Genomic DNA, 55,536 nt, shown 5'->3' on the forward strand with positions numbered 1-55,536 from the left:
GCAGGACACTAAGCTTTCCGAAGCGATGGCCGTTCATACGCCCATGGGGATCGGCAAGGCGATGACCGAATTCCTCGCCCGCAACCAGCCGGTACTGGCCGATCCCGGCCAGCCGCCGCCACAGGGGAGTAAGGAATGAGCGATCTACTCTCCATCGGCGCCAGCGGTGTCCGCGCTTATCAGAGCGCGCTGAACGTCATCGGCGAAAACATCTCGAACGCCAGCACGACGGGCTATGTCCGGCGCGACGCCACCCTGCGCGAAGTCGCGGGGACCAGCGGCGGCGTGCTGCAGATCAACGCGCCGATCGGCCACGGCGTGATCGCCACCGGCGTCACCCGCAGCTGGGATCAGTTCCGCGCCGCCGAAGTCCGCACCGCCACCGCCGAATCGCAGCGCAGCCAGGCCGGCATCGTCTGGCTCCAGCAGATCGAGAGCAGCCTGACCAACGGCGGCCTCGCCGGGGCGATGACCGCCTATTTCAACGCCGCGCAGGGCATCGCCGCCGATCCGACCGGCATCGCCCCGCGCCAGACGATGATCGACGCCGGCAGCGCGCTGGTCGGCGCGTTCAACCGCACCGCGAGCAGCCTCGCCGCCACCGCCGACGATCTCGAAGCGACGGCGCGCAACAGCGTCGATCAGCTGAACGGCCTGCTCGGCAGCCTCGCCACCGCCAATGCCGGTATCGGCCGCGCCGCGCCGGGCAGCAACGCCCAGGCGCAGCTGTTCGACCAGCGCGACCGCCTGCTCGACCAGATCAGCGCGCTGGTGTCGATCAACGTCACAACCGACGCGCGCGGTGCCGCCACTGTCAGTCTCAACCAGCCCGGCGGCCCGGTGCTGGTCGACAATGTCCAGGCGCGAACGGTGTCGATGGCGTCGAACAGCGACGGCACCATTGCCTACACCCTGAACCAGAGCGGCGGGCCGCAGGCGATCGCGCCAAAGGGCGGCACCCTCGCCGGCCTGGCCGACGCGGCACTGCGCGTCGCCGACGCCCGCCAGACGATCGACGCGATCGCCACCGATTTCGCCGACCGGACCGGCCAGGTCCAGCTTGGCGGCGTCGACCTCGACGGCAATGATGGCACCGCGCTGTTCGTCACAACCGGCGGCGCCGCCGGGCTGGCGATGACCACCGACAATCCGCGCGCGATCGCCGCCGCCGCCCGCTGGGCGACCAGCGGCGCGGCGGGCAATGGCGGCAACGCGGCGATCAGCATCACCGGCGGCCCGGCCAGCGGCGCCTATACCGTCACCGTCGCCGGCGGCACGCTGACTCTGACCGATCCGGTCACCGGCACCGCCATCGCCTCCGCCGCCTACACCCCCGGCACCGCCGTCGCTCTGGGCGGGATGAGCGTCACCGTCACCGGCACGCCGGCGGATGGCGACAGCTTCGCCGTTGCGCGCAACCCGGCCAACAGCCGCGACAACGCCAACCTCGCCAACCTCGCCGCGCTGCGCGCCAGCGCCGGCTTCGAAACCGCGATCGCCGGTTTGACCTCGGCCAACGCCTCCGCCCTCGCCTCGCGCAAGGCGGTTGCGGCGGCACAGGGCGCGATCCTCGACGGCGCGGTCGCCGCGCGCGATTCCGTCTCCGGCGTCAACCTCGACAACGAAGCGGTCGAACTGATGCGCTTCCAGCAAGCCTATGCCGCGTCGAGCCGGATCATCCAGGTCGCGCGCGACACCTTCCAGACCATTCTCGATATCCGCTGAGGAACCGGACGATGCAGATCGGCACCAGCTATTCCTATGATCGCGGCGGCGCGCTGCTGCGCAGCCTGTCCGACCGCGCCGCCAACCTGCAGACGACGATCAGCCTCAACCAGCGCATCCAGACGCCGTCGGACGATCCGGTGGCGGCGGCGCGCATCGCCGTCATCGACCGCAAGCTCGGCGACATGCAGCAATACAGCACCAATATCACGCTGGCCTCGGCGCTGATCGCCCAGTCGGACAGCGCGCTCGATTCGGTGCAGACCCAGCTCCAGCGCGCCCGCGAACTGGCGATGCGCGCGGCGAACGACACGATGAACGACGGCGATCGCGCCGCGATCTCGGCTGAACTGAGCGGCATCGTCGACGACCTGTTCGCCATCGTCAACCAGCGCGACGCCCGCGACACGCCCCTGTTCGGCGGCGCCGGCACCGGCGACGCGTTCGTGCGCGGCGCCGGCGGCATCGTCAGCTATGCCGGCAACGGCACCCCCCCGGCGGTGCCGATCAGCGCCACCGGCAGCATCGCCGCCACCGATGCGGGCGACAAGCTGTTCGGCGGAATCAGCGTCAACGGCACCACCACCGACATGTTCGCCATTCTGACCGATCTCGCCGCGGCCCTCGCGCCGGGTGGCACGCCGGACGCGGCAACGCTCCGCGCGCGGATCGAGGACGGGCTGGCCGGCATCGGCGCCGCCGACACCCGCGTCGCCACCGCGCGCGCTTCGTTCGGCGCGCGCGGCGCCCGGCTCGATCTGGAAAGCGAAAGGCTGGCCACCGCCACCGCCGATGCCAGGGTCGACCGGACGACGATCGACGGCTTCGACCTGCAGGACAGTGTCGTCCAGCTCCAGCAGATGATGCTGACCCTCCAGGCCAGCCAGGCCAGCTTCTCGCGCCTGACCCAGCTCTCGCTGTTCGATTACCTGCGCTAATTTGCCGGGGGCGGCACCCAAACAAAAAAACCATTCAAGAACGGCCGCCGATAGCCGTTTGTAAAGAGGGGGGACGGCATGGTCCCCCCGCACGCTTACCAACGGGGGGTTATACAGACCGATGTTTCCGGCGATCGGCCTTGTTGTTCTCCTGTTGATGGTTTTCGGCGGATTCGCGGTCACCGGCGGCGCGCTCGGTCCGGTCATGCACGCGATTCCGCACGAAATGCTGATCATCGGCGGCGCCGCCGCCGGCGCGCTGATCATCGGCAACTCGATGAAGGAGCTGAAGGCCCTGGGCGCCGGCGTTGCCAAGGTGTTCAAAGGCCCGACCTACAAGAAGCAGGATTTCCTCGACGTCATCTTCCTCGTCTCGCGGCTGATGAAAGTGCTGCGCAACGACGGGCCGGTCGCGCTCGAACCGCATGTGGAGGACCCGGCGAACAGTCCGATCTTCCAGGAATTTCCCCGGTTGCTGAAGGACAAGGCGCTGGTCGACCTGATCTGCGACACGCTGCGGCTGGTTGTCGTCTCGTCCGGCACGCTCGACGTCCACGCGGTCGAGGAAGTCGTCGACAATTCGATCAAGACCCACCACCACGCGGTGATGGCGCCGGTGACGACGCTGTCGACGCTGTCGGACGGGCTGCCCGCGCTCGGCATCGTCGCCGCCGTGCTCGGCGTGGTCAAGACGATGGGGTCGATCGACAAGCCGCCCGCCATTCTCGGCGCGATGATCGGCTCGGCGCTGGTCGGCACCTTCCTCGGCGTGCTGCTCGCCTATGGCGTCGTCGGCCCGCTCGCCACCCGGCTGAAACAGGTGCTGGATGCCGACACGGCGATCTACCACACGGTCAAGCAGATCATCATCGCCTCGCTCCACGGCCACCCGCAGCCGCTGGTCATCGAAGCGGCACGCTCGGGCATCGCCCATGTCAACCAGCCCAGCTTCGCCGAGGTGTTCGACGGGCTGAGGGGGCGCTGAGCCGTGGCGTCACGGGCAAAGGCCGGCTCGAACGAGCCGCCGAAGATCATCATCGTCAAGAAGATCGTCAGCGACGAACATGGCGGCCATCACGGCGGCGCGTGGAAGGTCGCCTATGCCGATTTCGTGACGGCGATGATGGCGTTCTTCCTGTTGCTATGGATTCTCGGCGCGACGACGGAGAAGCAGCGCAAGGCGCTCGCCGACTATTTCAGCCCGACGCTGGTCGAGTTCAAGCAGAACAGCGCCGGCTCCAACGGCCTGCTCAACGGCTCGTCGCTGGTCGATGCAGACAATTATCCGCACAAGGCGGCACAGACCGGCTCGCGCCAGTTGACCGTGCCGATCGGCGCGCGCGGCGGCGTCGACGCGGGCAGCGGCCCGCAAGGCTCGCTGAAGCGGATCGAGGAAGATCGCGCCGCGTTCAACCGCCTGCGCCAGACGCTGACCGCGCGCATGGCCGGCCGCGCCGAGCTGCGCCAGATCGCCAAGAATGTCAGCTTCACCCAGACCCGCGAAGGGCTGCGCATCGATCTGATCGACGATGCCGATTTCTCGATGTTCGCGCTCGGCACCACCGCGCTCGCCCCGCGCGCCGCGACGCTGATCGACCAGATCACCGATCTCGTCCAGCCGATGGCCAACCAGCTGGCGATCCGCGGCCACACCGACAGCGTGCCCTACGGCAACCCCAACGCGATGAACAACTGGATGCTGTCGAGCGGCCGGGCGGAGGCGACGCGCCGCCGCCTGCACGCCGGCGGCCTCGGCGACGGCCGCTTCGAACGGATCGAGGGCGTCGCCGACCGCGAACCCTATGTGCCGCAGGACAGCGCCGACCCGCGCAACCGCCGCGTGTCGATCACCCTACTCTACCGGCGCGGCTGACGGCACCAGGCCGAACGCGGCGGCCGCCAGTTCGTAGCTGCGCCGCCGCGCCGCATGGTCGGGCATGATGTTGACCAGCATCATCTCGTCCGCGCCGTACAGCGCCGCCACCGCCGCGATGCCGTCGCGCACCGCCTCCGGCGTGCCCAGCACCGTCCGCCGCCGCTTACCCGGCCCGTCCGGGTTCGCCGCCAGCCAGACGCGCGCCTCGTCGACCGTCGGCACCGCGATCAGCCGGCCGCGGATCAGATGGGCGAACATCATCCGCGCCGGCAGCGCCAACGCTTCCGCCTCCTCGCCGCTGTCGGCGGCGATCGTCCAGGTCGCGACCATCAGTTCCGGCTGCGCCAACCGGGCGGAGGGGCGGAAGCTGCGCCGATAGAGGTCGGCCAGCGGCACACCGTCGGAATTGATGAAATCGGCGATGCAATAGGGCAGCCCCATCTCGCCGGCCCAGCGCGCGCTGTCGGGCGAGCTGCCGAGCATCCACACCACCGGCCGTCCGCCGACCGGCATCGTCTCCTGCAGCGCGCGGAACACATGGTCGTCGGGCATCGTCCCTTCCAGATAGGCGAGCAGCTCGGCGACGGAATCGGGGAAGTCGCTCGGCGGGATCTGCCGGCTGCGGTCGCGCTGCAGGGCATAGGCGGTGCGCTGGTCGCTGCCCGGCGCCCGACCCAGCCCCAGGTCGATCCGCCCCGGCGCCAGCGCGGCAAGCATCGCAAAGGTCTCGGCGATCTTGAACGGCGAATAATGCGGCAGCATGATCCCGCCCGATCCGACCCTGATCCGCTGCGTCGCCAGCGCGATCGGCCCGATCAGCGCCTCCGGCGCCACCCCGGCCAGCGCCGGCGAGGCGTGGTGTTCGGCCAGCCAGTAGCGGTGATAGCCCAGCCGGTCGGCGGTCTGCGCAAGGTCGATGCTGTTGGCGAGCGCGGTGGTGGCGGTCGACCCGGCGGCGATCGGCGACTGGTCGAGGACGGAAAGACGGAACGGCGTGGTCATGCCCGGCAAGATAGGGCGCTGCCGCCACAGTTTAAGGGGGCTTGCCGTCGATTTCGTTTCGGCCGTTTACCATTTCGTCAGCACCGCGCTGCCAATAAGGCGGCATGGACCTGTCCTTTCATCTCGGCAAGGCGCTGGCCGACGGTCGCGCCGGTGGCTGGAAGCCGGAATCGCGCGAAGAGGTGCTGCTGCGCCTGCTACGCAAGCGCGCCGCCGCCCACCGCGCCGGCCTGTCGGATCAGGAAGCGGCGCTGCGCGACCAGATCGCCTGGGCGCTGCCGATCCAGACCCCCGGCGAGGACGCCTAGGGGCCGACACTCGTGCCCCGGCACGGCTGTCGTTCGTCGATCCACCATGTCGTTCGTCGAATAGCCGCCGGTTCGCGCGACTCGGCTGCGCACAGGGCCCGGGGCGGAGGAGTATGTATGCGCACAGGCGGAGACTACCGGATCATCGGGGCATTGCTGGCCTGCGCGGCGACGCCGGCGCTCGCCCAGACGCATTCGGGCGTGCCGCCGCCCGCCGCCGCGACCAGCTACCTGCCGGACGATTTCGCCCGCTTCGCGCCGCGCACCGCGCTCGACATGGTGCGCCAGCTGCCCGGCTTCACGATCCGCACCGGCGACAGCGAACGGCGCGGTCTCGGCCAGGCGACCGAAAACGTCGTCGTCGACGGCCGCCGCATCGCCAGCAAGTCGGACGATCCCGAAACCGTCCTTGCCCGCATCGCCGCGGCCAGCGTTACCCGGATCGACATCGTCGACGGCGCGACGCTGGACATTCCCGGCCTTGCCGGCCCGGTCGCCAACATCATCACCAGCGCTGGCGCGGTCACCGGAAGCTTCGCGTGGAACCCGCAATTCCGCGCCCGGCGGACCAAGCCGCGCCTGCTCGACGGAGAGGTGTCGATCGGCGGCGCCAGCGGCCCGCTCGCCTATTCGCTCAGCTTCCGCAACGAATCCAACCGCAAGGGCAATGCCGGCATCGAAACCGTAACCGACGCGCTCGGCGTGGTCACCGACCGGCGGCCGGAGGTGCTGTTCGTCTACGAAGAAGTACCGAAACTGGCCGGCGCGCTGCGCTACGATCTGCCCGATGGCGCCGTCGCCAATCTCAGCGCCAGCTACGAACGCGGCTGGAAGAAGCTGACGGAGGATTCGACGCGCGTCGACCTCGTCCGCCATTTCCTCGAACGCGAACGCAACATCGTGTGGGAAGTCGGCGGCGACTATGATTTCGCGCTCGCCGGCGGGCGGCTGAAACTGATCGGCCTGCACCGGTCGCACGCCAACCCGCTGCGCAGCCCGGTGGTGCTCAGCTATCATGACGGCCGCCCGGACAGCGGCGAACGCTATGTCCGCGATACCGATCGGAAAGAATCGATCCTGCGCGGCGAATATGGCTGGGCGGCGCTCGGCGGCGACTGGCAGGTGGCGGCGGAAGGCGCGCTCAACACCCTGGACAACACGTCGGAACTGGCAAACCTGGCCCCATCCGGCGAATTCGTCCCCGCGCTGCTCCACGGCGCAGACGCCCGGGTCGAGGAAAAACGTGGGGAGGTCATGCTCAGCCACGGCCGCCCGCTCGCCGCCAATCTGCGGCTTCAGGCGTCGCTCGGCGGCGAATATTCGCGGATTCATCAGCAGGGCGCCGGCGGCCTGACCCGCAGCTTCTACCGGCCGAAAGGCTCGCTGTCGCTGGCGTGGAAGCCGGGCACGCGCACCGACGTCAGCCTGAAGGTCTCGCGAGAGGTCGGCCAGCTCGACTTCTTCTCCTTCCTCGCCTCGGTCGATCTGTCCGGCGGCAGCGTCAACGCCGCCAACCCGGATCTGCGCCCGCCGCAAAGCTGGAAGGGGGAGGTCCAGCTCGGCCACCATCTCGGCCCGTGGGGATCGGTCACCGCCCGGCTGTTCGGCGCCTTGATCTCCGACATCGTCGATCAGGTGCCGATCGGCGCGACCGGCGAAGCCCCCGGCAATCTCGACAGCGCCAGCGAATACGGCATCAAGGTCGACGCCACCCTCGCCTTCGATCCCCTCGGCTGGAACGGGGCGAAACTGACGGTGAACGCGCTGTTCCAGACCAATTCGGTCGACGACCCGCTGACCGGCCTACCCCGCCGGATCAGCGACACCGATTCGCGGGAAGTCACCGCCGAATTGCGCTGGGACATCCCCGGCAGCCGCTGGGCGGCGGGGGCCAGCTACGAAAGTTGGGTCGATGCCCCGACCTTCCGCCTCGACCAGTATTCGCGCTCGCTCGATCAGCCCGGCATCTTCGGCCTGTTCGTCGAGAACAAGAATGTGATGGGCCTGACGATGCGCGCCTCGGTCGCCAATGTCGGCGACGTGCGCGAACGCTTCTACCGCACCGTCTGGGCGGCGCGGCGCGGCGGCCCGGTCGCGTTCCACGAAGACCGCAACCGTTACTACGGCCCGGTCTTCACCCTCGGCATCAGCGGCCGCATCTAACCCCGCATTTTCCCTTAGAATATATACCCGGTCGGGCGGCGCCGGCCATGCACCGCGCACCGCCCGCCTTTCACCCACGCCCCGCAATCCCTAGATAGGCGGCTCATGCCGCCGCTTCCCCCCACCGACAGCGCCGAACGCCCCGGCTGGGTGCCGTTCCGCCGCTTCCTGCCCTATCTGTGGCCGGCCGACGACACCGGCCTGCGCGTCCGCGTCGTCGCCGCGCTGCTGCTGGTGCTGGTCGCCAAGGCGGTGACGCTGTCGATGCCCTTCGCCTACAAGGCGGCGATCGACCGGATGGCGCCGGGGCTGGAACCGGGGGTGGCGATCGCCGTCGCGCTGGTCGTCGCCTATGCCGGCGCCCGCTTCGCCGGGGTGCTGTTCGACAATCTGCGCAACGCGATTTTCGAGCGCGTCGGCCAGCAGGCGACGGCGCGGCTCGCCGCCCATGTCTTCCGCCACCTGCACGGCCTGTCTCTGCGCTTCCATCTGGAACGCCGCACCGGCGCGATCACCAAGGTCATCGAACGCGGCACCAAGAGCATCGACACCATGCTCTACTTCCTGCTGTTCAACATCGCGCCGACGCTGATCGAATTGGTCGCGGTCTCGGCGATCTTCTGGGTGAAGTTCGGCCCCGGCATGGTCGCGGCGACGCTGGTGATGGTCGTCGCCTACATCGCCTTCACCCGCTTCGTCACCGACTGGCGGACCCGGCTGCGCGCCGAGATGAACGATCTCGACACCGGCGCCGTCGCCCGCGCCGTCGACTCCCTGCTGAATTACGAAACGGTCAAATATTTCAATGCGGAGGAACGGGAAGCCGCCCGCTATTCCCGCGCCGTCCAACGCTATGCCGACGCCGCGGTGAAGAACGAGACATCGCTCGCCTGGCTGAACGTCGGCCAGTCGGCGATCACCAACCTGATGATGGCCGGCGCCATGGGCTATACCGTCTGGGGTTGGTCCACCGGCCGCTTCACCGTCGGCGACGTCGTGCTGGTCAACACCCTGCTCGCCCAGCTTTTCCGCCCGCTCGACCTGCTCGGCATGGTCTATCGCACCATCCGCCAGGGCCTGATCGACATGACCGCGATGTTCGACCTGATCGACACGGCGGCGGAGGTGGTCGACGCCCCCGGCGCCCTGCCGCTCGCTGTCACCGCCGGCGCCGTCCGCTTCGACGATGTGCATTTCGGCTACGATGCCGATCGCGAAATCCTGAAGGGGATCAGCTTCGCCATCCCGCCCGGCGGCACGCTGGCGGTCGTCGGCCCGTCCGGCGCCGGCAAGTCCACCCTCGCCCGCCTGCTCTACCGTTTCTACGATCCGACCGCCGGCCGCATCCTGATCGACGGGCAGGACATCAGCGCCGTCACCCAGGCGTCCTTGCGCGCGGCGATCGGCATCGTCCCGCAGGATACGGTGCTGTTCAACGATACGATCGGCTACAACATCGCCTATGGCCGTGCGGGTGCCGATCAGGCGGCGGTGGAACAGGCCGCCGCCGGCGCCGCGATCGCCGATTTCATCACCAGCCTGCCCGACGGCTACGCCGCCCGCGTCGGCGAACGCGGGCTGAAGCTGTCCGGCGGCGAAAAGCAGCGCGTCGCCATCGCCCGCACCTTGCTCAAGAACCCGCCGCTGCTGATCCTCGACGAAGCGACCAGCGCGCTCGACAGCCGGACAGAGGCGGAGATTCAGGCGACGCTCAAGACGGTCGAACGCGGCCGCACCACCGTCGTCATCGCCCACCGTTTGTCGACCATCGCCGACGCGGACGAAATCATCGTCCTCGACACCGGGCGTATCGTGGAACGCGGCACCCACGCCTCCCTGCTCCGTCAGGCCGGCCTCTACGCCGAAATGTGGCAGCGCCAGCAAGCCGAAGCCGAAACCGTCCCGGCCTAAGCCCCGCACCGCCCGCCCGGCACCGGCCTCAGGCCAGCATCACCGGGTCCTCCAGCGCCGCCAGCATCGCCGCCACCGGCCGCTCCGGTGCCGGCTGGGCGTAGACGTCGGCGAAGATGGCGGTCAGCCACCCGGCCAGTTCGGCGCGGCCGATCGGCCGGTCGCGGCCGTTCATGTGGATCAGCAGCTCCATCGCCGGCGGCCGCGCCGCGTTCAGCGCTGGCATGCGATACGCCAGTCCGGCAATCTCGACGCAGCCCAGACGGCGGTAAAACCGCTTGCGCCGGCGCGCCGGGTCACCCTCCGCCGCCGCCCGGTCCGAATCGACCTCGATCAGCATCGGCCGCCCGTCCGCCGCCGCCAGCGCCGCCGCGAACAGCCGCCCACCCAGCCCACCGCCCCGCGCGTCGGGGTGTGTCGCCATATATTCGAGCAGCGCGACGCGCGGCGTAACGTACAGGATGGCAAAGCCGATCAGCCGCCCGTCCGCCGCGCTGGCGCCGATCACCCGCCGGTCGTTACGACCCGGATAGGCAAGGATCGCCGCCGCCGGCTTGCGCTCGGCAACCGGCAGCGCCGCTTCGTACAGCGCGATCAGCGCCGCGCCATCCTCGCGCCGCAGCGGGCCGATCGTCGCCGTCGGCGCGGTCACCGCCGCGCCCGGTGCGGCACGCCGGGCATGTCCTCCAGCAACAGCATCAACGGCTCGCGGCTGCGCGGAAAACGGGTGGTCAGCAAATGCAGCGCCTCGGCGATATGCAATTGCCGGTCGGCCGGCGGCAACGCCGCGCGCGCCCGCGTTTCCCAGCGGGCGATGACCGCGCCCAGCCGTTCGGCCAGCTCGCGGGCCGGAGGATCGTGGTCGGAACAGTCCATGGCCGCATCTTCCGTTGCATATTGGCCCGGCCCGGCCGGGCGCTTTGCCCCGCCACCATCTTCTCACGTCCGGCGCCGGTCCGCTACCACCCTTGCAACGGCGCGCCGCCGGCCTGCCCTCGACTTGGCGCACCGGTCGTCGCTATGGGACCGGCCATGCCTGTCGACCCGCGCGCCATCCTCCAGCAGACTTTCGGCTTTTCGGACTTTCGCGGGGTGCAGGCGCGGGTGATCGACCGCGTCCTCGCCGGTCAGCGGACTTTGGCGGTGATGCCGACCGGCGCCGGCAAGTCGCTGTGCTATCAGCTTCCCGCCGTCGCCCTTCCCGGCACCTGCATCGTCATCTCGCCGCTGATCGCGCTGATGCATGATCAGCTTCGCGCCGCCACCGCCATCGGCATCCGCGCCGCCGCGCTGACCTCGGCCGACGACAACCGCGCCGAAACCATCGCCCGCTTCCGCGCCGGCGAACTGGACCTGCTCTACGCCGCGCCGGAACGCGCCTCGGGCGAATCGTTCCGCGCCCTGCTCCAGCAGGCGCCGGTCGCGCTGTTCGCGATCGACGAGGCACATTGCGTCAGCGAATGGGGGCATGATTTCCGGCCCGACTATCGCCTGCTTCGCCCGCTGCTCGACGCGTTCCCGGCCGTCCCCCGCCTTGCGCTGACCGCGACGGCGGACGCGCATACCCGCGCCGACATCCTCGTCCAGCTCGGCCTGCCGGACGACGGGCTGATCGTCGCCGGCTTCGACCGGCCGAACATCCGCTACGCGATCAGCCCGCGGCAGGGCACGACCCAGCAGATCGCCGGCCTGCTCCGCGATCATCCCGGCCCCGGCATCGTCTACGCCCAGACGCGCAGCGGCACGGAGAAGCTGGCCGCCGCGCTCGCCGCCACCGGCCGCCCGGTGCGCCCCTATCATGCCGGGCTGGACCCGGCGGTGCGCGCCCGCAACCAGGCCGATTTCGTCGCCTCGGAAGACATGGTGATGGTCGCCACCGTCGCCTTCGGCATGGGCATCGACAAGCCGGACGTGCGCTTCGTCGCCCATGCCGGCCTGCCCAAGTCGATCGAGGCATATTACCAGGAAACCGGCCGCGCCGGGCGGGACGGCGATCCGGCCGTCGCCCATCTGTTCTGGGGGGCGGAGGATTTCGCCCGCGCCCGCCAACGCATCGCGGAAGTAGAGCCGGATCGGCAGGGCAGCGAACGCGCCCGGCTCGACGCGCTCGGCGCGCTGGTCGAAACGGCGGGGTGCCGCCGCCGCATCCTGCTGCGCCATTTCGGCGAGGAGCCGGGCGAACGCTGCGGCAATTGCGACAACTGCCTCAACCCGCCCGCCGCGATCGACGCGACCCAGGTCGCGCGCAAATTCCTGTCGGCGGTGTTCCGCACCGGCCAGATGTTCGGCACCGGCTATCTCCACGACCTGCTGGTCGGCAAGTCGAACGAACGCAGCCTGATGAACGGGCATGAGGGGCTGTCGGTGTTCGGCATCGTCGGCGACGACGAAGCACCACTGGTCCGCCCGGTCGCCCGCGCCCTGCTGCTGCGCGACGCGCTCCGCGCCAACCCGCATGGCGGACTGGAATTCGGCCCGGAAGCCCGCGCGATCCTGAAGGGGGAAGCTACGGTTTCGCTCATCGTCCCGCCGAAGCGAGAGCGCAGCCGCCGGCGCGGCGGCGCGGCTGGCGCGGACGCCAACCCGATCGGCGATCCGCTGTTCGAGGCGCTGCGCGCCTGCCGCCGGGCGCTGGCGGCGGAGGCGCAGGTGCCGCCCTATGTCATCTTCCACGATGCGACGCTGCGCGAAATGGCCGCCGCGCGCCCGACGACGCTGGATGCGCTGCGGGACATATCCGGCGTCGGCGAACGCAAACTCGACGCCTACGGCGCCGCGTTCCTCGCCGTCATCCGCGATCAGGGCTGACCGCGGCGCCGGCCGCCCGTCGCCGGGCTCAGATCACGCCCAGCGCCAGCATCGCATCGGCGACGCGGACGAAACCGGCGATATTGGCGCCCAATACGTAATTGCCCGGCGCGCCATATTCCTCCGCCGTCGTCGCGCAATCGTCGTGGATATCGCGCATGATCTGGGCGAGCCGCGCCTCGGTCTGCTCAAAGCTCCAGCTGTCGCGCGACGCGTTCTGCTGCATCTCCAGGGCAGAGGTGGCGACGCCGCCGGCATTGGCCGCCTTGCCGGGGGCAAAGGCCACCGCGGCTTCCTGGAACAGCTCGACCGCCTTCGGGGTCGACGGCATGTTGGCGCCCTCGGCGACGACGATCACGCCGTTGCTGATCAGTTTGCGCGCGTCCTTGGCGGTCAGCTCGTTCTGGGTGGCGCAGGGTAGCGCAACGTCGCACGGCACATTCCATATCGTGCCGCCCTCGACATAGCGCGCCTTGTCCTTGCGCAGCTCGGCATAGTCGGACAGGCGGCCGCGCCGCACCTCCTTCACCTCTTTCAGCAGGGCAAGGTCGATGCCGTCCTCGTCGAGGACATAGCCGTTGGAATCGGAACAGGCGATCACCTTGCCGCCGAACTGGCGGACCTTTTCGATCGCGTAGATCGCGACGTTGCCGGATCCGGAAACGATCGCGGTACGCCCGGCCAGTGCCGACCCCTTGGTCGCCAGCATCTTCTCGACGAAATAGACAAGGCCGAACCCGGTCGCCTCGGTCCGCGCCCGCGACCCGCCATAGGCCAGGCCCTTGCCGGTCAGCACGCCCGCCTCATAGCGGTTGCTCAACCGCTTATACTGGCCGAACATATAGCCGATCTCGCGCCCGCCGACGCCAATGTCGCCCGCCGGCACGTCGGTGTATTCGCCCAAATGGCGGTGCAGCTCGGTCATGAACGTCTGGCAGAACCGCATGATCTCGCCATCAGAGCGCCCGCGCGGGTTGAAATCGGAACCGCCCTTGCCGCCGCCGATCGGCATGCCGGTCAGCGCATTCTTGAATATCTGCTCAAAGCCGAGGAACTTGATGATGCCCAGGTTGACCGAAGGGTGGAAGCGGATGCCGCCCTTGTACGGCCCCAGCGCCGAATTGAACTGAACCCGGAAACCGCGATTGATCTGCACCTGCCCCGAATCGTCGACCCACGGCACGCGAAAGATGATCTGCCGCTCCGGCTCGCAGATCCGCTCGATCAGCGCGTGCTTGGCATAGTCGGGGTGTTTGGTAATAACGTGGCCCAGGCTTTCCAGCACTTCGTGTACCGCCTGATGGAACTCGGCCTCGCCCGCATTCCGGCGCAACACTTCATCAAGAACCGGCTGCAGATTTTCATCAATCTTGCCCAACAATCCCTCCCGACCGCTCGTTTCGGTCGCGCCTGTGGACCATTTATCCCCCCTCCCGCAAGTCGCGGGATGCGGCGTCGCCGCGCCTTTCCGGCCGCAACTTTACAATTATATGTTTAAATACAATAGATTATGATCACCCCTTTCAGCGATAATATATACTGCAACGCAATAAAATTACACGCGTTCCGGCCTGTCCACCGCCCGCGCGAACGATTGACTCATATGGTTAACGCAGTGACAACATCCGGCGGATCGGACCCGCAGCTTCAGTCGCGAAGGCGGGCCGTACAGGACGAAGGGGTGCTGTCCATGAAGATCCTTGCTCTCGCCGCCCTGGCCGCGGCCATCGTCGCCGCGCCTGCCCATGCGGTCACCGTCTCCGGCGATACCAGCGGCGGGCCGACCTTCAACCGGCCGGTCGCCGGCAACCCTCCCACCGTGCTATCCGGTGCCGGCACCGCGGTCCGCTATCAGGTCACCGCGTTCACCGTGTCCGACGCCGGCGACTATCATTTCGTGATGGATGCCACCGGCCCCACCCGCTGGGACAATTTCCTCGGCCTTTATGCCGGCGGTTTCGATCCGGCCGACCCGCTCGCCGGGGTCATCATCACCAATGACGACTACCCCAGCTTCGGCCTGTCCGGGTTCGTCACGACGCTGGCAACCGGCACGTCCTATTACGCCGTCGCCACCGGTTACGACGCCGACGCTTTCGGCGCCTATACGCTGACGATCGACGGCGCCGGCGCGGTGCTGCTCTCCGGCGGCGCCGGCGGCGTGCCGGAACCTGGCAGCTGGGCATTGATGCTCGCCGGCTTCGGCCTTGCCGGCGCGGCGTTGCGCGCCACCCGCCGCACCACCGTCCGCTACGCCTGATTCGCACGCAAACGAACGGGGCCGGCGGCAGAACCGCCGGCCCCGTCCTTTTCGCTTCGCGCGCTCAGAAACCCTTGCGCACGGTCAGGCCGATGGTCCTCGGCTGGTTGGTGGCAAAGCCCAGCCGCGCCCGCCCGCCACGCTCGCGGTCGAACGACAGCAGCGCATTCTCGTCGAGCAGGTTGTTGACGTACAGCGACACGTCGAGGTCGTTGTCGAACTCGACGCCGATGCTGACGTTGACCAACTGGTAATCGGGCAGCTTCAGGTTCAGCGTCGTCGCCGCATTGGCCGGCATCCCGGCAAAGGGCAGACCGTGGACGAAGGTCCGCGGGTTGTTCTCCTGGTCGCCAGGCTGGGTAAAGCGGGTGCCGACATGCTGGAACGATGCGGAAATATAGCCGCGCGTCCCCGTCGCCTCGTTCAGCGGGAAGCTGTAGGTGCCGCTCGCCGCCAGTTGGAACTTCGGCACCGACGGCAACCGGTTGCCGTCGCGAATGCCCTCGATGACGCTGCCGTCCGGCCGCGCCAGCGTCGAATCGAACTCCGCCTGAATGACGCTGCCCGACAGCGACAGGTCAAGGCCGGTGACCGGCGTCGCCGCCAGCTCGAACTCGACGCCCTGGGTATGCGCCTTCGGCACGTTGAACACGATGCGTGACGAACAGCTGCCGGCATCCGCCGTCACCTGCAGGTTGCTGATGTCGGTGTAGAAGGCGGCGGCGTTGAACGTGAAGATGCCGGACCGCGCCTTCACCCCCGCCTCGTAGTTCCACAGCGTCTCGTCGTCGTAACGCGGGCGGTTGCCAAAGGTCAGCGCGTCCGGCCCGGTTGCCCCACCGCTGCACAGCGGCAGGTTCAGCGGGTCGTTGACCCCGCCCAGCCGGAAGCCCTTGGACGCCTGCGCGTTGAAGGTCAGGTTCGGCGACGCCTTGTAGCTCAGCAGGAAGCGCGGCGAAAAACCGTCGGACTGCGTCCGGTCCTGATTGTCGTCCAGGTTGGTGAACAGCCCACCGGAGGTAAAGCGCCGCGTCTCGTTGAACGCATAATAACGGCCACCGACGGTCGCGGTCAGGTTGCCCAGCTCGTAATTGGCCTCGCCGAACACCGCCGTCTGCTTCAGCTTGTACGGAATTTCGGCGTTGTACGGCGAATCCGGCGCGAAACCGTTGCGAACAGCGGCGGCGGTGCCGGCACCCAGCACCGCGTCGGTGTAGCTGTCATACCCCGGCGTCGGCAGCAACTGGGCATAACGGCGGTCGGTGTTCGAATAGAACATGCCCGCCACCCACTGGAACGGTCCGGCGTCGTTTGAACTGAACCGGATTTCCTGGGTGAATTGCTTGACCTTGGTCGTGTCGACCAGGTTGGACGGCAGCATCACGCCGGCGTCGGGAAAGCCCAGGTCGACCGACACGCTGCCGGTCAGCGCGCTGGCGTCGCGGCTGACCAGAATGCTGCGGTCGGTGTAGCTGGTGACCGACGTGAAATCGACCGGCCCATGGCTGATCTGGATCGTCGCGTCGGCGAGCAGAACCTCGTCCTCGAAATCCTCGCCGAGCAGCAGGAACTGCTGCCGCTCCTTGAAATCGACCTTCGGCCGGCTCGTCGTGTACGGGTTGGCATAGAGGTTGAACACTTCCTGCCGGTTGAACCCGTTGGTCCTGATCTTCTGGTAAACGACGCGCGGGGTGATCGACACCTCCTCGCTCGGCTGGAGCAGCACCGCCAGCCGGCCGCCGGCCCGCCAGCCGTCGTTGACGTTCTTCTTGACCGACCCGTCATTCTGCAACGCGTCGATGAAGCCGCCGTAACGGGTGTAATAGCCGACCGCGCGCACCGCCGCCTTTTCGGACAGCGGCAGGTTGACCGCGCCTTTCAGCGATCCGCCGATGTCGCTCTCGTCGACGACGTTTACGTTCGCTTCCACCTTGCCTTCCACCCGGTCGGTGTTCGGCTGGTTGGTGATGTAGCGCAGCGTCCCGCCGACGGAGCCGGACCCGAACAGCGTGCCCTGCGGTCCGCGCAGCGTCTCGATCCGGTTCAGGTCGAACAGGTCGAGGTCGGGGGTGAACAGCGACAGCGAGATCACCGACTCGTCCAAGTAGACGCCGACCTGTTCCTTCACTCCCGGCTGGTCGCGGGCAACCTGCCCGGCGGACACGCCGCGCACCGACACCTGGCTCTGTCCCGGCCCCAGATTCTGGATCGAAAGCCCGGCGACGTTGCGCGACAGGTCCTCCAGCGTCACCGCATTGGCGCGCTCTATGTCCTGCTCGGTCTGGGCGTTGATTGAAAACGGCACGTTCTGGATCGACGACGCGCGCTTGGTCGCGGTGACGATGATGTCCGGCTGTTGCGAATCTGCCGCAGTCGCGCCGCTGCCCTGCGCCAGCGCCGGTGACGCAAGCGTAACGACCGACACCATCGCCGCGGACGCGACCAGTCCGCGACGAACGCCCCTAAATCGGTTGGAACCGCCCATTTCATCCTCTCCATCAATGCATAGCTGGGGCTTTTTCAGCCCACTGATCGGCTGGCGTTACGACTGCGGCGCCGTTCCGACAACGGATGCTATTGTATTTGCGCCATCCTGTTGCATTTCTGCACCACGCCCTGCCGCCGGCCGGGCGTGCTTTCCCCGCCGCCATCCTTTCGCTACAGCCGGCGCAGACAGGGAGTATCGCGATGTTCAGGACGTTGGACGACGGGTTGCTGGTCGCGCCGCAGATCAGCCTCGACGCGGTCGCGGTGGCGGCGGCGGAGGGCGTGACCCTCATCATCAACAACCGCCCCGACGGGGAAGAGGCGGGCCAGCCCTCCGGCGACGCGATCCGCGCCGCGGCGGAAGCGGCGGGCATCGGCTATGTCGCGATCCCGGTCAGCCATGCCGGCTTTTCCCATCCGCAGATCGCCGCGATGCAGGCCGCGCTCGCCGGGGCGGACGGGCCGGTGCTCGCCTATTGCCGGTCGGGCACCCGCTCGACCTTCCTGTGGGCGCTGACGCGGGCGCAGGCGGGCGATCCGGTGGAAACGATCGCCGGCAAGGCGGCCGGCGCCGGCTATGACGTCGCGCCGATCGCGCCGATGCTTCAGGCGCTGGCCGCACGGTGAACCCGTGGGTGCTCCTCGGCTCGCTGGCCGGGGTGCTCGGGCTTGCCGCCTTTGCCCGGCTGCTCGGTCTCGGCGGCGGCCGGATCGCCGACGCAGCGGAGGCCTGCCGTCTGGCGGAGACGCATGTCAGCGGCTTCGTGGCGCTGCGCGGCATCGTCGCCACCGACGGTCAGACGGCGCTGGTCCTCACCACCGCCGGCCCGCCGGTGGTTCTCAAGATCCACGGCGCCCAACCCGCCGCTCGTAAATTGCCTGAGCAATTTCGCGTAAACACTCTTAACAACAAGATAATCATCGAGACCGGCGACCGGCCTTTCGGCGCCGTGACCCTCGCCCTTGCCGACGCCACCGCCGCGCGCGATATAGTTGACATTCTTGTCAGCAGCGGCGGGGCGGCCTGTGTTTGACCCGGTAACCTATGCGGTACCCTTCTTCATCGCGCTGGTGCTGGCCGAAATGCTGGTCGCCCGCCTCCGCGACCGCCGCCGCTACTGCCCCCGCGACACGCTGACCTCGTTGATGCTCGGCTTCGGCAGCACCGTTGCCGGCGCCCTCTCCGCCGGTGCTGTGTTCTGGCTGGCGGTGCAGGTCTGGCAACTGGCGCCGGTTCACATCCCCTATGTCTGGTGGGCCTGGGCGCTGTGCTTCGTCCTCGACGACCTCGCCTATTACGTGTTCCACCGCTCGGCCCACCGGGTCCGCTGGTTCTGGGCCAGCCACGTCATCCACCATTCCAGCCAGCACTATAATCTGTCGACGGCGCTGCGGCAGACATGGACCGGCTTCTTCTCCGCCGCCTTCATCTTCCGCCTGCCACTGTTCCTGCTCGGCTTCCCACCGGCGATGGTGTTCGTCTGCGGCGGCATCAACCTGATCTACCAGTTCTGGATTCACACCGAAACGATCGACCGCCTGCCCCGCTGGTTCGAAGCGGTGATGAACACCCCGTCCCACCACCGCGTCCACCACGCCACCAACCCGCGCTACCTCGACCGCAACTATGCCGGCGTGTTCATCGTCTGGGACCGGCTGTTCGGCAGCTTCGTCGCCGAACGGCCCGACGATCGCCCGCGCTACGGCATCGTCCGCAACCTCGGCAGCTTCAACATCCTGTGGGCGGCGTTTCACGAATGGATCGGCATCGCCCGCGATCTCGTCTCGGCGCGCGGCTGGCGCAGCCGCCTCGGCTATCTGTTCGGCCCGCCCGGCTGGACCCCGGACGGCAGCCGCGACACGTCGGACAGCATCCGCGCGCGCTGGCTGGCGCAAAGCGATCAGGTATCGTAGCTACGCAGGCTTGGCTTTCGGGGAGGCTCAGCGATGACGACGATACCGGCTATTTTCTTCCGCAACATGCGCCTGCTCGGCATCCTGTCGATCCTGCTCAGCCTCATCACCTGGGGCGTCGACCTCGCCGACCTCGTCTATCATTGCCCCTATTGCCGGATGCAGCGCAGCGTCATCGGCCTGCTCGGTATCCTGATGCTGCTGCCCAACCCGCACCACTGGCTCGCGCGTTACTGGGCGGCGGTGTTCGGCGTCCTCGGACTGGTCGTCGCCGCTACCCAGCATTTCAACGGCTGGAAGAAGGTGTTCGCCGGCACCTTCGAACTCGGCCCGAACTGGTATGTGAACTCCTTCATCCTGTCCGGCTTTGCGATCCTGATCATCGTCGGCCAGTTGAAACTGATCCACGAAGGCCCGCACAAGGACCTCGCACCGGCCGAACCGATCCCGGCCTGATCGGACACCCCGCCGCTACAGCCGCTCGACGATCGTCACGTTGGCGATACCGCCGCCCTCGCACATCGTCTGCAGGCCCCACCGCTTGCCGCGCTGCTTCAGCGCGTTGAGCAACGTCGCCATCAGCTTGACGCCGGTCGCGCCAAGCGGGTGGCCAAGCGCGATCGCGCCGCCATTGACGTTCAGCCGCGCCGGATCACCGCCGACATGCCGCAGCCAGGCCAGCGGCACCGGCGCGAACGCCTCGTTGACCTCGTACAGGTCGATGTCGGCGATCGTCATGCCGGCGCGCTTCAGCGCCCGGTCGGTGGCGTAGAGCGGTTCCTCCAGCATCACCACCGGGTCGCCGGCAGTGACGGTCAACTGGTGGATGCGGCCGATCGGAGTCAGGCCATGCGCCTTCAACGCCGTCTCGGACACGATCAGCGCCGCCGATGCGCCGTCGCACATCTGGCTGGCGTTGGCGGCGGATATCACCCCGCCCTCGCTCAGCAGCTTGACCGATCCTATTCCCTCCAGCGTCGCGTCGGCGCGGATGCCCTCGTCGGTCCGGTGCAGCACGGTGCCGTCCTCGGTCTCGACCGGGATCGGCACGATCTCGTCGGCAAAGGCGCCGGCGGCGGTCGCGGCCGCCGCCCGCCGGTGACTGTCCAGCGCAAAGGCGTCGAGCGTGCCGCGATCGAAGCCGAACTTGCGGGCGATCATCTCGGCGCCGGTGAACTGGCTGAACGCGATGCCGGGGTAGCGCGCCTCCTGCCGCGGGCTTTTCGGTTCGCCCAGCCCTGCCTTGGCGAACAGCGTCACCGGCGATCCCATCGGCACGCGGGTCATCGATTCGACGCCGGCAGCGATCACCATGTCCTGCGTCCCGCTCATCACCGCCTGCGCGGCGAAATGGATCGCCTGTTGCGAACTGCCGCACTGCCTGTCGATCGTCACCGCCGGCACGCTTTCCGGTAGCTTCGACGCCAGCACCGCACCGCGTCCGACGTGAAAACCCTGCTCGCCGGCCTGGCCGACACAACCCATGATGACGTCGTCGATCGCCGCCGGGTCGATGCCGGCGCGATCGACCAGCGCATCCAGCGTCGCCCCCGCCAGATCGGCCGGGTGCCACCCGGCCAGCCGCCCGCCGCGCCGCCCGCCGGCCGTCCGCACCGCATCGACGATATAGGCCGTCGCCATCGCCTTCCTCCTTACGTAAAGGGCAATTCGTTGCCTTTTCCTTGTCCCAACCGCCGCGCCGGCACAAGGGGAAGGACACCGACGGAGGATGGACATGGCGGCACCCGAAACCGGGGCAAACGCGGGGCGGCGCAACTGACATGGCGCGGCCGAAGCTCGATCGCCGCGATCTGTTGCTGCTCGGCGGCGCAATCGGCATCGGCGCACTGGTCTCCTTCGTCCTGCGCCGGGGCCGCGACCTCGGTGTCGACGTCGGTGATAACGCTATCGCTCAGTCGGTGCTGCACGACAGCGATTCGCCGCGCCTGCGCGCGCCGAATGCCGACCTGATCGCCGTCGTCTTCACCGACTATCTGTGCCCGGTGTGCAAGGTATCGGCCCCGGCACTGGCCCGCGCGGTCGCCGACGACGGCCGGGTCACCCTGATCTATCGCGACTGGCCGGTGTTCGGCGAACCGGCGGTTGCCGCCGCCCGCACCGCCCTCGCCGCAGTGCCGCAGGGCATTTATCCGGCTCTGCACACCCGGCTGATGGCCGAACGGCGCCGATTGGACCCGCCGGTGCTGCGCCAGGCGGTCGAAGCGGCGGGCGGCGACTGGCCGTGGCTGCTCTCGGTGCTCGAATCGGGCGGCCGGGTCATCGACCAGCGGCTGGCGCGCAACGCCGCCGATGCCCGCGGCCTTGGCCTTGCCGGCACGCCCTCAATGCTGATCGGCCCGCTGCTGGTGCAGGGCGCACTCGACGAAACCGCGCTCAAACGCGCTTTTGCTCAGGCGCGGCAGCTCCAGATAAGCCGTTGATCGCAAGGGCGCCTCTCCCCTCTCGCGCGCTGCGTTGAAATATTATAACAAGGGCGCACAATGATGCGTCCCTCGGAGTCGGCCGAGCGGATCCGCCAGTGTCGGGAGCAAGGATGCCTGTCGATCGCCCCAACGCCAACCTCAGGCCGCTCAGCCTGCACGTGCCGGAACCGAAATTCCGGCCGGGCGACACGGTTGATTTCAGCGACCTCGCGGTGCCGCCTGCCGGTGCCGCGCTCCGCCCCGCCTCCGATGCGGCGCCGGATTCGTTCCGCGACCTTGCCTATGGCCTCGTCCGCGTGCTCGGCGAAGACAACCGTGCCATCGGCGCCTGGGACCCGAAACTGCCGCCGGACCGGCTACGCGCGATGCTGCGCGCGATGGCGCTGACCCGCGCGTTCGACGAACGGATGTACCGCGCCCAGCGCCAGGGCAAGACCAGCTTCTACATGAAGTCGACGGGCGAGGAGGCGATCGCCGTCGCCGCCGCCTTCGCGCTGATGCCGGACGACATGTGTTTCCCCAGCTATCGCCAGCAGGGCCTGCTGATCGCCCGCGACTGGTCGCTGGTCGACATGATGAACCAGATCTATTCCAACCGGGCGGACCGGCTGCACGGCAAGCAGTTGCCGATCATGTATTCGGTCCGCGAAAAGGGTTTCTTCTCGATCTCCGGCAACCTCACCACACAATATCCGCAGGCGGTCGGCTGGGCGATGGCCAGCGCCGCCAGCGGCGACACCCGCATCGCCGCCACCTGGTGCGGCGAAGGGTCGACGGCGGAAGGGGATTTCCACTCCGCCTGCACCTTCGCCAGCGTCTACCGCGCCCCGGTGATCCTGAACGTCGTCAACAACCAGTGGGCGATCAGCAGCTTCTCCGGCTTCGCGGGGGCGGAGTCGACGACCTTCGCCGCCCGCGCCGTCGGCTACGGCATCGCCGGGCTGCGCGTCGACGGCAACGACGCGCTCGCTGTCTATGCCGCGACGGAATGGGCGGCGGAACGCGCCCGCACCAACCAGGGCCCGACGCTGATCGAACATTTCACCTACCGCGCCGAAGGCCATTCCACCTCCGACGACCCGTCGCAGTACCGGTCGGCGCATGAGGCGGCGGAATGGCCGCTCGGCGACCCGATCAAGCGGCTGAAGGACCACCTGATCGCGCTCGGCGAATGGGACGAGGAACGCCACGCGGCGATGGACCTGGAACTCGCCGAAACCGTCAAGGCGGCGGCGCGGGAGGCCGAGAAGAACGGCGTGCTCGGCCACGGCCTCCATCAGCCGCTGGAAACGATGTTCGAGGAAGTGTTCGAGGACATGCCCTGGCACCTCGCCGAACAGCGGCAGGAAATGCTCGACGAAGCGAAGGCCGCCGGGCTGGAGATCGGCCGATGACCCGGATGAATATGATCCAGGCGATCAATTCGGCGATGGACGTGATGATGGCGCGCGACCCCGCCGTCGTCGTCCTCGGCGAGGACGTCGGCTATTTCGGCGGCGTGTTCCGCGCCACCGCCGGCCTGCAGAAGAAATTCGGCAAGACCCGGGTGTTCGACACGCCGATTACCGAATGCGGCATCATCGGCGTCGCGATCGGCATGGGCGCCTACGGCCTGCGCCCGGTGCCGGAAATCCAGTTCGCCGACTATATCTACCCCGCGCTCGACCAGCTGGCGTCGGAAGCGGCACGGCTGCGCTACCGCTCGGCCGGCGAATTCACCGCGCCGATCACCATCCGCTCGCCGTTCGGCGGCGGCATCTTCGGCGGCCAGACGCACAGCCAGTCGCCGGAGGGCATCTTCACCCACGTGTCGGGGATCAAGACGGTGATCCCGTCCAACCCCTATGACGCGAAGGGCCTGCTGATCGCCGCGATCGAGGATAACGACCCGACGCTCTTCTTCGAACCGAAGCGGATCTACAACGGCCCGTTCGACGGCCATTACGACCGCCCGGTCCAGCCCTGGGCCAAGCATGACGGCAGCGAGGTGCCGGACGATTATTACCGCATCCCGCTCGGCACCGCGAAGGTCGTCCGCGCCGGCGAAGCAGTGACCATCCTCGCCTACGGCACGATGGTCCACGTCGTTTCCGGCGTCGTCGCGGCGAGCGGCGTCGATGCGGAGATCATCGACCTGCGCACCCTGGTCCCGCTCGACATCGACACGATCACCGCCTCGGTCGAAAAGACCGGTCGCTGCATGATCGTCCACGAAGCGACGCGGACCAGCGGCTTCGGCGCCGAACTGTCGGCGCAGGTGCAGGAACGCTGCTTCCACGCGCTGGAGGCGCCGATCGCCCGCGTCACCGGCTACGACACGCCCTATCCCCACAGCCTCGAATGGGCCTATTTCCCCGGCCCGGTCCGCATCGGCGAGGCGCTGAAGAAAATCCTGAAGGACTGATCGCCATGGCCCGTTTCACCTTCCGCCTGCCGGACATCGGCGAAGGCATTGCCGAGGCAGAGATCGTCGCCTGGCACGTCAAGCCGGGCGACCGGATCGAAGAGGACGGCAAGCTCGCCGACATGATGACCGACAAGGCGACGGTCGAGATGGAATCGCCGGTCGCCGGCACCGTCGTCGAAGTCGCCGGCGAAGTTGGCGATGTCGTCGCGATCGGCTCGGCGCTGGCGGTGATCGAGGTCGAAGGCGCGGTCGACGAACCGCCGGCCGACACGCCGGAGGAAAAGCGCATCGCCGCCGAAACCCCCGGCGCCGAAGACGCCGCCCCGGCGCCCGCCCCCGCCGCGCCCGCGAAAGCGGAAGCCCCGGAGCCGCCCGCTCCGGCCCCCGCTCCCACCCCGGCCCCTGCCCCAGCGCCCGCGCACGCCGCCCGCGTCCTCGCCTCCCCCGCCGTCCGCGCCCGCGCGCAGAGCCTCGGCATCGACCTGGCGCAGGTGAAGGCGGCGGCGGACGGCCGCGTCCGCCATGCCGACCTCGACGCCTTTCTGACCTATAACGGCGCGCAGGGCTTCCGCCCGGCCGGCGCCGCCCGCGCCGACGAGCCGATCAAGGTCATCGGCATGCGCCGCCGCATCGCCGAGAACATGGCCGCGTCGAAGCGCCACATCCCGCACTTCACCTATGTCGAGGAAATCGACGTCACCGCGCTGGAAGACATGCGCGCCGACCTGAACGCCAATCGCGGCGCCCGCCCGAAGCTGACCATGCTGCCGCTGCTGATCGTCGCGCTGTGCAAGGCGCTGCCCGCCTTCCCGATGATCAACGCCCGCTATGACGACGAAGCCGGCGTCGTCACCCGCCATGGCGCCGTCCATCTCGGCATGGCGACGCAGACCGATGCCGGGCTGATGGTGCCGGTGATCCGCAACGCGCAGGGTCGCAACGTCTGGCAACTGGCGGCGGAAATCGTCCGCCTCGCCGACGCCGCCCGCACCGGCAAGGCAAAGGCGGAGGAACTGTCCGGCTCGACGCTGACCGTCACCTCGCTCGGCCCGCTCGGCGGCATCGCCACCACCCCGGTCATCAACCGCCCGGAAGTCGCGATCGTCGGCCCCAACCGGGTGATTGAGCGGCCGGTGATCCGCGACGGAGAAATCGTCGCCGCCAAGCTGATGAACCTGTCGATCTCCTGCGACCACCGCGTCGTCGACGGGTGGGACGCGGCCAGCTTCGTCCAGGCGGTCCGCAAGCTGCTCGAAACCCCGGTCCTGCTGTTCGCCGACTGATCGGCCGAACGGCCCGGCGCATCGGTAATGCGGTCCCTGCCGGCCGCGCCTATGCTGGCGGCGGTGTAATGCGGGATCGTGCGATGATGCGTTGGGTGTTGCTGCTTGCCGTGCCGCTGGTGCTGCCGGGCTGCGTCGCCCGGACAGCGGCCAATGTCGTCACCCTGCCGGTCCGCGCCGTCGGCCAGACCGCCGACTGGATGACGACCAGCCAGGACGAGGCCGACCGCAACCGCGGCCGCGAGATCCGCAAGCAGGAAAAGCGCGAGGCGAAGGAACGCCGCCGCGCCGAAAAGGCCGCCCGCCGCCATCCCCGCTGACCCCGGCACAGCCGGCTATCGTCGTTGCGGCACAGCGCCGCGCTTGGCCGTCGCATGGCGACGCGCGCGCCATGCGACGGTGGTTCTCTGGGTGTCAGCACAACTGACACTCAATCTCTACTTTATAGATAGTAAATCTTTCAATCCCCCGTCCAAATCTGCGCAGACGAAAAAACCGGCGCCGCTAGATTGCGCGCGTTGCCTGTTTGGGGGGCCACACCCGGTCGTCACGGAGTACGCCCATGCCGGATCGTCCACCACGCGCCATCGCCTTTCCCGGCGAACTGGCTGTCGTCGTACCGGGCCTGCGGCAGGCCCGGTACGACTGGCGGGCGCGTGCCGCCCGGCCCGGCAGCCGCATCGGCGCCAACGTCCATCTGTACCGCGACGTGCCGTCGGACAGCGTGGTCGAAGTCGAAACAGCCGAAGCGGCGATCCCCCCCGCCGCTCTCGCAGCCGGCGCGGCGGCCTGACATGGGCGGCAGCTTTCCCGCGGCGCCCAGGCTGCTCACCGTTCCCGGCATCGACAATTCCGGCCGCGACCATTGGCAGAGCCGGTGGGAACGCGAGCGCGACGACTGCTACCGCATCGATCTCGGCTGCTGGAGCGATCCGATCCGCAATGTCTGGATCAGTCGGGTGGATCAGGCGGTCCACGACGCCCAGGGCGACGTCGTCCTGATCGCGCACAGCCTCGGTTGCCATGCGGTCGCGTGGTGGGCGCAGCTGCTCGGTCCATCCGGCGCGGCGCGGGTGCGCGGTGCGTTGCTGGTCGCGCCACCGGATGTCGACCTGCCCGGCACCGACGTCCGCGTCGCCCGCTTCGGCCCGACATCGCAGGCGCCTCTGCCCTTTCCCGCCCTGCTGGTCGCCAGCCGCGACGACTCTTACGCGACGATCGACCGCTCTCGCGAGATGGCGGCCCGCTGGGGCGCATTGCTGGTCGACGCCGGAGAGCTTGGCCACATCAACGCCCGCTCCCGGCTAGGCAGCTGGCCGCAGGGTCAGGAACTGGCCGCCCTGCTGACCGGCAAGCCGCTCCGTCGCGCCGAACTCGGCCGCCGCGCCGCACGCATCGTCGCACGCAATCATCACCGGCCGCAGCCCCCGACAGATGCGCGCGCCGCCCCCGCCGGCGCCTCACGCCATCCGCCCGACGAACGGCCCGGCACATCCTGAAGACGCCGGCGACATCGGCAGACCGCCGCCATTCCCGACCGACCATTCCCACCCCACAGGAGGATACGCCATGTCCCACGCCCCCTATCCCCGCGATGCGGCGGACGACCAGCACTGGGCCGACCTGTTATCGCCGCAGCGTCGCCGGTTCCTGCTCGGCACCGGTGCCGTCGCCGCGGCGGGCGCCCTCGCCGCCCCGGCACGCGCGCAGCCGCAGGCGGGAGCGCCTGCACGGCACACCACGGGCCAAAGCCCCTGGGGATACGACACCTATCGCGAAGCGACGCCGCGCCCCGTCTCGGTACGGCCGGGTGAACAGGCCCTACCGTCGCGGCCACAGCCCTATACGCGGATCGAAAGCTATCACGCCCACGTCTATTTCGACGAGGACAGCTACGAAAAGGCCGCGCTGCTCCGCCGCTGGTCGGCCGAGCGCTTCCATGTCGAACTGGGCAACTGGAACCTGGAGCCGCGCGGCCCGCACGTCACGCCGTCATTTTATTTCGGCTTCACCAACGATCTGGTGCCGGTGGTGATTCCCTGGCTGCAACTCAACAGCCTTGGCCTGACGATCCTGCTGCATCCGAACACGGACGATCCCCGCGCCGACCACCTCTATTACGCGCTGTGGGTCAACCGCTCGCAACCGGTCAACGCCTACGCGATGAAGCCGGCGGCGGCCGGGCAGCCGAGGGTCGAACAGATCCATCCCAACACCCACCCGTCCATTGCCGTCGAAACCGCCTGACCACCCGCCACCCGGCGCGCGACAGGCATTGTGCATGTGCAGCAAAGTAAATCTTCCCATGGCGTTAGGAAAGCCACGTCGCAATTCTCCATCCAAACAATAGAAATAAAGCGTCAAAGCCGGACCGGTCTGTGGCCCCGCGCCCGCCAGGCGGAAACGGTTCGCATCAGGGAGTAAGACGACCATGCCGATTCATCCGAAAATCCGCCTCGCCGCCTCGGTCGCGCTGATCGTGGCGACGCCCGGCATTGCCCATGCCGAGCAGGCCGGCGACCCGCCGGGCGCCAGCAGCGGCGAGGATGTGATCGTCGTCACCGGCACCCGCGCGGCCGGCCGCACCCGGCTCGATTCCGTCTCGCCGGTCGACGTGCTGACCGCCAGCACCCTGCGCCAGCAGGGCACGACGGAGGTTGCGGAGGCACTGTCCAGCATCACCCCGTCGATCGACTTTCCGCGCGCCGCCGTGGTCGACGGCACCGATTCCGTCCGCCCGGCCACGCTGCGCGGCCTGTCGCCGGACCAGACGCTGGTGCTGATCAACAATGTGCGCGGCCATTCCTCGGCGCTGGTCAACGTCAACGGATCGGTCGGGCGCGGCTCGTCCGCCGTCGATCTGAACACCATCCCCGGCGTCGCCCTCGACCGGATCGAGGTGCTGCGCGACGGCGCGTCGGCGCAATACGGGTCCGACGCGATCGCCGGGGTCATCAACCTGCGCCTGCGCGAGGCGCGGTCGGGCGGCGGACTCAACGCCAGCATCGGCCAGTATCGCACCACCATCGACGCGGCGCGCGGATCGCGCGACGCGCATGACGGCGAGACCTTCACCATTTCCGGCTGGCAGGGACTGGCGCTGGGGCAGGACGGCTTCCTGACCCTTTCCGCCGAATATCTGAACCGCAACCCGACCAGCCGTGGCGACCTCGACCCGCGCGCCACCCCGGCCAAGCTGCGCTCGCGTTTCGGCGACCCCGATGTCGAACAGTACACGCTTTACGCCAATGCCGGCGTGCCGCTCGGCGAAGACTGGCAGCTCTACGGCTGGGGCGGCTACCAGCATCGCGACAGCGTCAGCGCCGCCTTCCCGCGCGTGCCGAGCAACGCCAACAACGTCGCCTCCGTCTACCCGGACGGCTTCCTGCCGCTGATCGGCGTAAAGTCGAAGGACCTGACGCTGGCGGCCGGGGTGCGTGGCGACATCGGTGGGTGGAATCTGGACCTGAACGTCAGCTACGGCCGCAACCGGCTGGATTTCAGCACGCTCGATTCGATCAACGCGACCTACGGCGCCGCTTCGCCGACCGCGTTCGATGATGGCGCGCTGATCTACAACCAGTTTATCACCGGGCTTGATCTCAACCGCGAATATGGGCTGGGCGACGGCACGCTGACCGTTGCCGCCGGCGTCGAATATCGCCGCGAGGGCTATGAGATCGTCGCCGGCCAGCACGAATCCTACGATCGCGGCCCGCTGGGCGGCAACACCGCGCTCGCCAGCGGCGCGCAGGGCTTCATCGGCTTCCAGCCGGCGAACGAGGTCGACGTCAGCCGCGACAACCTGTCCGCCTATCTGGACGTCGAAGCCAAGTTCAACGACCGGCTGACCATCGCCGCCGCGATCCGTGGCGAGAGCTATTCCGACTTCGGCGAGACGGCGACGGCCAAGCTGTCCGGCCGATACGACGCGACCGACTGGTTCGCGCTGCGCGGCGCGGTATCCACCGGCTTCCGCGCGCCATCACTCCAGCAGAGCTTCTTCACTTCGACGGCGTCGGTCATTTCGAACGGCAATCTGCTGGAAACCGGCACCTATCCGACGACCAGCCCGATCGCGGCGGCGCTGGGCGGGCGGGCGCTCGACCCTGAGAAGTCGACCAACTATTCGCTCGGCTTCGTCGTCCGCTCCGGCGGGTTCGAGCTGACCGTCGACGGCTATCACATCCGCATCCGCGACCAGCTCGCCCTGTCGGAGAATATCCAGGCGAGCTTCAGCCAGGCCGTCGCCGACATCCTCGCGCCGTTCGGGGTGCAGGCGGCCCGTTTCTTCATCAACGGCGTCACCACGCAGACCAAGGGCGTCGACATCGTCGCGCGCTACCGCCAGCCGACGGCCGGGGCCGGCACGTTCGACTTCACCCTTGCCGCCAATTTCAGCGACATCGCGGTCAAGAAGGTGCCGACGACGACGTCGACGCTGAACCCGGCGCCGACGCTGTTCAACCGCCAGCGCATCCTGACCATCGAGCAGGGCACGCCGCGCACCAAGGTGGTCGGCTCGGTCGACTGGTCGCTCGGCGACCTGGGCGTGACCGGGCGCGCCACGTATTATGGCGACGTCAACCAGCCGGGCACGCTGGTCGACGGCAGCGCCGACCTGCACACCGGCAAGAAGGTGATCGCCGACCTGGAGGCGCGCTACACCATCGCCAAGCGGGTGACGCTGGCGATCGGCGCGGACAATCTGTTCGACACCTATCCGCGCCAGGTGCCCGCGTCGCTCAATTCGACCGGCGTGACCGCTTTCCCCTTCTACTCGCCGTTCGGCTTCAACGGCCGCTTCCTCTACGCGCGGGTGGGGGTGAACTGGTAAGCCCGAAACAGGTTGCCGGCGCCCGCCGCCGGCAACCGTCCGCACCGGGCGGAGGCACTATCCCGTGGCGGCGGCACGACAGCGCGGCGGGCCCTGATGGCCCGCGGCCATGTCACGGATCGCCGCCAGGTCGAACAGGGTGAGCCGCCCGTGCCGGCTGGCGAGGAAGCCGGCTTTCTGCCAGGCGGAGAGCAAGCGGCTGGCGGTGTAGAGGGTGATGCCGGCGAACGCCGCGATGTCCTTGCGCCGCAGCGGCATTTCGATCGTCGTGCCGCGCAGCCCGTCCCGCCCGGCCTGGGCGGCAAGGCGCAGGATCGCCTGGGCAAGGCGCGGCTCTGCGCGCAGCGTCGTCAATTCGCGCACCCGTTCCTGAAGCTGGGCGATCCGGTTGCCGAGGATGCGGATCATGTTGGTCGAAATCGCGCCGTGCCGCGCCATCAGCGCCAGCAGGTCCGCACCGCTCCAGCTAAACACGGTCGATGCCTCTACCGCGATCGCGTCGGCGGGAAAGCGCCGGTCGGTGAACAAGTGCGCGGCGCCGAACATCTCGCCGGGGCCGATGAAGCGGACGATCGCCTCGCCGCCGTCGCTGCCGGTCTGGACGATCCGCACGCTGCCGGTGCCCAGCGCATAGGCGCGGTCGACCGCCTCGCCCTGCGCGCAGATCACCTTGCCCTTGGCCACCCGCTCTATCCGCATCGCGGCGCGCACCGCGTCGAGCGCCTCCGGCGACAGCGAGCGCAGCAGCTCGACCCCGGCCAGCCGCTCACGCAGCGCCGCCGCCTGCTCCCGTGCGCGATAGTCCATCGGCTCGTCCCCCGCTCGTCCGCCTGCAGCGACAATCGGCCGGCATATTGCGCCAGCGCAAAACCATCATCGCCGATACATCTTATATGCGAGTAACTCGCAATAGCAAAGATGGTGATATGCCCCCTCCCCGCCGCCGCCTGCCCCGCCTGTCGTCCCCCGCCGCCGCCCGCCTGACGGCGGCGCTTGGCGTTCCGGCGCTGGCGGCGGCGCTGGTCCCCGGCGCCGCCCTCGCCCAGTCGGCGTCGCCGGGCGCGGCGGGCGAAATCGTCGTCGTCGCGCCGCACAGCCCGGTCGTCACCCGGCTCGATGCCGCCGCCGGGGCGACCGCCATCCTGTCGGCCGACGCGCTGCCGGCCAGCACCAACCTGACCATCGCGCGCGCCCTCGCCACCGTGCCGGGGGTGGTGGTGCAGGATTTCTTCGGCGGCAACGACCAGCCGCGCATCCAGATGCGCGGTTCCGGCCTGCAGCAGAACCCGGTGGAGCGCGGGGTGCTGATGCTGCGCAACGGCCTGCCGCTCAACCGCGCCGACGGCTCCTATATCGTCGGCTTCGCCAATCCCGGCGAGGCGCAGGCGATCGAGGTCTATCGCGGCTACATGGCCAACCGGCTGGGCGCGACGGTGCTTGGCGGGGCGCTGAACCTGGTGTCGCCCAACGGCCGCACCAGCCCCGGCGTCGGCCTGTCCGCCAGCGGCGGCAGCTTCGGCCAGTTCGGCGCCAACGCGCGGGCGGGCCTCTCCGGCGAACGATTCGACATGCTGTTGCGCGGCGACTTCACCCGCCGCGACGGATACCGGACCTACAATGATTCACGCCGGATCGGCGTCGGCGGCAATGTCGGCGTGCGGCTGACCGACGCGGTGACAGTGCGGCTGTTCGCCAGCTATACCGATCTTGGCTTCGACGTGTCCGGCCCGCTGACCATGGCGCTGCTCAAAAGCAATCCGCGCGCGGTGTTCACCGGCCCGACGGTGACGCCGGCCGGGGCGATCAACCCCGGCCCCAATGTCGTGCGGGACAGGACCCGGCGGGAAGCGACACAGTTCCAGGCCGGTGCCCGCGCGACCGGGGCGTTCGGCGCCCATGTCGTCGACCTCGCGCTTGGCTATGCCGCGACCGACGACATGTTCCGCTTCCCGATGTCCGCCGGCGTCCGCGACACCGACGGCGACGACGTGACGCTGGTCGCCCGCTACGCCTACAAGCCGGACGCGACCCGCGCGCTGCCGCTGTTCGAAGCGACCGCCCAATATGTGACCGGCACCGCCGACCGGGACAATTACCTGAACCTTTCCGGCAAGCGCGGCGCGCTGTTCGGGCGCAGCCGGTTGAAGGCGGATACGCTGGCGCTGAACGCCGGGCTGAACATCCCGCTCGGCACGGACCTCACCCTGTCGCCGTCGCTGTCCTGGTCGCGCGCCACCCGCGACAATATCGACCGTTTCGGCGCGGCGACCCGGCCGACCGCCGCCTACAGCCCGGCCAACCCCGGCATGGCGCTGCCCGGCGGCGCGGTGCCGACGGTCAGCACCAGTTACGCGCACACCTATCGGGGGTGGAGCCCGGCGCTAGGCCTCGCCTGGCAGCCGTCGGGCGACCAGACGCTGTTCGTCGCGGTCAGCCGCAGTTTCGAGCCGCCGACCCATGATGACCTGCTGGCGACCGTCAACGGCACGCCGAACAGCAGCGCCGGGCGGCCGAACCCGGCCAACCCCGCCCTCCCCGCCGCCGCCTTCGTCACGCCGGCGCTGAAGGCGCAGCGCGCGACCACGGCAGAGGCGGGCTGGCGCGGCCGGTCCGGCGACTTTTCGTGGGACGCGGTCGCCTATTATGCGTGGGTCCGCAACGAACTGCTCAGCCTGCGCGACGAATCCGGCACCTCGCTCGGCGCCGCCAACGCGCCGCGCACCCGCCATCTCGGCGTCGAGCTGGGGCTGAGCGCCCAAATCCTGCCGACGCTCAACGGCCGGATCGCCTATACCTGGCAGGATTTCCGTTTCCGGCATGATCCGCTGCGCGGCGACAACCGGCTGGCCGGCGCCCCGCGCCACTGGCTGCAGGCCAGCCTCGACTGGCAACCGGTCGACAGCCTCACCGCGCAGGCCGGCCTGCGCTGGGTGCCGGCGAAGACGCCGGTCGACAACCTCGGCACGCTCTACAACCCCGCTTACACCGTAGCCGATCTGCGCGGCGAATACCGGCTGGGTGGCGGCGCCACCGTCTTCGCCGAAATCACCAACCTGTTCGACAAACGCTACGCCGCCTCGACCCTGATCGTCGATCAGGCGCGGCCGGATCAGGCCGCCTTCCTGCCCGGAGACGGCCGCGCCTTCGGCGGCGGCATCCGCCTCAGCTTCTGACCCCAAAAGAAAGGACCAGTCATGCACCAGCCTATCCTGCTTCTCGCCGCCGCCGCCGCGCTGGCGGCCCCCGCCGCCGCGACCGGCGCATCGACCACGCTCGATATCGACAAGCTCGGCTACGAAATCGTCCACGACGTCGCTCGCCGCACGATCCTCGCGCTCGACAAGGACGGCCAGCCGCTCAGCCTGCTGCTCCGCATCGGCAACGGCCAGTTCCTGCCGCCGCATGGCGGCGGCGGCCCGATCCGCCTGCTGACCGTCGTGTCGGGCACGCTGACCTGGGGCGACGGCAACATAGTCGATCCGGCGGCGGAGCGCCGCCTAAGCCCCGGCAGCGTCGTCGTCCTGCCCGCCGGCGGCGGCGAGCACTGGGCCGCCGCCCGCGACGGCGACGTGCTGCTTCAGGTCGTGTTGGTCCGCGGCGGCAGTCTGACGCCGACCGCGGCCGCGCAGGTCACGCCCTGACCTGCCGGAAAAACCGGTGGCCATCGCCGCGCCGCGACGATGGCCACCGACCGTCCGGGCACGCCACCGGGTCTCGTGCCGCGCCCGAAACTCTGCTCGCGTCAAGCGGGGCGGCCACCGCCCCGCTCGAACAGGCCGAAGGCTAGAAGTCGACCTTCGCCGACAACCACAGCCGGCGCGGTTCCTGGTTGTTGATGTACCGGTTGACGAAAGTCGCGCTGCCGTTGCTCGCCGTCGCCGGCTGGTAATCGACGAAATTGCGGTTGAACAGGTTGTAGACCGTCGCGCTGATCGTCACCGCCTGACCGATCTGGTACGCCCCGCCCAGGTGGAACACGCTGTACGCCCGGTAGTCGCCGTACAGCGCCTTGGCATTGGCCGATCCGCTGTCCGGCGTCCGGTAACGGCGGGTACGGTATTCACCGCGCAGCCACAGGCTGAACGGCTCGCTGACCGCCCAGCGCAGTTGCCCGTTTACCATGTGCTTGGGCGTGTTCGACAGCGGCCTGCCCTTCGACGGGCCGCTCTTCTGCTCGCTGTCGGTATAGGTGTAATTGCCCGACAGGGTCACCGCCGGCACCGGCCGCCAGCGGAAACTGAACTCAACCCCCTCGGTCCGCGCCTTGTCGATGTTGACCGACTGCCCGAACGTTGCCGTCGTCGGGTAGAATCCGACATCGACGCAACCGGTCTTGGAATAGTTTCCGGCAAGATAGTCGGCCTGGCTCACCCCGAAGGCGCAATTGTCGACCGGGTCATCGCTCGACGAGATCTTGTCGTCGAAATCGTTGCGGAAGAACGTCAGGTTGGCGCGGAAATTATCGCGGTTGTCGTAATAGACCGCCAGCTCGGTCGCGACGCTGGTTTCCGGCGTCAACGTCGGCGTGCCGATCAGCGGCAGGCGCCCCTGGCTGCCGAACCCGTTGATGCCGGGGGCAAGCTGCTCCAGCCGCGGCGCCTTATAGCCGCTGCTCACCCCGCCTTTCAGCGTCCAGTTGTCGCTCGCGTTCCACACCAGGTAGCCGCGCGGGCTGAAATGGCTGCCGAAGGTGGAATGGTGATCGTACCGCCCGCCGACGGTCAGCGCGAACGTCTCGGCAATCCGCCATTCGTCCTCGGCGAACACCGCCCACTGCTCGAAGGTGAACGGCGCGCTGGCCACCCCGTCGACCATCTTCGCGTCCCAGTACTGGCCGCCGATCGTGAAGGTGTGGTTGGCGACCCGCGACGATAATTTGGTGTCGAGGATGGTGCTGACGCTTTCCAGCGTGCGCGGCAACCCGCCCTTGACCGGCACCAGCGCCGGGATCAGCCGGCCCATCGTCTCGGTCTCGTTGCGCGACAGCGTCGTCTCCAGCGTGCCGAACGGCAGACGCCAGTTGTGCGCCAGCACATATTGCTGCCGCTTGAACTCCAGCGCGTCGGCATAGCCGCCGGCGACGGTGTTGGTGCCCATCTGGGCACTGGAATTATCGTACCACTGGTCGGCCAGCTCGACGTCCAGCCACAGGTCGTGGTCGACATGCGGGGTCAGGCTCAACCGGCCACCGGCCGACCAGATCTTGTTGCGCGTCGGGCTGGGGCCGAAACCAGTGACCGGCACCGGCGTGCCCGCCAGGTTCAGATATTGCAGTTTCGACTGCTCGCGCTTCGAATAGCTGCCGCGCAGCGCAACTCCCAGCAGATCGGTCACCACCGGTCCGTTCAGGTAAAGGTTGCCGCCATAGATCGCGCCGAAATCGCCGTCGCCCTGCACCGTGTAATGCCCGGTGGCGGAACCGCCCCAGCGGTCGCCGACCTTGCGGGTGATGATGTTGACGACACCGCCCATCGCGTCGGAACCGTAAAGCGTGGCCACCGGCCCGCGCACAACCTCGACCCGCTCGATCGCCGAAACCGGGGGCAGGAAGCTCGTCGCCGTTTCACCGAATCCGTTCGGCGTCACGCTGCCGGCGGTGTTCTGGCGGCGGCCGTCGATCAGGATTAGCGTCTGGTCCGATCCCATGCCGCGGATGTTGATCGTGGAACCGCCGGACTTGCCGACGGATTCGCCAACGTCGACGCCCTCGATATTGGCGAGGATCTCGGTGATCGACACCGCGCGGATCGTCTCGATCTCCTCGCGCGCGATGACGCTGATCGACGCCGGCGCCTGCTCCACCTTCTGCTCGAAACCGGCGGCGGTGACAACGATCTCCGGCGCGGCGGCGTCGGACTCGGCGGCCTCGGCGGCAAGGCCCGGCGCCGCATAAATCATTGCCACGGCAAGGCTTGCACCACACGCCAAAGCCCGACGAAACGCTACGGAAAGATCCGACATTGAACCCCCTAGATATTGAGACTAATTAGCAACAACAGAACGACGCGGCGCCTAGCCATCGTCGTGCTGGAAGTCGACCGGGAACGGCACATCGCGCGCGGGGAGCAACACTTTGTCACAATCGATCGGGCCGGCCGGCGGATCAGCGTCGGCGCTTCCCCCCGCTCCGGCATTGCGGCCGGGGTGGCAGCATCCCGACCACATCGTCATCGTCGACGACGATCCGGCGATCCGCACCCTTCTTTCGCGGATTCTGCGCGAATCCGGTTATGACGCGAGCGGCGCCGAAAACGCGGCGGAGCTCGAACGGATCATGGTCGAACGCACGATCGCGCTGGTCCTGCTCGACATCATGATGCCCGGCGTGGACGGGCTGTCGCTGTGCCGCGCGATCCGGGCACGCAGCAAGGTACCGATCATCATGATCAGCGCGCGCGGCGACGAGGCGGATCGCGTCGCCGGCCTCGACATCGGCGCCGACGATTACATCGCCAAGCCGTTCGGCCGCCCGGAAGTTCTGGCCCGCATCCGCGCAGTGCTGCGGCGGACCGGCGATCTCCACCTGCCGCTCGACCTGCCCGCGCCGGAACATTTCGCCTTCGGCGGCTGGCACTACCGCCCGCGCCAGCGCGAACTGCTGGCCCCGTCGGGCGCGGAAGTGGAACTGACCGGCGCGGAACACGAACTGCTGCTCACCCTGCTGCGCCACCCGCAGCGGATGATCGGCCGGGAAAGGCTGCTCGAACTGGCGCGCAGCCGGCTCAGCCATGCGTCGGACCGCAGCATCGACGTGCTGATCAGTCGCCTGCGCCGGAAAATGGGTGACGGCCGCCGGGGTGGGCGGCCGATGATCCGCACCATTCGCGGCGTCGGCTACATGATGGCGGTGGACGTAGAGGCCCGCTGATGCCGCGCCTGTCGCTCCCCGCCGGAATGGCCGGCCGGATCGTACTGATCCTGGTCGCGGCGGTGACCGCCGAATTCATCGGCAATTCGCTAATCAACCTGTGGCAGGAAAAGGAACTGCTGTCGGCCGAACGCACCCGCCGCATCGCTGGTCAGATCGTCGTCGCCGAACGGGTGGTGGCGGATGTTCGGGCGGAACGCCGCGCGCGCGTCGCGGGAGACCTCTCGCTCGACGGGCTGGTGCTCAACTGGGTTCCGGCCACGGTCATCGCCGATTCAAGCGCGGCCCATACCCGGCTGCGCCAGGTGAAGCAGCGGCTGGTCGGCATGGCCCCGGCGCTGGCCGGCCGCGACATCCGGCTGGTGCTGATCGCGTCCGCCACCAGCGGCAAGCGCGACCTGATCGGCGCGCTTCGCCTTGCCGACGGCAGCTTCGTCACCTTCCGCGTCACCCCCTTCCTGAACGCCCCGCCCAGTTTCGCGCTGGTCCTCGCGCTCCACCTGCTGCTGATCGCGGCGGTGCTCGGCATGGGCCTGCTCCTCGTCCGCGCGCTGGTCCGCCCGCTGCGCACGCTGGCCGCCCTCGCCGACGCCACCGGGCAGGGTAGCCAGCCGACGGTGGTCATCGAAGGCCCGCGGGAGGTGCGCCGCGTCGCCATCGCCTTTGCCGCCATGCAGGCCCGGCTGCTGAACATCATGGCGGAACATACCCAGGCGCTGGTCGCGGTGTCGCACGATCTGCGCACGCCGATCCAGCGGCTGCGGCTGCGCGCGGCGCTGCTGGCGGACAGCGAAGCGCGCGACGCGATCGACCGCGACCTCGCCGAACTGGAGAAATTCGTCGGGTCGATCGTCAGCTTCATGCGCGGCGACGGCGCGGAGGCGGCACGGCTGGTCGACGTTGCCGCGATCGCGATGACCGCGGTCGACGACGCGGCGGACGCCGGCGCGGCGATCACCTATCACGGGCCGGACGCGCTGCCCGCGATCCTGCGCCCGCTGGCGCTGAAACGCGCGCTCGCCAACATCGTCGACAACGCCGTCGAACACGCCGCCACTGTCCGGGTCCGGCTGTCCGCCGATGCGACGGCGATCCTGCTCGTGGTCGAGGACGACGGCCCCGGCATCCCCCCGGCGCGGCGCGACGAAGTGCTGCTGCCGTTCCGCCGGCTCGAACAGGCCCGTCGCCACGACAGCGGCGGCGCCGGCCTCGGCCTGGCGATCGCCAGCAAGGCGGTCTCCACCCTGTCGGGCACCCTGCTGCTCGGTGAAAGCGCGCTGGGCGGCCTGTCGGTGACCCTGCGCCTGCCCCGCCAGGGCGAAGCGACGGCGAAATAGCGCCTCTCGTCATTGCGAGCGCGGCGAAGCAATCCACGGCACGAGCGGCGCCCCCGGCGCGGCCGCTTATTCCATCATCGCCCAAAACCCGGCCGACATCGCCTCGCCCGCGTCGGACTGGATCAGCACGGCCAGCCCTTCCGCCTCGGCCAGCGCCAGCCCTTCGGCCGGCCCCAGCACGGTCAGCGCCGTCGCCCAGGCGTCGGCCAGCATGCACTGCGGGTGCAGCACGGTCACCGAATGCACGCCGTTGGCCAGCGGGCGGCCGGTGCGCGGGTCGATGCTGTGGGCGTAACGCTGGCCGCCATGGGCGAACCAGCGCCGGTAGTCGCCCGAAGTCGCCACCGCGATGTCGTGCAGGGCGACGCGCGTCGGGGCGAAATCATTGTCGGGCGGCATTTCCAGGTCGACCCACCAGGGCTGGCCGTCGGGCTTTACCCCGGCGCCACGCAATTCGCCGCCGACCTCGACCAGAAAATGCACCACGCCCTGCGCCAGCAGATGCTCGGCAACCCGGTCGACGGCATAGCCCTTGGCGATACCCGAAAAATCCAGTTCGGCCGGCCGCGTTCGCCGCGCCCGCAGGCAGGGCGCGTCCAGTTCGATCCGGGCATGCCCCGCATCGGCCAGCGCCGCCGCGATCGCCGCGTCATCCGGCGGCGCGCCGCTGCCCGGTTTCGGGCCAAAGCCCCATTGGTCGACCAGCGCGCCGATCGCCGGGTCGAACGCGCCGCCGCTGCGCGCCGCCACCGCCAGCGCCGCCTGCAATACGGTGACGAATGCGGGCGGCAGGGATTGCCACGCGCCGACCGGGCTGCGGTTGAACCGGCTGATGTCTGACCCCGGCTCCCACGGGCTCATTTCGGCGACGACGGCGTCCAGTATCCGCTGGACCGCCGCCGCCAGCCCCGGCGGTGGCGAAACCGCCCGCACCGACCAGCTTGTCCCCATCGTCCGCCCGGCCAGCGCGGCAATCGTCCCCGCCGCGTCGCGCAGGGCGAAGGCGGCGGGGGACAGCGCCGGCGGGATCAGGATGCGCGGCGGCTGCCGGTGCTGCCGGTTCAGGGCGCCAGCACCTCAAGCGTCGCGACATAGCTGGCGACGCGGCCGGGCGCAGCGGCCGGGTCCATGCCCCGGCTGGTCGTCACGTTCAGCCAGTACATCCCCGCCGTCGGCCAGGTGATCGTCACCTTGCCATCGGTGCCGGTCTTCAGGTCGATCTGGTTCAGCTGGTCGCGATAACGGATGCCGCCGGGAATGACAGTGACCGGCAGGTTCGCCGCCGGCTTGCCGTCGAGCAGGAACTGGAAGGTCGCCGGTTCGCCGGCGATCAGGTCGTTCGGATGAGTCACCGGCACCAGTTCCAGGCCGTTGTTGGTCGGCGCCAGCGCCGCCGTCGTCGGCTCGCCCACCGTCACGAAAATCTCGTTGCGGCTGCTGGTCGTCGTCGTCTTGACGTTGGTCGCCCCGGCCGGAACTGCCTGCGCCAAAGTGGCGGGCGTGGTGCCGCGCGGCAGCCGCTCGGTCTTGCCGTTCAGGTCGTAACTGCCCATCAGGCCCTCGGCCACCGACGCGATCTTGTAGGTGCCCTTCCGGGTCAGGTGAACGTCGAACGTGCTGCGATAGCGCGCGGTCAGCGCATTCTCGATCTTCGCCTCGGTGCCGTCCGGCGCCAGCGCCTTGACGTTGTTCAGCCGCATCGGCTGATGCTCGAAATAGAACAGGTCGTTGGACACGGCCGCGTCGACATTGACCCAGACGTCATCGCCGGACAGGACGGTGGCCGACGGCAGCATCCACTGTCGGTGCGCGGCCGCCGGGCTGGCCATCGTCGCGGCGAGGACGGCCGACAGGGCCAGGGTGGTGAGGCTGCGTGCGATACGGATCTTCATGTCGATACTCCCCGATTAGCGCCGAAACGCGATGGTGACCGCGCCCAGTTCCGTGGTCCCGGCGGCACGCGCGGTCTGGCCCGGCTTGGGCGGCCAGGAAAAGGGCAGGCGAAGCAGTTCGCGGCCGCCGACTTCCCGCGACGCCTCGACGACCAACGTATAATCGCCGGCCGCCAGCGCGCCGAGCGCGCCTTTTCCGGCGGTGAAGCTGATCTTGTGGGTGCCGGGCGCCCGCGTCGCGCCGGTGACGCCGTCGGCGGGAAATTTCATGCCACGGCCGGACACCCGCCACCATTGCCGCACGTCGCGCAGCCATTTGGTGCCCTCATTGTCCTTCATGTCGAAATCGTACCAGACGGCGATCGTCCTGGCCGGCGAACCGGCCTTCTCCAGCCAGAAGGCGACATAGGGCCGGTGGTATTCGGCGACCTTCAACTGCGGGATCGTCACGGTGACGTCCATCGTCTGCGCCGCTGCCGGCGCCGCGAACAGGACCGGCATGCCGATCGCCGATCCGGCCAGGATTACACGGTGGGAAAGCTGCATCACGCGATGTCCTCAGTGTCCTCAGTGGATGAAAATAATGGCGACCGCCGCCGGTATAATCAGGCCGAACCCGACCAGCGGCCAGGTGCTGCGCCGCTTGGCGGCATGCAGTTGAAGCAGGAACAGCCCGGTCAGCGCGAACACCAGGCAGGCGAAGGCGAAAATGTCGATGAACCATTTCCACGCGGGGCCGGCGTTGCGGCCCTTGTGCAGGTCGTTCAGATAGGAAATCCAGCCGCGGCTGGTCGTTTCGCTGGTCGCCTCGCCGGTCGCGCGGTCGATCGCGACCCAGCCGTCGCCGCCGGGCCGGGGCAGCGCCAGATACACTTCGTCGGCCGACCATTCGGCATTGCCGCCGGTCCTGACCGCGAATGTGTCGCCGACCCACTGCGCCAGCGCCGGCGGCAGCGGCTTCTTCTCGTCGCCCCGGTCGTCCGGCGCGATCAGCGGCAACAGCGCCTGCGGCAGCTGGCCGGTCTTCTCGACCGTCACCGGACTGGCCTCGATCTCGGCGGCATGGTTCAGGGTAAAACCGGTGATGGTGAACAGCACCAGCCCGATCAGGCTGATGGCGGAACTCATCCAGTGCCAGGTATGAATCTGTTTGAGCCAGAACGCCTTGCGCCCCCGCTTGGGGGCAAGGCTGGCAGGATTCGTTCGGGGCATCGGCGCCACGCATATCCTCTATTTCACGAATAGCGCGACATATCGAGATTGATTATCATTTCCAATACGTGTGTTCAGCCACGGCTCGCACACCCTCAATTCCGCGGCGGCTGGCGGCGATAACTAAGCGCCTCCGCCACGTGCATCCGCCCGACCCCGCCGCCCCCCGCCAGATCGGCGATCGTCCGCGCCACCCTGAGCACCCGCACATAGCCGCGCGCCGACAGCCGCATCGCCTCCGCCGCCTGGGCGAGCAGCGCGCGGCCTGCCGCGTCCGGCGTCGCCGCCGCTTCCAGCACCGCACCGTCCGCCTCGGCGTTGGTCCGCGCCGCCTGCCCTTCGTAACGCGCGGTCTGCGCCGCCCGCGCCGCCGCGACCCGCGCCGCCACCTCGGCGGATCCTTCCGCCGGCGGCGGCAGCACCAGATCGGCGGCGCTAACCGCCTGCACCTCGACATGCATGTCGATCCGGTCGAGCAGCGGGCCGGACACCTTCGCCTGATAATCGGCGGCACAGCGCGGCGCGCGGGCGCAGGCCAGCGCCGCGTCGCCCAGATGGCCGCACCGGCACGGGTTCATCGCGGCGATCAGCTGCACCCTTGCCGGAAAGGTAACATGGGCATTGGCCCGCGCGATGCTGACCGTGCCGGTCTCCAGCGGCTGGCGCAGCGAATCGAGCACCGCGCGCTGGAACTCCGGCAATTCGTCAAGGAACAGCACGCCAAGATGGGCCAGGCTGACCTCGCCCGGCCGCACCTTCAGCCCGCCGCCGGTCAGCGCCGCCATCGACGCGGAATGGTGCGGCGCGCGGAACGGCCGGGTGCGGGACAGCCGCCCGCCCTCCAGCAGCCCGGCGACGCTCGCGACCATAGACACTTCCAGCGCCTCGGCGGCGGTCAGCTCCGGCAATATCCCCGGCAGGCACGCCGCCATCAGCGACTTTCCCGCCCCCGGCGGCCCGACGAACAGCAGATTGTGGCCGCCCGCCGCCGCGATCTCCAGCGCCCGCTTCGCCGTCTCCTGCCCCTTCACCTGGCGCAGGTCGGGGCCGGCGCCCGGCGGTTCCGCTTCGCCCGGCGCGGGCGGCGCCAGCACCGCCGATCCCTTGAAATGGTTGAGCAGCGTCAGCAGGTCCGGCGCCGCCACCACCTCGATCGCGCCGGCCCAGGCCGCCTCCGCCCCCTGCGCCGCCGGGCAGACCAGTCCCCGCTCCCCTTCGGCTGCGAACAGCGCGGCGAGCAGCACGCCGGTGATCGGCGCGATCCGCGCGTCCAGCCCCAGCTCGCCGATCACCACATACCGCGCCAGCGTCTCGGCATCGACGACCCCCATCGCGCCCAGCAGCGCCAGCGCGATCGGCAGGTCGTAATGCGACCCCTCCTTGGGCAGGTCGGCGGGGGAGAGGTTGACGGTGATCCGCTTGGGCGGAAGGGCAAGGCCGAGCGCGGCGATCGCTCCGCGCACCCGCTCCCGGCTTTCGGCGACCGCCTTGTCCGGCAGGCCGACGACGACAAAGGCCGGCACCCCCGGCGTTAACTGGACCTGCACCTCGACGCCGCGCGCCTCCAGCCCGATGAACGCCACCGTACCGACATGCGCGACCATAATCCCCCCTGTTACGCAATGCCTTACGCCTCCGCCGGCGCCAAAGTCGAGCCGCCAATTCACGGCACGCCCCCCGTTTGCAAAGCGGCTATCGGCCCGGCCCGCTGCCTCGCCCCGCCACCGCCCACCCCCGCCGCGCCCGCGCCACACGCCACAATCCCCCCGCCGCGCCGTCTCCGGCGCCTTCCGGCGATTGACTCGCGCGGCGCTTTTGCCTATCCGCCCGCCTCGACACGGCCGCCGTCTCGGTGGCCCTTTTTGTTCGAATTCTAGGGAATGAGCGATGAAGCGCACTTTTCAGCCGAGCAAGCTGGTTCGCGCCCGGCGGCACGGGTTCCGCGCCCGCAAGGCGACGCCGGGCGGCCGCAAGGTGCTGGCGGCGCGCCGCGCCCGCGGTCGCAAGGTGCTGTCGGCCTGACGACGCTTACGGCCCGCGCGGATTTCCTCGCGGCCAATTCCGGGCGCCGGGCGCCGATGCCCGGTTTCGTCCTGCTCGTCAGGGACCGTCACGACGGCGACCCGACGATGCGAATCGGCTACACCGTAACCAGGAAGATCGGCGGCGCCGTCGTCCGCAACCGGATGAAGCGTCGCCTGCGTGCGCTCGTGCGCGACATCCTGCCGGAAGCGGGGGTCGCCGGGGCGGATCACGTGCTGATCGGCCGGGCCGGCGGCATCGAACGCGATTTCGCCCGGCTGCGCGACGAATTGCGCAAGGCGCTTCGCAAGGCCGGCGGATGATCGCGCGGCTGTGCATCGGCCTGGTCCGGCTGTGGCAATGGGGGCCGTCGGTGGTGCTGCCGCCCAGTTGTCGCTACGCGCCGTCCTGTTCGGCCTATGCAATCGAGGCGCTTCGCCGCTATGGCGCGGTGAAGGGCGGCTGGCTCGCGTTCCGGCGGATCGCGCGCTGTCACCCCTGGGGCGGATCGGGCTACGACCCGGTGCCATGACCAAAGCGGGAGTATTCGGTGGATAATATGCGCAACATGATCCTGGCGATCGTGCTGTCCGCACTTGTGCTGTTCGGCTGGAGCATGGTTTCGGAACGCTATTTCCCGGCGCCGAAGCCGGCGCCGACGGCCACCACCACGGCGCCCGCCGGCCAGCAGCCGGGCGCCGTCGACGCAACGACGCCCGCCGCCACCGCGCCCAGTGCGCTGCGCGACCGCGCGGCTGTGCTGGCGGAAGGGCCGCGCATCCGTATCGACACGCCGAACCTCGCCGGCTCGATCAACCTGAAGGGCGCGCGCATCGACGATCTGGTGCTGAAACGCCACCGTCAGGCGCTGGACAAGGATTCGCCGCCGGTTCGCCTGCTGTCGCCGGCCGGCGCCGCCCACGCCTATTTCGCCAGCTTCGGCTGGACCGGCGAAAATGTCGCACTGCCGGGGCCGGATACCGTCTGGACCGCCGATGCCGACGCGATGGTGCCCGGCAAGCCGCTGACCCTGCGCTGGGACAACGGCGCCGGCCAGACCTTCGTCATCCAGCTGACCGTCGACGCGGACTACATGTTCTCCGTCCGCCAGACGGTGGCGAACACCGGCGCGGGGACAATCGCGGCGCGCCCCTATTCATTGATCGCCCGCTACGGCGAATCCCCCGACCCGAACGACAAGAGCAGCTGGACGATCCACACCGGCCCGGTCGGCTTCTGGGCGGGCAAGGATCATTTCAACATCGATTATTCGACGCTCGACGAAGGCGGCGCCCAGGGCACACGCTTCCAGATCGACAAGGGCTGGCTCGGCTTCGGCGACAAATACTGGCTGACCGCGCTGATCCCGGATCAGGCCGCCACGGTCGACGCGGCGCTGTTCGCCCGCACGCCCGGCGAATATAACGCGGTGTTCAACCCGGCCCGGCCGACGCTGCTCGCACCGGGCAAGGCGTTGACCACCAGCAGCAAATTCTTCGCCGGGGCAAAGGACGTCCACCTGCTCCAGCGTTACGAAAAGGAAGGTGCCTACCAGCTCGACCTGTCGATCGACTGGGGCTGGTTCTACTGGTTCGAACTGCCGATCTTCTACCTGCTCGACTGGCTGTTCAAACTGTTCGGCAATTTCGGCGTCGCCATCCTCGGCCTGACCGTCGTCGTGCGCGGCCTGATGTTCCCGATCGCGCAGAAACAGTTTGCCTCCATGGCGGCAATGCGCGCCGTCCAGCCGAAGATGAAGGCGCTGCAGGAACGCTACAAGGACGACAAGCCGAAGCTGCAACAGGAAATGATGGCGCTCTACAAGGCGGAAAAGGTCAATCCGCTTGCCGGCTGCCTGCCGACCTTCCTGCAAATCCCGGTGTTCTACGCGCTCTACAAGGTGCTGATGCTGACCATCGAGATGCGCCACCAGCCGTTCGTGCTGTGGATCAAGGACCTGTCGGCGCCTGATCCGCTGACCCCGGTCAACCTGTTCGGCCTGTTGCCGTTCACCCCGCCGCCGTCGCTCGGCATCGGCGTGCTGCCGATCCTGCTCGGCATCACCATGTGGCTGCAATTCCGCCTGAACCCCGCGCCGATGGACGATGTCCAGAAAAAGGTGTTCGGCTTTATGCCGTGGATTCTGATGTTCGTCATGGCGCCGTTCGCCGCCGGGCTTCAGCTCTACTGGGTGATGTCCAACACGCTGACCATCCTCCAGCAGAAATGGCTGTACAGCAGGCATCCCGCGCTGCTCGCCGCCGAAGGCAAGAAATGACCGACGATCAGGCAGAGGCCGGCCGGCGCCTGTTCGCCGGCCCGGTCACTTTCCTGAAATCGGCGCCCGGCCTCAAATTCCTGCCCGACCCGGCAGTGCCGGAAGTGGCGTTCGCCGGCCGGTCCAACGTCGGCAAGTCGTCGCTGCTCAACGCGCTGACCGGGCGCAAGGCGATCGCCCGCACCTCGAACACGCCGGGGCGGACGCAGGAACTGAACTTCTTCGATGTCGGCGATCCGCTGGCGCTGCGGCTGGTCGACATGCCGGGCTACGGCTTCGCGAAGGCGCCGAAGGATGTCGTCCGCCGCTGGCGCGGGCTGATCGGCGATTTCCTGCGCGGCCGCGCCGTACTGAAACGCACGCTGGTGCTGGTGGACAGCCGCCACGGCCTGAAGGACGTCGACCGCGAACTGATGGCGATGCTCGACGCCGCCGCCGTCGGTTACCGGCTGGTGCTGACCAAGACGGACAAGATCAAGCCGACCGAACTGGCCGCGACCGCCGCCGCCGTCGCGGCAGAGGCCCGCACCCACCCCGCCGCCTATCCCGACATCCTCGCCACCTCCAGCGAAACCGGCCAGGGCATCGCCGAACTGCGCGCCGCCGTCGCGGAGGCGATCGCCTAGACAGGCACCGTGCCAGCCCTTACCCAACGCCCTCCACGAATGGAGGCGGCGGTGCTCAAGCTCATCATCGGCAACAAGGCATATAGCAGCTGGTCGCTGCGCGGCTGGCTCGCGGTCAAGCAGTCCGGCCTGCCGTTCGAGGAAATCACCGTGCCGCTGTTCGATGCCGAATGGGACAGGCGTCGCGCCGGCGACGAATTCGCGCCCAGCCAGGGCAAGGTGCCGATTCTGTGGGACGGCGACACCGTCGTCTGGGATTCGCTGGCGATCGTCGACTGGCTGGCCGACAGCGTCGGTCAGGACCGTTTCTGGCCGAAAGACGCCGCCGCCCGCGCAATGGCGCGGTCGATGGCGGCGGAAATGCATTCCGGCTTCGCCGCCCTGCGCCGCGAACACGGCATGAACGTGCGCCGCCACTATCCGCCCGCCCAGCTCACTACGGAGGCGACGGCGGACATCACCCGCGTCGTCAGCCTGTGGGCGGAGGCACGCTCGCGCTACGGCGGCGGCGGGCCGTTCCTGTTCGGCACGTTCAATGCCGCCGACATCATGTTCGCGCCGGTTGTCACCCGCTTCGTCACCTATTCGATCCCGGTCCCCCGCTTCGCCCAGGCTTATATGGAGGCGGTGCTCAACCATCCCTGGATGCAGGAATGGATCGTCGCCGCGCAGGACGAACCCTGGGTCATCGAGAAATACGAGCAGCCGGCCGCCTGACCGGGCCTCCCCTTTTCGAATCGATTCGCTGCTTTTTCGGTGGAGGCAGCGCCAGCGCCTTGTGCCGCCATCGAAAACGGACGTCGCGGAATCGGCGGTTTTGGCCGCCTCGCTTGTCTCGGGCGGCACGGACGGCCAAACAGGCGCCGTCCGGTGCCCGGCGGCATCGGTATGGAGCGAAGGGGGAAAACGTGCCGACCGTCGCGATCGACGCCTACCGGGACCTGATCGGACAACCGCTCGGCACCTCCGACTGGCTGACGGTCAGTCAGGACATGATCGATCGCTTCGCCGACGCGACCGGCGACCATCAGTTCATCCATGTCGACCCCGAACGCGCCGCGGCAACGCCATTCGGCGGGACCATCGCCCACGGCTTCCTGTCGCTGTCGCTGATGTCCGCCCTCTACGAAACCACCGACATGCCGCGTCCGGCCGGCATCCGCATCGGTGTCAATTACGGCGGCGACAAGACGCGGTTCCTGACCCCGGTGCGCTCCAACAAGCGTGTCCGTGCCCATTTCCGCCTGCTCGCTTTCGACGAAAAGCAGCCCGGCCGTTACCAGCAGACGATCGAATATGTGTTGGAAATAGAGGGGGAGGAAAAACCCGCCTTGGTTTCCGAGTGGATCATGCTGTTCTTCACCTGATAACCTAGGAGCAAAGACCATGCGCGACGCCGTCATCGTATCCACCGCCCGCACGCCGATCGGCCGCGCCTATCGCGGGGCGTTCAACAACACCCCCGCCCCCACCCTCGGCGCCCACGCGATCCGCGCCGCGGTCGAACGCGCCGGCATCGACGGTGCCGAGGTCGACGACGTCTGCTTCGGTGCCGCCCTCCAGCAGGGATCGCAGGCGACCAACGTCGCCCGCACCGCCCTGCTCCGCGCCGGCCTGCCGGTGACAGTGTCCGGCATGTCGCTCGACCGGCAATGCTCGTCCGGCCTGATGGCGATCGCCACCGCCGCCAAGCAGATCATCGTCGACAACATGGACATCTGCGTCGGCGGCGGTCTGGAATCGATCTCGCTGGTCCAGACCAAGGAGATGCGCGTCGCCCCCGACCCCGAACTGGTCGCGATGCACAAGGACATCTACATGCCGATGCTCGGCACCGCCGAGACCGTCGCCAAGCGCTACAACATCAGCCGTGAAGCGCAGGACGCCTACGCCCTCCAGTCGCAGCAGCGCACCGCCGCCGCCCAGGCCGCCGGCCGCTTCGATGCGGAGATCGTACCGACCACGGCGACGATGGCGGTGACCGACAAGGCGACCGGCGCGATCACCTATAAGGAAGTCACGCTGGCGAAGGACGAAGGCAACCGCCCCGAAACGACGCTGGAAGGGCTTGCCGCGCTCAACCCGGTGCTCGGGCCGGGCATGAACATCACCGCCGGCAACGCCAGCCAGCTCTCCGACGGCTCGTCAGCGGCGGTGCTGATGGAGGCGAAGGTCGCGGAGAAGCGCGGCCTTGCTCCGCTCGGCCGCTATGTCGGCATGGCGGTCGCCGGCACCGAGCCGGACGAAATGGGCATCGGACCGGTCTTCGCAATCCCGAAGCTGCTCAAGCGCTTCAACCTGAAGATGGACGATATCGGTCTGTGGGAACTGAACGAAGCGTTCGCGGTGCAGGTGCTCTATTGCCGCGACACGCTCGGCATCCCCGACGAATTGCTGAACGTCAGCGGCGGCGCGATCTCGATCGGCCACCCCTACGGCATGTCCGGCGCCCGGATGACCGGCCACGCGCTGATCGAAGGCAAGCGGCGCGGCGCGAAATATGTCGTTGTGACGATGTGCATCGGCGGCGGTATGGGCGCGGCCGGGCTGTTCGAGGTTCTGTAACGCCGAAACTGCGCTGATCCCGGGCCGTGTCCGCCACGGCCCGGGATCGGGCTAGGTCCGGCGCTCGGTCACAGGCGGCACATCCGGCGCCGCCGACTGTTGCGGTACCAGCCCTTCGAACCGGGTGCCCTTCGCTCGCAGGATCGGCTCGATTTCCCGGAAGAAGCGGCCATAGTGATAGAATGGCACGCTGGGCCACAGATGGTGAACCAGATGGACATCGTGGCCCATGTAAAGCAGCGGTCCGACCAGCGGCACCTTCATGATCCGCGCCTGAAGATACCGATTGCCCTCCACGAACGGCGTATGCGGCAGCCACTGCTGGAACGTACCCAGCATCAGCCGGCCGAGCGCGGCGGGAATGACGAATAGCGCGAACACGACTTCGCCATAGCCGATCGCCACCATCGCCCAGACGAACAGGCACAGGCCGGTATGGGCGGCAATGTGCACCCGCCATTCCCGCTCGGTCATGATATCGCGAGTGTCGAGATAGCCGGTGTCGAAACCGATGCGGTCGAACACCCATTTGACGACCGGGATCGGGATCAGATTGGCGATGATCGAAACCACCCAGATCAGCAGCAACCGCAGATAGCTGCCCTTCAGGAAAATATCGGGGTCGCGCGCCGTGTTGGTATGGGCATGGTGGGCCAGATGGGTGCGCTGGAGCAGCGGCCAGGTCGTGCCGATCGCCACCGAGCCGACCCAGCCGAGCGCGTTGTTGATCGGATCGAACGCTCGCGACCGCCGCATCAGGTTGCGGTGCAGCGCTTCGTGCACGATGGTATAATGCATATAGGCGGTGAACCCCAGGATCGGGGTCGCCATCCACAGGCCGATCCGCCCGCTCAGCGCAGCGGCGATGATCGCCAGGTGCACCATCGGAAGGGCGAAGGCATAGACGATCGTGGGCCACGCCACGTCCGGCGACAACGCCTTCGCCGCAGCCCGCTCGGCTGCGATGCTATTCTCCGTCATTAACCACCCCGATCGTGGATTTCAGCCGAGTCCATAGCAGTTTGGCAGCCGAATCCAAAGTGGGGCGTCAGGCGTGAGCGGCGATCCACCCTTCCAGCACCGGCGCGATCTGCTGGCGCCACCGGCTGCCGTTGAAGATGCCGTAATGGCCGACACCTTTCGCCAGGTGATACTTCTTGGCCGCAGCCGGCAGGCGTGTCGCCAGCGTCAGCGCCGCCTTCGTCTGGCCAACGCCGGATATGTCGTCGCGCTCGCCCTCGACCGCAAGCAGTGCAATGTCTGTGATGGCGGACGGGTCGACCGTCGTACCACGGTGGGTCAAGGTACCAAGCGGAAGGGCGTGGCGCTGAAACACCATGTCGACGGTTTGCAAGTAGAATTCCGCGGTCATGTCGCAGACGGAGCGATACTCGTCGTAGAAATCCTTGGCCGCCTCCGCCCCTTCGCCATCACCGGCGACAAGGTGCTTGAACATCTCCCAATGGCTCATCAGGTGGCTGCCCAGGTTCATCGACATGAATCCGGCGAGTTGAAGAAAACCCGGATAAACCCGCCGCCCGGCGCCGGGGTGATTGAACGGCACCGTCACGATGACATTCTGTTCGAACCAGGCACGCGGCCGCTCCGTCGCCAGCGTGTTGACCGCTGTCGGCGCCTCGCGCGTATCGATCGGCCCACCCATCATGGTCAGCGTTTTCGGCCGGCACGGATGGCCCGCCGCCGACATCAACGCCGCGGCGGCATAGCAGGGCACGGACGGCTGGCAGACCGCCAACATGTGCGCACCGGGGCCAAGATGCTCGAGAAAGGCGACGATATAGTCGATATAGTCGTCAAGATCGAAGCGCCCCTCGGTGAGCGGAACCTGCCGCGCATCCCGCCAGTCGGTGATGTAAACGTCGTGCCCGGGCAGCATCCGCTCGACGGTGCCACGCAGCAAGGTCGCGTAGTGGCCGGACATCGGTGCAACGATCAGCAGCCGCGGCTGCCCTTCCACACCTTCGCGCCGGAAATGCTTTAACTGGCCGAACGGCAAGCGCAGCGCGATCTCTTCCTGTACGGCAACCCGCTTACCGTCGACTGTCGTGTCGGTCAGCCCGAACTCCGGCTTGCCGCGTGGCGCCGCGGCGTGGGCAAACACTTCCAGCGCCGACGCGATGACCGGCCCTCCACCGAAATACGCCATCGGGTTTGCGGGATTGGCGAGTAGCTCAACACCGGCATTGGCCATCGCGCTTGCCCCAGCCAGAAGCGAGCGCTGCATTTCATAGGCACTATAGAGCATTCACAATCCCCACCCGCGCCCCCGACCCTGGGGCGCAAGCAGGAAACCTACGCGCATTTATCACCGCGTTGCAACATGCCAGCGCAACCGGCCCGTCCCGCTTTGAGTCGGTATTGCCTACGCCTGGCGACAACGCGGTGTGGACGGAGACTCTGCGCATTGAGGGACGCCCGCCCCCCTGCTAGAGGGCGGCATGGCCGACGAACCCAACGGTGCCGGCGAGCGCAAGCTCGGCAATCTCAGAATGATCTGGGCCCATGCCGCCCGCTATCCGGGACATATAACCGGCGCGGCGCTCGCGCTGCTGGTCGCGGCTGCGGCCACCCTCGCGATCCCCAGTGGATTCAAGCGGATCATCGACAACGGCTTCGTTGTGCATGGCGGCAATATCGCGCCCTATTTCCGCTACCTGCTGATGATCGTCGTCGTCCTGGCGATCGCGACCGCATTGCGTTTCTATTTCGTATCCTGGCTGGGCGAACGCGTCGTCGCCGATATCCGCAAGGCGGTGCAGACCAACCTGCTCCGCCTCGCGCCCCGCTATTTCGAGGAAAACCGCCCGTCCGAGATCGCGTCGCGGATGACCGCCGACACCTCCGTGATCGAACAGGTGGTCGGAACCACGATTTCCGTTGCACTGCGCAATATCGTGATGGGGATCGGCGGCATCGTCTACCTGTTCATGCTGGCGCCAAAGCTGGCGGCGATGTTGTTGCTCGGCATTCCCCTGGTCGTGCTGCCGATCGTGCTGATCGGGCGACGGCTGACCGCGATTTCCCGCCAGAGCCAGGACCGAGTAGCGGAAGTCGGCGCGATCGTGGCTGAAACGCTGGGTGCGATGAAGATCGTCCAGGCATTCGGTCAGGAGAAGCGGGAACGCGCGCGTTTTGGGATCGCGGTGGATCGGGCGTTCGGCACAGCGCGGCGGCGGATCGTGATTCGCGCCGCGATGACCGCAGTCGTTATCGCATTGATTTTCGGTTCGATCACGATGGTGATGTGGCAAGGCGCGCTGGACGTGGCGCTAGGCCGTATTTCCAGTGGCGACATTGCCGCTTTCGTGCTGACAGGTGGGTTGGTTGCCGGGGCGTTCGGCGCACTGACCGAGGTATACGGCGACCTGCTGCGCGGTGCAGGCGCGGCTGGAAGGCTGGGCGAATTACTGGCTGAAATGCCGGAAATCCGCGCACCTGCCACTCCGATGGCGTTGCCGGAGCCGCCACGCGGCCATCTCACCTTTGATCATGTCACCTTTCATTACCCAACCCGGCCCGATGTCGCCGCGCTCGACGATTTCAGTCTGGCGGTGGCGCCGGGCGAAACGGTGGCGGTGGTCGGCCCGTCCGGCGCCGGCAAGTCGACATTGTTCCAGCTTGCCCAACGCTTCTACGATCCGCAGCAGGGGACGGTCCGGCTCGACGGCATCGCCCTCCCGGATGCCGATCCGGCGGCGATCCGTGCGCGCATTGCGATGGTGCCGCAGGAAACCGTGATCTTCGCCGCATCGGCGCGCGACAATCTGCGCTATGGCCGGTGGGAAGCCGATGACGACGCGCTGTGGGCAGCGGCGGAGGCGGCCAACGCCGCCGGCTTCCTGCGCGCCCTGCCGGAGGGGCTGGACACGTTCATGGGCGAAGGTGGCGCCCGCCTGTCCGGCGGTCAGCGCCAGCGGCTGGCGATCGCCCGCGCTATCCTGCGTGATTCGCCAATCCTGCTACTCGACGAGGCGACATCGGCGCTCGATGCGGAAAGCGAGCGGTTGGTTCAGACCGCGCTTGAGCGGTTGATGGCCAATCGGACGACAGTGGTCGTCGCCCATCGGCTGGCGACGGTACGTGCCGCCGACCGGATCGTGGTGATGGCCGACGGCCGTATCGCCGAACAGGGCAATCACGACAGCCTGTCCGCCGCCAACGGGCTGTACGCCCGCCTCGCCCGGCTGCAGTTCGAAGGACTGGCGGCCTAGGCCCCGTGCCGGCGATCGACCCGAGCCTTTTACTGCGCGCCTATGCGATGGGCGTGTTCCCGATGGCCGACGCGCGCGATGTCGATGACGTCTACTGGGTCGAACCGCGGATGCGGGGCGTGTTGCCTCTCGACGGCTTTCACCTGTCCCGCTCTCTGGCGAAGACGATCCGGTCCGATCGTTTCACCGTGACCGCGGACCGCGCCTTCCCCGACGTCATAGCCGCCTGCGCGGAAATGACGGAGGACCGCCCCGGCACGTGGATCAATGCGCGAATCGAACAAGCGTGCATCGCCCTTCACGCCGCCGGTCATGCCCATTCGATCGAGTGCTGGCGGGACGATACTCTGGTCGGCGGCCTGTATGGCATCAGCCTGGGCCGCGCGTTTTTCGGCGAAAGCATGTTCAGCCGGGCGCGCGACGCATCGAAGGTCGCGATTGCCCATCTCGTCGCCCGGCTCCGCGTCGGGGGTTATACGCTGCTGGATTGCCAGTTCATCACCGACCATCTGGCCTCGCTTGGCGCGGTTGAGATTCCGCGCGACGCCTATGTTGCCGGGCTGGCGGATGCCCTTGGCGTCGGCGTGGCGGCCGGCGCGGGCAAAGGTGCCGGCGACGGCGTCGCGTCGGGCGAAGGGGTCGGGTTCGGCGTACTCGACACGCTTTTCGCGCCGCCTGCAGATCCGGCCGACGGCACCGTCGTCCCCGGCCCCATCGCCGGATGTGTCATCGTGCAGCTTTTGGGCCAGACATCATAGATCGGATGCTCGACGACGTTGAGCGACGGCGATTCCTTGTAAAGCCAGCCGGAGAACACCCGCCGCCACTTGTCGTCGGCGCCAGCCACGTCAAGCTGGACGAAGGCCCCGGTCAGCTTCTGCGTTTCCCATGGTGCCGTCGTCTCGCAGGCACGGAGCCTGACGATAACGTCGCCGACCCGCACCGCCTGCCCCGGCTTCATCGTCAGATCGCGCCACAAACCGTTGCGCTTATTGAGCAGGCCGATAACCGCGACGCGCTGGTTCATCGGCGTTTCGGTGCGCGGCGCCACGTCGCGCGGCGGCGCGGCCTGCATCGCCGGAGCTTCGTCTTCGACCACATCGGACGGCGTGGCGGCCGGCTCTGGTTCGGGGGCTGCCGCTGTCGACACCGGCTCAGCGGCATTTTCCGCCTGGAGCGCGCCGGCGCCGTGCCAGGCGGCAATGCCGGCCAGCAGCACCATGCCCGCGCCGGCGAGCGCCCGCTTCATGCCTGGTCGGGGCTCCATGCCTCGTAATCGCCGGTCGCCGCCGCGCGCCGGCCGCCAGCCTCGAGCGCGCCGGCCGGGCGATAGGCCTGTGGCGTTCCGGTCCAGTTCGGTTCAGGCGGCCGCTGCCAGGCGCGCACCGGCGGCAAGGCCTGGTCCGGCAAAGCATCGAGCGAACCGTGCAGCCAGCCGTGCCATTCCGGCGGCACGCGGCTGGCGTCGTTGGCGCCGTTGTAGATCACCCAGCGGCGGCAGCGGCCATCGACCGCCTTCTTCGCCTCGTAATAGACATTGCCGAGCGCATCCTCACCCACCTTGCGGCCGGCACGGGCGGTGAACCAAGCCGTGCCGATAGTGGCGCCGTCCCACCAGGTGAAGATCGATTTGAGGATAGCCATGCTCACGCCGTCTCAACTATGTCGCGGCACCATCGCCGCCGCTTCTCGTTGCCCGTGGCTCTAGCGCCCGGCAGCGCCGCTGTCATCCGGTCAGTGCGCGACGGCGCCCGTATTCCAGTCGACCCGATCGCCCGCCGCAATGCCGAGCGCGGCGGCGCGCCCGCCGCCGATCTCCAGCACCGCCGCGACCGGCTCGCCCGATTCGAGCGGTTCCAGCGAATAGGGCACCGTGTCCGCCGCTATCGCCGCGATCGTGCGATCCGGGCGGATGAAGATGATGTCGAGGGAAAGCGGCGTGTCCTTCATCCAGAAACTGGCCGGACGCGGCGGGGCCATCGGGAACAGCATGCCATGGTCAGCCGGCAAGGTGGTGCGAAACATAAGCCCGCGCGCCTGCTCGTCAGGAGTACGGGCAATTTCGACGGAAAAGCGCCGGGCGGTGCCGGCGGCGGTCGTTACCGTCAACGAATCCGCCGCCGGCGCCACCGTCGTGTCCG

54 protein-coding genes and 1 pseudogene (2 of these 55 only partly in view) are annotated in these 55,536 nt (G+C 68.4%); 37 read left to right on the plus strand and 18 right to left on the minus strand.

The window, feature by feature from the left end; all coding sequences use genetic code 11:
• The 5 genes from ACMT1E_RS09965 to ACMT1E_RS09985 all read left to right on the plus strand — a co-directional run.
• Positions 1-139 carry the 3' portion of a rod-binding protein gene (locus ACMT1E_RS09965; RefSeq protein WP_414900004.1) on the plus strand. The gene continues 191 nt to the left of window position 1, outside the view, so 139 of the gene's 330 nt are visible here — the last part of the coding sequence; its start codon lies beyond the left edge, outside the window; it ends in the stop codon at positions 137-139.
• The gene (flgK, locus tag ACMT1E_RS09970) at positions 136-1,725 is read left to right on the plus strand and encodes a flagellar hook-associated protein FlgK (protein WP_414900005.1); all 1,590 of its coding nucleotides are present in this window, start codon (positions 136-138) and stop codon (positions 1,723-1,725) included. Before ACMT1E_RS09965 ends, flgK begins: the two co-directional genes overlap by 4 nt.
• Before the next feature lie 11 nt (positions 1,726-1,736).
• Positions 1,737-2,663: a flagellar hook-associated protein FlgL gene (gene flgL / locus ACMT1E_RS09975; protein ID WP_414900006.1), complete on the plus strand. Its 927-nt coding sequence runs from the start codon at positions 1,737-1,739 to the stop codon at positions 2,661-2,663.
• A gap of 121 nt (positions 2,664-2,784) precedes the next feature.
• Positions 2,785-3,648 (plus strand): flagellar motor stator protein MotA, encoded by an 864-nt coding sequence (gene motA / locus ACMT1E_RS09980; RefSeq protein ID WP_414900007.1) that lies wholly within the window; start codon positions 2,785-2,787, stop codon positions 3,646-3,648.
• Positions 3,649-3,651: 3 nt separating this feature from the next.
• Entirely contained in the window at positions 3,652-4,536 is an 885-nt protein-coding gene (locus ACMT1E_RS09985) for a flagellar motor protein MotB (RefSeq protein ID WP_414900009.1), read from the plus strand.
• Here the strand turns inward: ACMT1E_RS09985 and ACMT1E_RS09990 are convergent.
• Positions 4,516-5,541 carry an LLM class flavin-dependent oxidoreductase gene (locus tag ACMT1E_RS09990; RefSeq protein ID WP_414900010.1) on the minus strand — a complete coding sequence of 342 codons (1,026 nt, stop codon included), beginning with the start codon at positions 5,539-5,541 and terminating at the stop codon, positions 4,516-4,518. The two genes, ACMT1E_RS09985 and ACMT1E_RS09990, sit on opposite strands and share 21 nt — an antisense overlap.
• Before the next feature lie 104 nt (positions 5,542-5,645).
• Here ACMT1E_RS09990 and ACMT1E_RS09995 point away from each other — a divergent pair, with 104 nt between their 5' ends.
• The 3 genes from ACMT1E_RS09995 to ACMT1E_RS10005 all read left to right on the plus strand — a co-directional run bounded on the left by ACMT1E_RS09995 (position 5,646) and on the right by ACMT1E_RS10005 (position 9,923).
• Positions 5,646-5,849, plus strand: a complete 204-nt coding sequence (locus tag ACMT1E_RS09995; protein ID WP_414900011.1) for a hypothetical protein — start codon at positions 5,646-5,648, stop codon at positions 5,847-5,849.
• A gap of 117 nt (positions 5,850-5,966) precedes the next feature.
• Positions 5,967-8,012: a TonB-dependent receptor domain-containing protein gene (locus ACMT1E_RS10000; RefSeq protein WP_414900012.1), complete on the plus strand. Its 2,046-nt coding sequence runs from the start codon at positions 5,967-5,969 to the stop codon at positions 8,010-8,012.
• Positions 8,013-8,117: 105 nt separating this feature from the next.
• Positions 8,118-9,923, plus strand: coding sequence for an ABCB family ABC transporter ATP-binding protein/permease (locus ACMT1E_RS10005; RefSeq protein ID WP_414900013.1), 1,806 nt, complete (start codon positions 8,118-8,120; stop codon positions 9,921-9,923).
• Positions 9,924-9,951: 28 nt separating this feature from the next.
• Here the strand turns inward: ACMT1E_RS10005 and ACMT1E_RS10010 are convergent, their stop codons facing one another.
• The gene (locus ACMT1E_RS10010; protein WP_414900014.1) at positions 9,952-10,575 is read right to left on the minus strand and encodes a GNAT family N-acetyltransferase; all 624 of its coding nucleotides are present in this window, start codon (positions 10,573-10,575) and stop codon (positions 9,952-9,954) included.
• Entirely contained in the window at positions 10,572-10,799 is a 228-nt protein-coding gene (locus tag ACMT1E_RS10015) for a hypothetical protein (protein WP_414900015.1), read from the minus strand. The genes ACMT1E_RS10010 and ACMT1E_RS10015 overlap by 4 nt, the downstream gene beginning before the upstream one ends.
• A gap of 156 nt (positions 10,800-10,955) precedes the next feature.
• Between ACMT1E_RS10015 and recQ the strand changes: the two genes are divergently transcribed.
• Positions 10,956-12,731: a DNA helicase RecQ gene (recQ, locus tag ACMT1E_RS10020; protein ID WP_414900016.1), complete on the plus strand. Its 1,776-nt coding sequence runs from the start codon at positions 10,956-10,958 to the stop codon at positions 12,729-12,731.
• Between the two features lie 28 nt (positions 12,732-12,759).
• Here recQ and gdhA read toward each other — a convergent pair whose 3' ends face one another.
• Positions 12,760-14,109, minus strand: coding sequence for an NADP-specific glutamate dehydrogenase (gene gdhA / locus ACMT1E_RS10025; RefSeq protein WP_414900017.1), 1,350 nt, complete (start codon positions 14,107-14,109; stop codon positions 12,760-12,762).
• Between the two features lie 312 nt (positions 14,110-14,421).
• Here gdhA and ACMT1E_RS10030 point away from each other — a divergent pair, with 312 nt between their 5' ends.
• Complete coding sequence (locus ACMT1E_RS10030; protein ID WP_414900018.1) at positions 14,422-14,991, plus strand: PEPxxWA-CTERM sorting domain-containing protein; 570 nt, start codon at positions 14,422-14,424, stop codon at positions 14,989-14,991.
• Positions 14,992-15,055: 64 nt separating this feature from the next.
• Here ACMT1E_RS10030 and ACMT1E_RS10035 read toward each other — a convergent pair whose 3' ends face one another.
• Complete coding sequence (locus ACMT1E_RS10035) at positions 15,056-17,476, minus strand: TonB-dependent receptor (RefSeq protein WP_414900019.1); 2,421 nt, start codon at positions 17,474-17,476, stop codon at positions 15,056-15,058.
• A gap of 203 nt (positions 17,477-17,679) precedes the next feature.
• Between ACMT1E_RS10035 and ACMT1E_RS10040 the strand changes: the two genes are divergently transcribed.
• Genes ACMT1E_RS10040 through ACMT1E_RS10055 form a run of 4 tightly spaced genes read left to right on the plus strand, consistent with a single transcriptional unit; the run spans position 17,680 to position 19,848 of the window.
• Positions 17,680-18,105 (plus strand): TIGR01244 family sulfur transferase, encoded by a 426-nt coding sequence (locus tag ACMT1E_RS10040; RefSeq protein WP_414900020.1) that lies wholly within the window; start codon positions 17,680-17,682, stop codon positions 18,103-18,105.
• Positions 18,102-18,512, plus strand: a complete 411-nt coding sequence (locus tag ACMT1E_RS10045) for a hypothetical protein (protein ID WP_414900021.1) — start codon at positions 18,102-18,104, stop codon at positions 18,510-18,512. The genes ACMT1E_RS10040 and ACMT1E_RS10045 overlap by 4 nt, the downstream gene beginning before the upstream one ends.
• 49 nt (positions 18,513-18,561) lie before the next feature.
• Complete coding sequence (locus ACMT1E_RS10050; RefSeq protein ID WP_414903384.1) at positions 18,562-19,392, plus strand: sterol desaturase family protein; 831 nt, start codon at positions 18,562-18,564, stop codon at positions 19,390-19,392.
• A gap of 33 nt (positions 19,393-19,425) precedes the next feature.
• A complete protein-coding gene (locus tag ACMT1E_RS10055; RefSeq protein WP_414900022.1) occupies positions 19,426-19,848 on the plus strand; it encodes a hypothetical protein in 423 nt (140 codons plus the stop codon).
• A 15-nt stretch (positions 19,849-19,863) separates the two neighbouring features.
• Here the strand turns inward: ACMT1E_RS10055 and ACMT1E_RS10060 are convergent, their stop codons facing one another.
• On the minus strand, positions 19,864-21,033 hold the full coding sequence (locus ACMT1E_RS10060; RefSeq protein WP_414900024.1) for an acetyl-CoA C-acetyltransferase: 1,170 nt from the start codon (positions 21,031-21,033) through the stop codon (positions 19,864-19,866).
• 140 nt (positions 21,034-21,173) lie between these two features.
• Here ACMT1E_RS10060 and ACMT1E_RS10065 point away from each other — a divergent pair, with 140 nt between their 5' ends.
• The 9 genes from ACMT1E_RS10065 to ACMT1E_RS10105 all read left to right on the plus strand — a co-directional run bounded on the left by ACMT1E_RS10065 (position 21,174) and on the right by ACMT1E_RS10105 (position 30,363).
• Entirely contained in the window at positions 21,174-21,833 is a 660-nt protein-coding gene (locus ACMT1E_RS10065) for a DsbA family protein (RefSeq protein WP_414900025.1), read from the plus strand.
• 113 nt (positions 21,834-21,946) lie between these two features.
• Complete coding sequence (locus ACMT1E_RS10070) at positions 21,947-23,230, plus strand: 3-methyl-2-oxobutanoate dehydrogenase (2-methylpropanoyl-transferring) subunit alpha (RefSeq protein ID WP_414900026.1); 1,284 nt, start codon at positions 21,947-21,949, stop codon at positions 23,228-23,230.
• A gap of 5 nt (positions 23,231-23,235) precedes the next feature.
• Positions 23,236-24,240, plus strand: coding sequence for an alpha-ketoacid dehydrogenase subunit beta (locus tag ACMT1E_RS10075; protein WP_414903386.1), 1,005 nt, complete (start codon positions 23,236-23,238; stop codon positions 24,238-24,240).
• A gap of 5 nt (positions 24,241-24,245) precedes the next feature.
• Positions 24,246-25,526: a dihydrolipoamide acetyltransferase family protein gene (locus ACMT1E_RS10080; protein ID WP_414900027.1), complete on the plus strand. Its 1,281-nt coding sequence runs from the start codon at positions 24,246-24,248 to the stop codon at positions 25,524-25,526.
• A gap of 83 nt (positions 25,527-25,609) precedes the next feature.
• Complete coding sequence (locus ACMT1E_RS10085) at positions 25,610-25,846, plus strand: hypothetical protein (RefSeq protein WP_414900029.1); 237 nt, start codon at positions 25,610-25,612, stop codon at positions 25,844-25,846.
• Between the two features lie 242 nt (positions 25,847-26,088).
• On the plus strand, positions 26,089-26,319 hold the full coding sequence (locus ACMT1E_RS10090) for a hypothetical protein (protein WP_414900030.1): 231 nt from the start codon (positions 26,089-26,091) through the stop codon (positions 26,317-26,319).
• 1 nt (position 26,320) lies between these two features.
• The gene (locus ACMT1E_RS10095; RefSeq protein WP_414900031.1) at positions 26,321-27,025 is read left to right on the plus strand and encodes an RBBP9/YdeN family alpha/beta hydrolase; all 705 of its coding nucleotides are present in this window, start codon (positions 26,321-26,323) and stop codon (positions 27,023-27,025) included.
• A 70-nt stretch (positions 27,026-27,095) separates the two neighbouring features.
• Positions 27,096-27,773, plus strand: a complete 678-nt coding sequence (locus tag ACMT1E_RS10100; protein WP_414900032.1) for a DOPA 4,5-dioxygenase family protein — start codon at positions 27,096-27,098, stop codon at positions 27,771-27,773.
• Positions 27,774-27,957: 184 nt separating this feature from the next.
• Positions 27,958-30,363 (plus strand): TonB-dependent receptor plug domain-containing protein, encoded by a 2,406-nt coding sequence (locus ACMT1E_RS10105; RefSeq protein WP_414900034.1) that lies wholly within the window; start codon positions 27,958-27,960, stop codon positions 30,361-30,363.
• A gap of 57 nt (positions 30,364-30,420) precedes the next feature.
• Here ACMT1E_RS10105 and ACMT1E_RS10110 read toward each other — a convergent pair whose 3' ends face one another.
• On the minus strand, positions 30,421-31,170 hold the full coding sequence (locus ACMT1E_RS10110; RefSeq protein ID WP_414900035.1) for a Crp/Fnr family transcriptional regulator: 750 nt from the start codon (positions 31,168-31,170) through the stop codon (positions 30,421-30,423).
• Positions 31,171-31,289: 119 nt separating this feature from the next.
• On the opposite strand from ACMT1E_RS10110, the gene ACMT1E_RS10115 reads away from it, so the two are divergent.
• Together ACMT1E_RS10115 and ACMT1E_RS10120 are read left to right on the plus strand one after the other, a co-directional pair.
• Entirely contained in the window at positions 31,290-33,536 is a 2,247-nt protein-coding gene (locus tag ACMT1E_RS10115) for a TonB-dependent receptor family protein (RefSeq protein ID WP_414900036.1), read from the plus strand.
• A 21-nt stretch (positions 33,537-33,557) separates the two neighbouring features.
• A complete protein-coding gene (locus ACMT1E_RS10120; protein ID WP_414900037.1) occupies positions 33,558-34,004 on the plus strand; it encodes a hypothetical protein in 447 nt (148 codons plus the stop codon).
• 142 nt (positions 34,005-34,146) lie between these two features.
• Here the strand turns inward: ACMT1E_RS10120 and ACMT1E_RS10125 are convergent, their stop codons facing one another.
• Complete coding sequence (locus tag ACMT1E_RS10125; RefSeq protein WP_414903387.1) at positions 34,147-36,261, minus strand: TonB-dependent receptor domain-containing protein; 2,115 nt, start codon at positions 36,259-36,261, stop codon at positions 34,147-34,149.
• A gap of 175 nt (positions 36,262-36,436) precedes the next feature.
• Here ACMT1E_RS10125 and ACMT1E_RS10130 point away from each other — a divergent pair, with 175 nt between their 5' ends.
• A complete protein-coding gene (locus ACMT1E_RS10130; protein ID WP_414900038.1) occupies positions 36,437-37,231 on the plus strand; it encodes a response regulator in 795 nt (264 codons plus the stop codon).
• The gene (locus ACMT1E_RS10135; RefSeq protein ID WP_414900039.1) at positions 37,231-38,568 is read left to right on the plus strand and encodes an ATP-binding protein; all 1,338 of its coding nucleotides are present in this window, start codon (positions 37,231-37,233) and stop codon (positions 38,566-38,568) included. The genes ACMT1E_RS10130 and ACMT1E_RS10135 overlap by 1 nt, the downstream gene beginning before the upstream one ends.
• Positions 38,569-38,634: 66 nt before the next feature.
• On the opposite strand, the gene ACMT1E_RS10140 is transcribed toward ACMT1E_RS10135, so the two are convergent.
• From ACMT1E_RS10140 to ACMT1E_RS10160, 5 genes are all read right to left on the minus strand, one after another.
• Entirely contained in the window at positions 38,635-39,519 is an 885-nt protein-coding gene (locus tag ACMT1E_RS10140; protein WP_414900040.1) for an FAD:protein FMN transferase, read from the minus strand.
• 110 nt (positions 39,520-39,629) lie between these two features.
• The gene (locus ACMT1E_RS10145; RefSeq protein ID WP_414900041.1) at positions 39,630-40,460 is read right to left on the minus strand and encodes a DUF4198 domain-containing protein; all 831 of its coding nucleotides are present in this window, start codon (positions 40,458-40,460) and stop codon (positions 39,630-39,632) included.
• 15 nt (positions 40,461-40,475) lie between these two features.
• Entirely contained in the window at positions 40,476-41,006 is a 531-nt protein-coding gene (locus ACMT1E_RS10150; protein ID WP_414900042.1) for a DUF2271 domain-containing protein, read from the minus strand.
• A 21-nt stretch (positions 41,007-41,027) separates the two neighbouring features.
• Positions 41,028-41,672: a PepSY-associated TM helix domain-containing protein gene (locus tag ACMT1E_RS10155; RefSeq protein WP_414900043.1), complete on the minus strand. Its 645-nt coding sequence runs from the start codon at positions 41,670-41,672 to the stop codon at positions 41,028-41,030.
• 95 nt (positions 41,673-41,767) lie between these two features.
• The gene (locus tag ACMT1E_RS10160) at positions 41,768-43,276 is read right to left on the minus strand and encodes a YifB family Mg chelatase-like AAA ATPase (protein ID WP_414900045.1); all 1,509 of its coding nucleotides are present in this window, start codon (positions 43,274-43,276) and stop codon (positions 41,768-41,770) included.
• A gap of 283 nt (positions 43,277-43,559) precedes the next feature.
• On the opposite strand from ACMT1E_RS10160, the gene rpmH reads away from it, so the two are divergent.
• The 8 genes from rpmH to ACMT1E_RS10200 all read left to right on the plus strand — a co-directional run bounded on the left by rpmH (position 43,560) and on the right by ACMT1E_RS10200 (position 49,163).
• A complete protein-coding gene (gene rpmH, locus ACMT1E_RS10165; protein ID WP_414900047.1) occupies positions 43,560-43,694 on the plus strand; it encodes a 50S ribosomal protein L34 in 135 nt (44 codons plus the stop codon).
• A gap of 56 nt (positions 43,695-43,750) precedes the next feature.
• Complete coding sequence (gene rnpA / locus ACMT1E_RS10170; protein WP_414900048.1) at positions 43,751-44,017, plus strand: ribonuclease P protein component; 267 nt, start codon at positions 43,751-43,753, stop codon at positions 44,015-44,017.
• A complete protein-coding gene (gene yidD, locus ACMT1E_RS10175) occupies positions 44,014-44,226 on the plus strand; it encodes a membrane protein insertion efficiency factor YidD (RefSeq protein WP_414900049.1) in 213 nt (70 codons plus the stop codon). Before rnpA ends, yidD begins: the two co-directional genes overlap by 4 nt.
• Before the next feature lie 18 nt (positions 44,227-44,244).
• On the plus strand, positions 44,245-45,972 hold the full coding sequence (gene yidC / locus ACMT1E_RS10180; RefSeq protein WP_414900050.1) for a membrane protein insertase YidC: 1,728 nt from the start codon (positions 44,245-44,247) through the stop codon (positions 45,970-45,972).
• The gene (yihA, locus tag ACMT1E_RS10185; RefSeq protein WP_414900052.1) at positions 45,969-46,598 is read left to right on the plus strand and encodes a ribosome biogenesis GTP-binding protein YihA/YsxC; all 630 of its coding nucleotides are present in this window, start codon (positions 45,969-45,971) and stop codon (positions 46,596-46,598) included. The genes yidC and yihA overlap by 4 nt, the downstream gene beginning before the upstream one ends.
• A gap of 39 nt (positions 46,599-46,637) precedes the next feature.
• Positions 46,638-47,315 carry a glutathione S-transferase family protein gene (locus tag ACMT1E_RS10190; RefSeq protein ID WP_414900054.1) on the plus strand — a complete coding sequence of 226 codons (678 nt, stop codon included), beginning with the start codon at positions 46,638-46,640 and terminating at the stop codon, positions 47,313-47,315.
• A gap of 191 nt (positions 47,316-47,506) precedes the next feature.
• Complete coding sequence (locus ACMT1E_RS10195) at positions 47,507-47,965, plus strand: MaoC family dehydratase (RefSeq protein ID WP_414900056.1); 459 nt, start codon at positions 47,507-47,509, stop codon at positions 47,963-47,965.
• Positions 47,966-47,984: 19 nt separating this feature from the next.
• The gene (locus tag ACMT1E_RS10200) at positions 47,985-49,163 is read left to right on the plus strand and encodes an acetyl-CoA C-acyltransferase (RefSeq protein WP_414900057.1); all 1,179 of its coding nucleotides are present in this window, start codon (positions 47,985-47,987) and stop codon (positions 49,161-49,163) included.
• 51 nt (positions 49,164-49,214) lie between these two features.
• Here ACMT1E_RS10200 and ACMT1E_RS10205 read toward each other — a convergent pair whose 3' ends face one another.
• Together ACMT1E_RS10205 and ACMT1E_RS10210 are read right to left on the minus strand one after the other, a co-directional pair.
• On the minus strand, positions 49,215-50,144 hold the full coding sequence (locus tag ACMT1E_RS10205; RefSeq protein WP_414900059.1) for a fatty acid desaturase: 930 nt from the start codon (positions 50,142-50,144) through the stop codon (positions 49,215-49,217).
• Positions 50,145-50,211: 67 nt separating this feature from the next.
• The gene (locus tag ACMT1E_RS10210; protein ID WP_414900060.1) at positions 50,212-51,429 is read right to left on the minus strand and encodes a polyhydroxyalkanoate depolymerase; all 1,218 of its coding nucleotides are present in this window, start codon (positions 51,427-51,429) and stop codon (positions 50,212-50,214) included.
• A gap of 193 nt (positions 51,430-51,622) precedes the next feature.
• Here ACMT1E_RS10210 and ACMT1E_RS10215 point away from each other — a divergent pair, with 193 nt between their 5' ends.
• Positions 51,623-53,395, plus strand: a complete 1,773-nt coding sequence (locus ACMT1E_RS10215; protein WP_414900061.1) for an ABC transporter transmembrane domain-containing protein — start codon at positions 51,623-51,625, stop codon at positions 53,393-53,395.
• A 5-nt stretch (positions 53,396-53,400) separates the two neighbouring features.
• Positions 53,401-54,153, plus strand: a complete 753-nt coding sequence (gene aat, locus ACMT1E_RS10220) for a leucyl/phenylalanyl-tRNA--protein transferase (protein ID WP_414900062.1) — start codon at positions 53,401-53,403, stop codon at positions 54,151-54,153.
• A gap of 35 nt (positions 54,154-54,188) precedes the next feature.
• On the opposite strand, the pseudogene ACMT1E_RS10225 reads toward aat, so the two are convergent.
• The 3 genes and pseudogenes from ACMT1E_RS10225 to ACMT1E_RS10235 form a co-directional block, all read right to left on the minus strand.
• Positions 54,189-54,662: pseudogene (locus ACMT1E_RS10225) on the minus strand (DUF2155 domain-containing protein); the annotation flags it as partial.
• Complete coding sequence (locus tag ACMT1E_RS10230; protein WP_414900063.1) at positions 54,641-55,039, minus strand: NADH:ubiquinone oxidoreductase subunit NDUFA12; 399 nt, start codon at positions 55,037-55,039, stop codon at positions 54,641-54,643. The pseudogene ACMT1E_RS10225 and the gene ACMT1E_RS10230, both read right to left, overlap by 22 nt.
• Positions 55,040-55,129: 90 nt before the next feature.
• Positions 55,130-55,536, minus strand: partial view of a DUF192 domain-containing protein gene (locus tag ACMT1E_RS10235; protein WP_414900065.1) — the 3' portion only. 79 nt of this gene lie beyond the right edge of the window; only the last 407 of its 486 coding nucleotides appear in the window; the start codon falls outside the window, past its right edge — the gene reads right to left on this strand; it ends in the stop codon at positions 55,130-55,132.

Source organism: Sphingomonas flavalba (genome assembly GCF_047553045.1).
GTDB classification, from domain to species: Bacteria; Pseudomonadota; Alphaproteobacteria; order Sphingomonadales; family Sphingomonadaceae; genus Sphingomonas_L; species Sphingomonas_L flavalba_A.

Coding starts and splice junctions, on each gene's coding strand:
- ACMT1E_RS10190 (WP_414900054.1), top strand. CDS start 46,638: ATGGAGGCGGCGGTGCTCAAGCTCATCATCGGCAACAAGGCATATAGC.
- ACMT1E_RS10005 (WP_414900013.1), top strand. CDS start 8,118: ATGCCGCCGCTTCCCCCCACCGACAGCGCCGAACGCCCCGGCTGGGTG.
- ACMT1E_RS10035 (WP_414900019.1), bottom strand. CDS start 17,476: ATGGGCGGTTCCAACCGATTTAGGGGCGTTCGTCGCGGACTGGTCGCG.
- ACMT1E_RS10150 (WP_414900042.1), bottom strand. CDS start 41,006: ATGCAGCTTTCCCACCGTGTAATCCTGGCCGGATCGGCGATCGGCATG.
- ACMT1E_RS10100 (WP_414900032.1), top strand. CDS start 27,096: ATGTCCCACGCCCCCTATCCCCGCGATGCGGCGGACGACCAGCACTGG.
- ACMT1E_RS10125 (WP_414903387.1), bottom strand. CDS start 36,261: ATGATTTATGCGGCGCCGGGCCTTGCCGCCGAGGCCGCCGAGTCCGAC.
- rnpA (WP_414900048.1), top strand. CDS start 43,751: ATGCCCGGTTTCGTCCTGCTCGTCAGGGACCGTCACGACGGCGACCCG.
- ACMT1E_RS10075 (WP_414903386.1), top strand. CDS start 23,236: ATGAATATGATCCAGGCGATCAATTCGGCGATGGACGTGATGATGGCG.
- recQ (WP_414900016.1), top strand. CDS start 10,956: ATGCCTGTCGACCCGCGCGCCATCCTCCAGCAGACTTTCGGCTTTTCG.
- rpmH (WP_414900047.1), top strand. CDS start 43,560: ATGAAGCGCACTTTTCAGCCGAGCAAGCTGGTTCGCGCCCGGCGGCAC.
- motA (WP_414900007.1), top strand. CDS start 2,785: ATGTTTCCGGCGATCGGCCTTGTTGTTCTCCTGTTGATGGTTTTCGGC.
- ACMT1E_RS10055 (WP_414900022.1), top strand. CDS start 19,426: ATGACGACGATACCGGCTATTTTCTTCCGCAACATGCGCCTGCTCGGC.
- ACMT1E_RS09990 (WP_414900010.1), bottom strand. CDS start 5,541: ATGACCACGCCGTTCCGTCTTTCCGTCCTCGACCAGTCGCCGATCGCC.
- ACMT1E_RS10105 (WP_414900034.1), top strand. CDS start 27,958: ATGCCGATTCATCCGAAAATCCGCCTCGCCGCCTCGGTCGCGCTGATC.
- ACMT1E_RS10205 (WP_414900059.1), bottom strand. CDS start 50,144: ATGACGGAGAATAGCATCGCAGCCGAGCGGGCTGCGGCGAAGGCGTTG.
- ACMT1E_RS10155 (WP_414900043.1), bottom strand. CDS start 41,672: ATGCCCCGAACGAATCCTGCCAGCCTTGCCCCCAAGCGGGGGCGCAAG.
- ACMT1E_RS10065 (WP_414900025.1), top strand. CDS start 21,174: ATGGCGCGGCCGAAGCTCGATCGCCGCGATCTGTTGCTGCTCGGCGGC.
- ACMT1E_RS10110 (WP_414900035.1), bottom strand. CDS start 31,170: ATGGACTATCGCGCACGGGAGCAGGCGGCGGCGCTGCGTGAGCGGCTG.
- ACMT1E_RS10140 (WP_414900040.1), bottom strand. CDS start 39,519: ATGGGGACAAGCTGGTCGGTGCGGGCGGTTTCGCCACCGCCGGGGCTG.
- ACMT1E_RS10230 (WP_414900063.1), bottom strand. CDS start 55,039: ATGGCTATCCTCAAATCGATCTTCACCTGGTGGGACGGCGCCACTATC.
- ACMT1E_RS10215 (WP_414900061.1), top strand. CDS start 51,623: ATGGCCGACGAACCCAACGGTGCCGGCGAGCGCAAGCTCGGCAATCTC.
- ACMT1E_RS10050 (WP_414903384.1), top strand. CDS start 18,562: ATGCTGGTCGCCCGCCTCCGCGACCGCCGCCGCTACTGCCCCCGCGAC.
- flgK (WP_414900005.1), top strand. CDS start 136: ATGAGCGATCTACTCTCCATCGGCGCCAGCGGTGTCCGCGCTTATCAG.
- ACMT1E_RS10060 (WP_414900024.1), bottom strand. CDS start 21,033: ATGGCGACGGCCTATATCGTCGATGCGGTGCGGACGGCCGGCGGGCGG.
- ACMT1E_RS09995 (WP_414900011.1), top strand. CDS start 5,646: ATGGACCTGTCCTTTCATCTCGGCAAGGCGCTGGCCGACGGTCGCGCC.
- ACMT1E_RS10115 (WP_414900036.1), top strand. CDS start 31,290: ATGCCCCCTCCCCGCCGCCGCCTGCCCCGCCTGTCGTCCCCCGCCGCC.
- yidD (WP_414900049.1), top strand. CDS start 44,014: ATGATCGCGCGGCTGTGCATCGGCCTGGTCCGGCTGTGGCAATGGGGG.
- ACMT1E_RS10200 (WP_414900057.1), top strand. CDS start 47,985: ATGCGCGACGCCGTCATCGTATCCACCGCCCGCACGCCGATCGGCCGC.
- ACMT1E_RS10070 (WP_414900026.1), top strand. CDS start 21,947: ATGCCTGTCGATCGCCCCAACGCCAACCTCAGGCCGCTCAGCCTGCAC.
- ACMT1E_RS10095 (WP_414900031.1), top strand. CDS start 26,321: ATGGGCGGCAGCTTTCCCGCGGCGCCCAGGCTGCTCACCGTTCCCGGC.
- ACMT1E_RS10160 (WP_414900045.1), bottom strand. CDS start 43,276: ATGGTCGCGCATGTCGGTACGGTGGCGTTCATCGGGCTGGAGGCGCGC.
- ACMT1E_RS10145 (WP_414900041.1), bottom strand. CDS start 40,460: ATGAAGATCCGTATCGCACGCAGCCTCACCACCCTGGCCCTGTCGGCC.
- flgL (WP_414900006.1), top strand. CDS start 1,737: ATGCAGATCGGCACCAGCTATTCCTATGATCGCGGCGGCGCGCTGCTG.
- ACMT1E_RS10030 (WP_414900018.1), top strand. CDS start 14,422: ATGAAGATCCTTGCTCTCGCCGCCCTGGCCGCGGCCATCGTCGCCGCG.
- ACMT1E_RS10135 (WP_414900039.1), top strand. CDS start 37,231: ATGCCGCGCCTGTCGCTCCCCGCCGGAATGGCCGGCCGGATCGTACTG.
- yihA (WP_414900052.1), top strand. CDS start 45,969: ATGACCGACGATCAGGCAGAGGCCGGCCGGCGCCTGTTCGCCGGCCCG.
- ACMT1E_RS10090 (WP_414900030.1), top strand. CDS start 26,089: ATGCCGGATCGTCCACCACGCGCCATCGCCTTTCCCGGCGAACTGGCT.
- ACMT1E_RS10210 (WP_414900060.1), bottom strand. CDS start 51,429: ATGCTCTATAGTGCCTATGAAATGCAGCGCTCGCTTCTGGCTGGGGCA.
- ACMT1E_RS10120 (WP_414900037.1), top strand. CDS start 33,558: ATGCACCAGCCTATCCTGCTTCTCGCCGCCGCCGCCGCGCTGGCGGCC.
- ACMT1E_RS10000 (WP_414900012.1), top strand. CDS start 5,967: ATGCGCACAGGCGGAGACTACCGGATCATCGGGGCATTGCTGGCCTGC.
- ACMT1E_RS10015 (WP_414900015.1), bottom strand. CDS start 10,799: ATGGACTGTTCCGACCACGATCCTCCGGCCCGCGAGCTGGCCGAACGG.
- ACMT1E_RS10080 (WP_414900027.1), top strand. CDS start 24,246: ATGGCCCGTTTCACCTTCCGCCTGCCGGACATCGGCGAAGGCATTGCC.
- ACMT1E_RS10085 (WP_414900029.1), top strand. CDS start 25,610: ATGATGCGTTGGGTGTTGCTGCTTGCCGTGCCGCTGGTGCTGCCGGGC.
- ACMT1E_RS10040 (WP_414900020.1), top strand. CDS start 17,680: ATGTTCAGGACGTTGGACGACGGGTTGCTGGTCGCGCCGCAGATCAGC.